This is a genomic window from Pontibacterium granulatum (assembly GCF_029961155.1).
Classification (GTDB): Bacteria; Pseudomonadota; Gammaproteobacteria; order Pseudomonadales; family Balneatricaceae; genus Pontibacterium; species Pontibacterium granulatum.
In genome coordinates this window covers 1-48,370 of record NZ_JASBRH010000031.1, presented here as the reverse complement: position 1 = coordinate 48,370, position 48,370 = coordinate 1, and the positions used below count along the sequence as shown (strand labels likewise).

Annotated in this window: 42 protein-coding genes, 1 other RNA gene and 1 pseudogene; 19 read left to right on the top strand and 25 right to left on the bottom strand. The window is 51.6% G+C overall.

The genetic code is table 11. The features are described 5' to 3' along the window. The coding region (locus QKW35_RS19290) for a metallophosphoesterase (RefSeq protein WP_282355768.1) at positions 1–660 on the top strand (660 nt) is incomplete at its 5' end. A gap of 144 nt (positions 661–804) precedes the next feature. Here the strand turns inward: QKW35_RS19290 and QKW35_RS19285 are convergent. From QKW35_RS19285 to QKW35_RS19265, 5 genes are all read right to left on the bottom strand, one after another. After that, complete coding sequence (locus QKW35_RS19285) at positions 805–1,812, bottom strand: TniB family NTP-binding protein (protein ID WP_282355766.1); 1,008 nt, start codon at positions 1,810–1,812, stop codon at positions 805–807. Between the two features lie 204 nt (positions 1,813–2,016). Next, positions 2,017–3,753 carry a Mu transposase C-terminal domain-containing protein gene (locus QKW35_RS19280; protein ID WP_282355764.1) on the bottom strand — a complete coding sequence of 579 codons (1,737 nt, stop codon included), beginning with the start codon at positions 3,751–3,753 and terminating at the stop codon, positions 2,017–2,019. A 2-nt stretch (positions 3,754–3,755) separates the two neighbouring features. Continuing rightward, the gene (locus QKW35_RS19275) at positions 3,756–4,376 is read right to left on the bottom strand and encodes a TnsA endonuclease N-terminal domain-containing protein (RefSeq protein ID WP_282355762.1); all 621 of its coding nucleotides are present in this window, start codon (positions 4,374–4,376) and stop codon (positions 3,756–3,758) included. 133 nt (positions 4,377–4,509) lie between these two features. Then, positions 4,510–4,606: signal recognition particle sRNA small type (gene ffs / locus QKW35_RS19270), an RNA gene on the bottom strand. 162 nt (positions 4,607–4,768) lie between these two features. Next, positions 4,769–6,067 carry a DUF3422 domain-containing protein gene (locus QKW35_RS19265; RefSeq protein WP_282355769.1) on the bottom strand — a complete coding sequence of 433 codons (1,299 nt, stop codon included), beginning with the start codon at positions 6,065–6,067 and terminating at the stop codon, positions 4,769–4,771. Positions 6,068–6,265: 198 nt separating this feature from the next. On the opposite strand from QKW35_RS19265, the gene hpaR reads away from it, so the two are divergent. The 8 genes and pseudogenes from hpaR (at position 6,266) to QKW35_RS19225 (ending at position 15,225) form a co-directional block, all read left to right on the top strand. Continuing rightward, positions 6,266–6,688 carry a homoprotocatechuate degradation operon regulator HpaR gene (gene hpaR, locus QKW35_RS19260; protein ID WP_282355760.1) on the top strand — a complete coding sequence of 141 codons (423 nt, stop codon included), beginning with the start codon at positions 6,266–6,268 and terminating at the stop codon, positions 6,686–6,688. Between the two features lie 436 nt (positions 6,689–7,124). Continuing rightward, a pseudogene (locus QKW35_RS19255) lies at positions 7,125–7,430 on the top strand (aldehyde dehydrogenase family protein); the annotation flags it as partial. Between the two features lie 426 nt (positions 7,431–7,856). After that, positions 7,857–9,845, top strand: coding sequence for a TonB-dependent receptor plug domain-containing protein (locus QKW35_RS19250; RefSeq protein ID WP_282355759.1), 1,989 nt, complete (start codon positions 7,857–7,859; stop codon positions 9,843–9,845). Beyond that, entirely contained in the window at positions 9,842–10,456 is a 615-nt protein-coding gene (locus QKW35_RS19245; RefSeq protein ID WP_282355757.1) for a YfiR family protein, read from the top strand. Before QKW35_RS19250 ends, QKW35_RS19245 begins: the two co-directional genes overlap by 4 nt. A gap of 4 nt (positions 10,457–10,460) precedes the next feature. Continuing rightward, positions 10,461–12,548: a putative bifunctional diguanylate cyclase/phosphodiesterase gene (locus tag QKW35_RS19240; protein ID WP_282355756.1), complete on the top strand. Its 2,088-nt coding sequence runs from the start codon at positions 10,461–10,463 to the stop codon at positions 12,546–12,548. A gap of 160 nt (positions 12,549–12,708) precedes the next feature. Continuing rightward, positions 12,709–12,963: a hypothetical protein gene (locus QKW35_RS19235; protein ID WP_282355753.1), complete on the top strand. Its 255-nt coding sequence runs from the start codon at positions 12,709–12,711 to the stop codon at positions 12,961–12,963. A 196-nt stretch (positions 12,964–13,159) separates the two neighbouring features. After that, positions 13,160–13,876, top strand: coding sequence for an Mpv17/PMP22 family protein (locus QKW35_RS19230; RefSeq protein ID WP_282355751.1), 717 nt, complete (start codon positions 13,160–13,162; stop codon positions 13,874–13,876). 125 nt (positions 13,877–14,001) lie between these two features. Then, the gene (locus QKW35_RS19225; RefSeq protein WP_282355748.1) at positions 14,002–15,225 is read left to right on the top strand and encodes an EAL and HDOD domain-containing protein; all 1,224 of its coding nucleotides are present in this window, start codon (positions 14,002–14,004) and stop codon (positions 15,223–15,225) included. Between the two features lie 20 nt (positions 15,226–15,245). Here QKW35_RS19225 and QKW35_RS19220 read toward each other — a convergent pair whose 3' ends face one another. Further along, positions 15,246–15,860 carry a LysE family translocator gene (locus QKW35_RS19220; protein ID WP_282355745.1) on the bottom strand — a complete coding sequence of 205 codons (615 nt, stop codon included), beginning with the start codon at positions 15,858–15,860 and terminating at the stop codon, positions 15,246–15,248. A gap of 109 nt (positions 15,861–15,969) precedes the next feature. Here QKW35_RS19220 and QKW35_RS19215 point away from each other — a divergent pair, with 109 nt between their 5' ends. Together QKW35_RS19215 and QKW35_RS19210 are read left to right on the top strand one after the other, a co-directional pair. Then, positions 15,970–16,914, top strand: coding sequence for a LysR family transcriptional regulator (locus tag QKW35_RS19215; protein WP_282355743.1), 945 nt, complete (start codon positions 15,970–15,972; stop codon positions 16,912–16,914). A gap of 139 nt (positions 16,915–17,053) precedes the next feature. Next, entirely contained in the window at positions 17,054–17,659 is a 606-nt protein-coding gene (locus QKW35_RS19210) for a LysE family translocator (RefSeq protein ID WP_282355742.1), read from the top strand. Here the strand turns inward: QKW35_RS19210 and QKW35_RS19205 are convergent. The 4 genes from QKW35_RS19205 to QKW35_RS19190 form a co-directional block, all read right to left on the bottom strand. After that, a complete protein-coding gene (locus QKW35_RS19205) occupies positions 17,640–18,872 on the bottom strand; it encodes a sigma-70 family RNA polymerase sigma factor (protein ID WP_282355741.1) in 1,233 nt (410 codons plus the stop codon). The genes QKW35_RS19210 and QKW35_RS19205 overlap by 20 nt on opposite strands. Before the next feature lie 192 nt (positions 18,873–19,064). Beyond that, a complete protein-coding gene (locus QKW35_RS19200; RefSeq protein ID WP_282355739.1) occupies positions 19,065–19,787 on the bottom strand; it encodes a YebC/PmpR family DNA-binding transcriptional regulator in 723 nt (240 codons plus the stop codon). 386 nt (positions 19,788–20,173) lie between these two features. Beyond that, positions 20,174–22,321, bottom strand: coding sequence for a NosR/NirI family protein (locus tag QKW35_RS19195; RefSeq protein ID WP_282355738.1), 2,148 nt, complete (start codon positions 22,319–22,321; stop codon positions 20,174–20,176). Positions 22,322–22,440: 119 nt separating this feature from the next. Next, positions 22,441–23,358 (bottom strand): LysR family transcriptional regulator, encoded by a 918-nt coding sequence (locus tag QKW35_RS19190; protein ID WP_282355735.1) that lies wholly within the window; start codon positions 23,356–23,358, stop codon positions 22,441–22,443. A 242-nt stretch (positions 23,359–23,600) separates the two neighbouring features. Here QKW35_RS19190 and QKW35_RS19185 point away from each other — a divergent pair, with 242 nt between their 5' ends. Together QKW35_RS19185 and QKW35_RS19180 are read left to right on the top strand one after the other, a co-directional pair. Further along, entirely contained in the window at positions 23,601–24,170 is a 570-nt protein-coding gene (locus QKW35_RS19185) for a cytochrome b (protein WP_282355734.1), read from the top strand. Next, positions 24,167–24,745 carry a YceI family protein gene (locus QKW35_RS19180; protein WP_282355733.1) on the top strand — a complete coding sequence of 193 codons (579 nt, stop codon included), beginning with the start codon at positions 24,167–24,169 and terminating at the stop codon, positions 24,743–24,745. The genes QKW35_RS19185 and QKW35_RS19180 overlap by 4 nt, the downstream gene beginning before the upstream one ends. A 437-nt stretch (positions 24,746–25,182) precedes the next feature. Here QKW35_RS19180 and QKW35_RS19175 read toward each other — a convergent pair whose 3' ends face one another. Next, complete coding sequence (locus tag QKW35_RS19175; protein ID WP_282355731.1) at positions 25,183–27,984, bottom strand: cation-translocating P-type ATPase; 2,802 nt, start codon at positions 27,982–27,984, stop codon at positions 25,183–25,185. A gap of 247 nt (positions 27,985–28,231) precedes the next feature. Between QKW35_RS19175 and QKW35_RS19170 the strand changes: the two genes are divergently transcribed. Further along, complete coding sequence (locus QKW35_RS19170; RefSeq protein ID WP_282355729.1) at positions 28,232–29,446, top strand: bifunctional alpha/beta hydrolase/OsmC family protein; 1,215 nt, start codon at positions 28,232–28,234, stop codon at positions 29,444–29,446. Between the two features lie 57 nt (positions 29,447–29,503). Here the strand turns inward: QKW35_RS19170 and QKW35_RS19165 are convergent, their stop codons facing one another. The 4 genes from QKW35_RS19165 to bufA2 form a co-directional block, all read right to left on the bottom strand. After that, entirely contained in the window at positions 29,504–31,300 is a 1,797-nt protein-coding gene (locus QKW35_RS19165; protein ID WP_282355727.1) for a methyl-accepting chemotaxis protein, read from the bottom strand. A gap of 336 nt (positions 31,301–31,636) precedes the next feature. Next, entirely contained in the window at positions 31,637–32,425 is a 789-nt protein-coding gene (locus QKW35_RS19160; protein ID WP_282355726.1) for a DNA-binding domain-containing protein, read from the bottom strand. Beyond that, positions 32,422–33,279 carry an MNIO family bufferin maturase gene (bufB, locus tag QKW35_RS19155; protein WP_282355725.1) on the bottom strand — a complete coding sequence of 286 codons (858 nt, stop codon included), beginning with the start codon at positions 33,277–33,279 and terminating at the stop codon, positions 32,422–32,424. Before bufB ends, QKW35_RS19160 begins: the two co-directional genes overlap by 4 nt. 198 nt (positions 33,280–33,477) lie before the next feature. Further along, positions 33,478–33,933 (bottom strand): BufA2 family periplasmic bufferin-type metallophore, encoded by a 456-nt coding sequence (gene bufA2, locus QKW35_RS19150; RefSeq protein ID WP_282355724.1) that lies wholly within the window; start codon positions 33,931–33,933, stop codon positions 33,478–33,480. Positions 33,934–34,500: 567 nt separating this feature from the next. Between bufA2 and QKW35_RS19145 the strand changes: the two genes are divergently transcribed. Then, the gene (locus QKW35_RS19145) at positions 34,501–34,956 is read left to right on the top strand and encodes a hypothetical protein (protein WP_282355723.1); all 456 of its coding nucleotides are present in this window, start codon (positions 34,501–34,503) and stop codon (positions 34,954–34,956) included. A 67-nt stretch (positions 34,957–35,023) separates the two neighbouring features. Here the strand turns inward: QKW35_RS19145 and QKW35_RS19140 are convergent, their stop codons facing one another. Both QKW35_RS19140 and QKW35_RS19135 read right to left on the bottom strand, forming a co-directional pair. Further along, complete coding sequence (locus QKW35_RS19140) at positions 35,024–36,793, bottom strand: methyl-accepting chemotaxis protein (RefSeq protein WP_282355722.1); 1,770 nt, start codon at positions 36,791–36,793, stop codon at positions 35,024–35,026. Between the two features lie 129 nt (positions 36,794–36,922). After that, positions 36,923–37,618 (bottom strand): M48 family metallopeptidase, encoded by a 696-nt coding sequence (locus QKW35_RS19135; protein WP_282355721.1) that lies wholly within the window; start codon positions 37,616–37,618, stop codon positions 36,923–36,925. A 91-nt stretch (positions 37,619–37,709) separates the two neighbouring features. Here QKW35_RS19135 and QKW35_RS19130 point away from each other — a divergent pair, with 91 nt between their 5' ends. Next, positions 37,710–38,297 carry a uracil-DNA glycosylase family protein gene (locus QKW35_RS19130; protein WP_282355720.1) on the top strand — a complete coding sequence of 196 codons (588 nt, stop codon included), beginning with the start codon at positions 37,710–37,712 and terminating at the stop codon, positions 38,295–38,297. 29 nt (positions 38,298–38,326) lie between these two features. On the opposite strand, the gene QKW35_RS19125 is transcribed toward QKW35_RS19130, so the two are convergent. The 6 genes from QKW35_RS19125 to QKW35_RS19100 all read right to left on the bottom strand — a co-directional run bounded on the left by QKW35_RS19125 (position 38,327) and on the right by QKW35_RS19100 (position 44,473). Then, positions 38,327–40,300: a transglutaminase TgpA family protein gene (locus QKW35_RS19125; RefSeq protein WP_282355719.1), complete on the bottom strand. Its 1,974-nt coding sequence runs from the start codon at positions 40,298–40,300 to the stop codon at positions 38,327–38,329. Then, positions 40,297–41,271, bottom strand: coding sequence for a DUF58 domain-containing protein (locus QKW35_RS19120; RefSeq protein WP_282355718.1), 975 nt, complete (start codon positions 41,269–41,271; stop codon positions 40,297–40,299). The genes QKW35_RS19125 and QKW35_RS19120 overlap by 4 nt, the downstream gene beginning before the upstream one ends. A 4-nt stretch (positions 41,272–41,275) precedes the next feature. Continuing rightward, positions 41,276–42,196 carry an AAA family ATPase gene (locus QKW35_RS19115; protein ID WP_282355717.1) on the bottom strand — a complete coding sequence of 307 codons (921 nt, stop codon included), beginning with the start codon at positions 42,194–42,196 and terminating at the stop codon, positions 41,276–41,278. A 93-nt stretch (positions 42,197–42,289) separates the two neighbouring features. Then, complete coding sequence (locus QKW35_RS19110; protein ID WP_282355715.1) at positions 42,290–42,595, bottom strand: hypothetical protein; 306 nt, start codon at positions 42,593–42,595, stop codon at positions 42,290–42,292. Positions 42,596–42,826: 231 nt separating this feature from the next. Beyond that, positions 42,827–43,309 carry an FKBP-type peptidyl-prolyl cis-trans isomerase gene (locus QKW35_RS19105; protein ID WP_282355714.1) on the bottom strand — a complete coding sequence of 161 codons (483 nt, stop codon included), beginning with the start codon at positions 43,307–43,309 and terminating at the stop codon, positions 42,827–42,829. 189 nt (positions 43,310–43,498) lie between these two features. Continuing rightward, positions 43,499–44,473 (bottom strand): hypothetical protein, encoded by a 975-nt coding sequence (locus tag QKW35_RS19100; RefSeq protein WP_282355712.1) that lies wholly within the window; start codon positions 44,471–44,473, stop codon positions 43,499–43,501. A 408-nt stretch (positions 44,474–44,881) separates the two neighbouring features. Here QKW35_RS19100 and QKW35_RS19095 point away from each other — a divergent pair, with 408 nt between their 5' ends. Next, a complete protein-coding gene (locus tag QKW35_RS19095; protein ID WP_282355710.1) occupies positions 44,882–45,205 on the top strand; it encodes a c-type cytochrome in 324 nt (107 codons plus the stop codon). 96 nt (positions 45,206–45,301) lie between these two features. Here the strand turns inward: QKW35_RS19095 and QKW35_RS19090 are convergent, their stop codons facing one another. After that, on the bottom strand, positions 45,302–45,634 hold the full coding sequence (locus QKW35_RS19090) for a hypothetical protein (RefSeq protein WP_282355709.1): 333 nt from the start codon (positions 45,632–45,634) through the stop codon (positions 45,302–45,304). A 123-nt stretch (positions 45,635–45,757) separates the two neighbouring features. On the opposite strand from QKW35_RS19090, the gene QKW35_RS19085 reads away from it, so the two are divergent. Further along, the gene (locus QKW35_RS19085) at positions 45,758–46,411 is read left to right on the top strand and encodes a YceH family protein (RefSeq protein WP_282355708.1); all 654 of its coding nucleotides are present in this window, start codon (positions 45,758–45,760) and stop codon (positions 46,409–46,411) included. Positions 46,412–46,477: 66 nt separating this feature from the next. Here QKW35_RS19085 and QKW35_RS19080 read toward each other — a convergent pair whose 3' ends face one another. Then, the gene (locus QKW35_RS19080; RefSeq protein WP_282355707.1) at positions 46,478–46,711 is read right to left on the bottom strand and encodes an HP1242/YdcH family protein; all 234 of its coding nucleotides are present in this window, start codon (positions 46,709–46,711) and stop codon (positions 46,478–46,480) included. Positions 46,712–47,184: 473 nt separating this feature from the next. On the opposite strand from QKW35_RS19080, the gene QKW35_RS19075 reads away from it, so the two are divergent. Continuing rightward, a complete protein-coding gene (locus QKW35_RS19075; RefSeq protein ID WP_282355706.1) occupies positions 47,185–48,156 on the top strand; it encodes a TauD/TfdA family dioxygenase in 972 nt (323 codons plus the stop codon). Positions 48,157–48,370 lie beyond the last annotated feature (214 nt).

Below are 48,370 nucleotides of genomic sequence, written 5' to 3'. Positions count from 1 at the left end.
CGTGATTTCTTCATTGTTAGCTCTCCGTATTGGCGTAGTGTACGCCGGAGAACTCTAAATGTGGATGCCGCTATTTTAGGGGAGGTTTACAATTACAGTCATGACCGCCTGATCTGCGTAGGGGATCTGATCGACCGTGGCCCAGAAGTGATTGAATGTTTGAACCTCCTCAATCAATCCTGGTTCCACTCTACCTTGGGCAACCATGAATTGATGTTTCAGGCTGCTCAGCACAATGACTCAGTCAAACATCTACATATGGCAAACGGTGGAGAGTGGGTTGATGATTATTCTGAACCTGTACTACAGCTATTAAGCGATCTTATTACGCGGGCAATGCCGTTAACGATAACTGCACAAATCGATCACTCTCGACAAATCGGTGTTGTACATAGTACCGCTTTGGATACCTGGAAAGAGACGACATTAATTCGAGACGATGCTGGCATTGAATACGTCGTCTGGAATTTTGCCCATGCATCAAAGGCCAAGATGGGACAGGCCATTGATCATATCTGTGATATTGATGTGGTGGTAAGCGGACACCTTGCTGTTAAGCAGATAATCATTGGTGGCAATCAGATTTGGATAGACACCCAAAGGAAAAGCGGGCGGTTTACGATCCTTAGTGCGGGGCAGTTATTTGATATGGTTTCATAATGTTATGAGAAACGTGCTCGGGTCCTCGCTTATGTGGATTGCTTAAGTCGGAATAATTCACTGTAGACACTCACCAGCCGCTCCTCGTTGCGATTTTCATACTCCACCGGTAATAACTGATGGCGATTCAATAGATCTAACCGTTCACTTCTTCAGTAGTTGAGTCAACGACATCCCCTCTGTAAACCTTGTCGCGACTAAAGCTTCTGCTTCCGCAACAGCATTTGCATTATAAGTTGAGTAACACTTCACTTCTGAGAATTTCAATTTGGAAGGGTCTTGCCCGAATGGATTTTGTTCGCCGGGATAAAAAAGAGAAAACGCACAGAAAAGATGCTCAGGCAGCAAGGTTTCAGCCCGCAATTCAAGAGCAATGGCTACTGCTTCGTTTAGCAAATGCTTGAGCTTTCGGATCTCTCCTCTACTTACGTAGAACAAAGGAAACACAATCCGCTTATCCTCTATCCGTGGCGTCACCTCAAACGGCATCCTTAGAGCTAAACCTTTAAGGAAGCGTACAAACTCTTCCAAATCCTCTGAAAGCTTAAAATATGGTAATTGGCGTCGAAAGATCAATCGCGATGCCCACTGCGGTTCTTCAGTTATGCATTCCGCCCATGGCATTCCAACAAAAACGATCGGAACACAGGCCTCCTCACTGATGTACTTAAAACGGTTAGCTATAGCTTGCCTTGATTTTGCATTCTTAAATTCAATCAACTCCTGGAATTCATTGATAATTATGAGCTCAGTCTGGCACTGTTTCAGTAACGCCACTAATGATTCTGTTAATCCAATATCATTGCTTCGACGCTTACGATAATCGCTCCCAAACTGCCCCAAATCATATAACAGTTGGATCATGGTTTGCTCAAGATCGAGCCTACTAGGAATACGACTAACCAAGATAGGGCATGTCAACACATTTCCTATCTGATGTTTATGAAAACGTTCTTTATAGTAATTGATGAGATGGGACTTTCCGGACCCAGTGTCCCCGGTTAATAACATGCACTGCTGATCTCCTCCGAGCTCGCGATATGTACGCAGACGATCGAAATCACTCAGAATCTGTGTGATTATCGGACGCTCAACAAAACAGCTCTTAAAAGCACTAAGATCAGCTAGCTGCTCTGCACTGAGGCGTAACATCAGTATGCATCCAACTTAGATACATACGAGTCCCATTCTTCCAATATCTCATCAATATCTTTTCCACCACGCTTACTTGAAGGAGTCTCTTCGCCAAATACCTGTGAATCACCTACAGGCTCATTTACCTGGGGTACTATGGTGTACGGACCATCACTACCGATATTTTGACGCCTAGCAACAGCCTTTGCCCCTTTGAGCTTCTTACGCTTTTGTTTTCCTGCCCCAGAAATCATCATCTTTAATACGCTTATCAATGAATGCTCGCGTTTCTGCTAAGTGCTCTAATTCTAATCTAGATCGAGTAAGTAGACGCGCAACACGCCGGTTCGTCTGATGCTGGAACAGAGTCAGTCCTTCTGTGTAGCCGGTAGAGTCAACACTTGGAACCCGAATATAACGGCCCTCCTTATCAAGGTATACATAGACACAAGACAAATTGGACGGATTTATTTTAACTTTAACCTTAAGATTTTCCTTTCCACCACTGGATGGAGCATTCTTCCTATACTCTGAAAGCTCCGGACTTGAGTAGTATATTCCTAAAAATTGTACTCCTGTTTTCCTCAGCGTTCGTTCACGAACCATTCCTAATTCTATTATTAACCTATCCGACATTAATCCATCATACTGAATAGGCGGATACATAGCGACACCGTCATTCCACGTCCAGATTGGTATTCGTGTCTCTCGTTCATCCGGCTCGAAGTGATATTCATCAATTATCCATTTATGAAAAACTTCCATAAACGTTGACACCCGCATCACCGCATCTTGCTCTGGTTTATAGTCTTTGAGCTGAACAACATTAGAAAATGTTTTTCCAGGAATAGAATTTAGTAGCTTTTGATTGACTGTCGAAAAAAAACGTTCGATAAGTGGTTTAAGCCATGGGCGAGCAACTGGATTGTATTGAACGTCTCCAACGACAGCGTTACAAGCATCTTCTAGATCTTTACTCCAAAATTCCGCTCCATTATCAACAACCAGAACCTCTATCTTCCCAGAACATGGCCAATCTTTCTTAATCGCCGGGTACTTGTTTTTAACCCACTCCTTCCTCAGCATAGCGTTTAGTAGAGCTTTACGGACAGCGTCATAACTTGGCTCTCTATATCCAATGTAAAAACCAACAATACAACGACTATACGAATCAATCAGCGCTGTTAAATATGGCCTGCCTAAAGGAATATGTAGCTCATCATCCAAGAGGATCAGGTTTAATGGCGTATGGTCAATTTCGACTCGCTCAAGAACCCTAGTGCTTGGAACATGGACTCCCACTTCTCTAAAGTGTCGGTCAGCATAGTTTTTCCCATATCGGGCAACAGCTACTTTATAAGGTGGGAGCTTATTAATTCGGTCATAAAATGCCCGCTTACTAATAGGCTTAATTCGCCCTTCAACCAAATTTTTATTCGTGATCGTTATCAAGTCAACGTAGTACCTATAAACCCTCGCTATAGACATACGTTCTTTGCGCATGTATTTTTCTTCTACTGCTTTCCAATAATAAACGCTATCGTTAACTACCTTCTGGTTCCTATTCCCTTTTTTCCTATGCTGTGGAACCAATGCTTCCACAGATCGACCTGCTTTTTCATAACTACTTCGCCATTCGGCGATTGTCCTCCACTTAGGAACGGGCCCCTTGAGATGCTCAGGTACCTTAGCAAGAAGAGGATTAAGGTTCTTTTCAGTCCAGCCAGCTTTGTTACTCTTCTGAATCCATTTTATATAACTCAAACGCCTAAAAGCTTCATCAAGTTCTTCTTGTGAGTATGTATCTAGGGAACCTTCAATTTTCCTCCTGTTAATACACTCTGAAGGTGGAGGCGATGGTACGTCCGATATTTCATTTCTCAATACGCTGTCTGAAGCTATTTCGCGGACAAACTCGTCCTCGAATAGCCCTTGTGATGGAGGTTTCTGGTCGGCCATCATTAGCACCAAACGAGAGAATCTCGGCTCAAAGCTTCACTTGACAGATCGGCTTTCAACTTGCCGATTGATAGCCACGTAAGAGTCGAGGCTAGCACAACTCCTTCTGATTCGTTGGTAGCCTCAATAAGATTGCGTACTCGAACCATTCCTGATGACTTAACCAGATCCAATAGCTTGAAATGAAGAGGAGTTAGGCTTTGGATCCCTGAATAGCGGTGTAGTAGTTTGAGATTATTCAGTATAGGACTTACTCGAATCTGTCTCTCGGTGACAAGAATTAGAGGCACCCCCAGTTCATTTGCCGTCGACTGCAGAGCTGAAAACTTATCTCTAAATACCTGTTTAAGTGTTTTCGACGCAGGCTTGACCTCAATGTAGCGGACACCATTTACTCGGTCATAGACGCGAAAGTCCGGAGTGTAAGGCAATCGCTTACCACAAAATGAATAGTAGAAGCCCTCTGGCTGCGCTTCAAAAGCAACAATATCTGGAGAGTACTCAAAGTGAAAGCAAGCGTCATATTCAAGCGCAGACTCAACGACCAACACGTTATCCATTTTAGGACTAGCGAATTTGAAGAGGTTTTTTACGCGGGAATACTTGAGATTGCGCCGATACATAGACTGCGGCCCTATCTGTAGCTTTACTACAAAAAATAGTCTATGCAGCCTTATACTGCAAATTGTGCAAGCTTATTCGCAATTTATGCAGGTATATAGTGAAAGGGACACCAGTTAGATAAACTGGGGGTGACCCCACCAGCCACATCCCGGCACACGAATCCACCGCTGTGGCTGCTCCCTTCCGGGCCTGACCAGATTCACGGTTTATCGTTGCGGGAGGACCAGCAGGGCCACCACAACACGGCTTAGAAAAAGCCTCATCCAGAGTTGGACAACTCAAGATAGGCGCGCAGTATACCAACATGATCTTGATTATCAAGGAGTTTCTGATGAGCAGATCACGAAATAATTTACGATGCCAATCTCGATACGTTTGAGGCTGATTTAACTCAGTCTTCCTCGTCATACCCCTTCAGTAGCTGGCGTACATAGAGCCAGAGGACGCCGGCAATAAGTGGTACGGAAAAGCTCAGCCCCATCAACACATCATCACGTAGGCTATTCCCCGGTACTGTATTTCGTATAGTTCGCTCAATCAGGTCGAAAGCGTAATACGTCACAACAATGATAGTGAAGCTCTCCAGCTTTGCCTGTAGCCGCAGCTGACGACGAGCGCGACCGTTCAGCGCTTCCAACAGATCACGGTTCTGCTGTTCGATCGACAGATCTACCTGGGACCGGATCAACTCACTCACCCGTGCAATACGTTTGGACAAGTGCTCAATACGCTTTCCAGCCGCCTGACAGGTGCGGCGTGCAGGTTCCAGACGTCGCTCCATAAACTGGGTAATAGTTTGCAGACCTTCGATACGCTCCTGACGCAGCTCATTTAACCGGGTATCCAGCAACGCAAAGTAGGCATCACTGGCAGAGAACCGGTTGGCCGTGTCTGCAGATAACTCTTCCACCCGAGCGGCGAGGGTCATCAGCTCCTGCAATACTTCCGATGACTGTTCCTGATGATCCCCGGTCATCCGATGGGTGATATCTGAAAGCTGTTTGTCCAATTCGGTGATCAGTGGCATCGCTCGCTGGGCAAACGGCAGCGCCAGCAGCGCCATGTGGCGGTAGGTTTCAATCTCACAGATACGTTGCAACAAACGCCCCGCCTGGAACGGCTGCAAGGCACGGTCCTCTACCAAGACCCTAACAAGCCCGGTCTTTTCGCGTACGGCAAAATCAGTCCAAAGAGTAGCACCACCACTCATCACGTCTGATCCCGCCAACTGGCGGTCACCAAACTGCTCGGCGGCGAAGTCCCGCTTACCGAAATACTTGCGACACCAAGCCAGTGGATCTTCCCGTCGGCGGCGGAACAGAATTTCGGCCCCCACCAGCATTTCACCGGGTAACAGGTCACCCGAGATCAACGGCAACCAGCGTTCGCCCAGCACGTCTTCAGATTCTGCACCAAAGTGGTACAACGTCAGGCTATAAAACTCATTGTGTCGTTCAAACCTCAGCCCCATCTCTGCGGAGCTGACAAAAAAGAAACCGGAATCAGATGTTTTCGCATCAATACCCAGTCGGACGGCCATATCCAGTGCAGCGTCTACGGCCTGTTTCATCTGATCACTAGGCAACATTATCGCCAGATGCACCATATAGAGCGGCGCCTGAACCTTCTGAAACGGCCGGGCATGGACTTCGTTGGTAATCCGCTCATACAACGTGTGGGTCTGCATCATCACTTAAGGTACTTATCCTCCCCTTCTCGACAGATCATGCTTTTGAAGTGATCCATCCTAAATATCTTTCTTTGGTTGTTGCTAATACTTTTTTCTGAAGCATTATCTGTGCCTAGGTTATCCAAAGTCCCCACTTGAAATAACCGGACCATCACCGGACAATACAACAGATAACATCTTAAGGATTACCCAACCTCTATGCGCAAGTTCGAAGACTCTATTCCCCTGCAACTGCTCAAGGCCCGTGAAGCGACCATGAGTTTTTTCCGTCCGATTCTGCAGGAGATCTCACTAACCGAACAGCAGTGGCGCGTAATCCAAGCCCTCAACGAGTACACCGAGCTGGAATCCAAACAACTGGCAGAGCGTTGCTGCATCCTCAGCCCAAGTCTGACCGGTATCATCAATCGCCTCGAACAACAGGGCCTGATCCAGCGTCGCAAGTCACCAGACGATCAGCGCCGCGTACTACTGAGTCTGACCGATGAAGCCAAACAAATGTTTGAGGACGTCAGCCCTCGCCTGGATGCCCGCTATAAAGCGATGGCCGAACAGATCTCCGAGGAAAAGCTAGAACTGCTGAACGAGTTACTCGGCGAGTTGTGCAAGCTCAAACCCTAAACGCTCTCTTCCTTTCCCAAATACGCCCGTTGATGTCGGGTCGATCGCACTCGACATCAAATGCCCCCATCCATAATCCTTCTTTTTAACACCGGTACTGAATTCCTATCGGCATCATTGGCCATAGACTAAAGGCTAAAGGTTACGAAATCAGCAACACAGTGTGTGCTTTCGACCTTTTGACATTAGATAACATCTTCATTAATTTAATATATTAAATATGCATGTCTCACCGGCATCTGATTCAGGCAGCGAACCGTGGACTGAGCCATCATAGAGATGTGGGACAAAAACCTGATGAGGTGAAAGAGAGATGGGCGAAATCGTACTGGCAGCAAAAATCCCCCACGTACCAACGATGATTCTGTCGGAGTCCGCAAACGAGGCGCCACTGCGCGGCTGCCGTAAGCAGGCAATCGAACTGGACGTAAACACTCAGGAAGCCTTTGGTCCGGTTGCGATCCTCTCCCGCTTCTCCGATTTTGATGCGGCACTGAAGGAGGTGAACAACTCCGACTTCGGGCTGCAGGCCGGTATCTTCACCCGCGATATCTACAAAGCCCAGAAGGCCTGGGATGAGCTGGATGTGGGCGGCGTGGTAATTGGCGATGTACCATCCTGGCGTGTGGACCATATGCCATACGGCGGCGTGAAAGACAGCGGCCTGGGCCGTGAAGGGATCCGCTATGCGATTGAAGATATGACCGAGATCCGTTTGCTGGTCGTTCGCGATCCATCCTGATCACCCCAAACCTCGGGACTGCTATCAACCCGGTAGCAGTCTCGTTATACGTTTCAGGTTTAGCCCCTTCCCCTGAAACAGAGAACACCCTGATCAAAAAACATACTGGATGGCGCTGTTTTCTGCCCTCCCGCAGCTGGAAGCATCAAAATCACCCGCTAACTCTTGTTTTAATCCACAAAAAATATAATGATGTTCGACGACGGTTAATTATAATTTTACGCCCAAATCGCCATAATTTGCGGTAGCTATAAGCCCGAACAGGATCTAAAACTCACAGTAATTAAAACCTGTTAACGAGCACCGGCTTGTTTAGGTTCACATATAGAAAAGTCAGATTTCGCGAACAACCGCTAATTCACTTTTCTAAGAAATACTCGATACCGTCAGGCAACTTAAATAATAAAAAATGCCAAAGGTGAACACTTGCAGTACCAAACGTCACCCATCAGTACGTTAGCTTTGGCCGGCACTTTGCTGGCTATCTCATTTCCGGTAGTAGCGACTTCAGTCGACAGCGACGACTTCTCTACGATGTCGCTCAAAGAGCTGGTTGCGATGGATGTGTTTAAATCAGCATCCTTAGTCCCTACGCAAACCAGCAAAGCGCCGGGCACCCTATACACGTTCAGTCGAAACGACTTTAAACGTTTTGGCGTACGTCGCCTGGAAGACCTGATGGCTTTTGTGCCCGGCTTGCAGCTCAACCAGTACCGCAAGCGTCACCGCTCTGTCTGGTCCCGGGGGCTCTTGGATCGTTACAACGACAAGATGGTGCTGATGGTCGATGGCGTGCGTATGCAGCACCTCTATTACGGCCACTTCTCGCTGGGCGACAATCTGCCCCTGGAATATATCGAGAAGGTTGAGGTGATTCTTGGACCGGCCTCAAGTCTTTATGGCGCCAACGCCTTTGGTGGCATTATCTCCATCACTACACGTGACTTTGCCGAGCAGGCCAACTGGGAAACCACCCTGGAAGCGGGTGATAATCATCGCGGCAAAGGCACCCTGTTTTATAACTCACCAACCTTCCAGGCATTTGGCAGTTATATTGATCAGGACGCCCCATTTCGCAAAGACCGTAAAAGTTTTATCGGTGGCGATGTACTGCAACCGCTGGACGAGGATTACACCAATCTTCAGCTTAAGGCGATGCCGATAGAGGGCCTGACCCTGGCGCTGGGTTACAACAGCAACGAAACACCGTTTCTGTTTATTCCCCCTACGCAGGATGCATTTGTTAAAGAACGTAACCTGACACTGTCAGCCTCTTATAACCATGGTTCGCTGGATACCGGCCGTCTGGAAAGCACGTTGTACTACCGGGACAACAAAGCCCGCGAATACGAGATCGAGCAGAATACCCGCACCTTGGGGTATCAGGAATATCAAAACGCCACCATGGCAGGCGCTTCGGCAACCGGACTTAAACGCTGGCAGGATCATGTTTTCGCTGCTGGCGTGAGCTGGCAATATGAAGAGGCCGAGCGTACGGACTTCGAACGCTTCTTCCACTACCGCGATGGCTTTCTAAACCCAACGGTTAAGGGCAACCTATTAAACACCCCTGGTATCGCAAACAACAACTTTGCAATGTTTCTGCAGGATGTTTGGGAGATCAATCCCGACTTAAACCTGACACTGGGTGGACGGTACGACTACTTCGATCAGTTCGACGGATACTTTAACTACCGTGCCGCCTTGGTTCATACGCCGGATGCCCACCAAACCTGGAAAGCACAATACGGAACGGCGATCCGTACACCCACGTTCCGTGAAAACCTGAAGGTACTGGAAGGTACAACATTCCAGCCACCCGAAGTTGATGCGGAAGAGATCCATCTGCTGGAACTGGGTTATCTCTACCAATGGGATGAAGCCAACCTCAGTTTCACCCTGTTCCGCAGTCATCTACACGACTTTATTCACGAAGTGCCCACACCGGACGATGCAGACGAATACTTCGCCAACAGCGATGATACCTACAAAATACGCGGCGCAGATGCGTTGTTTAACGCACGTCCTGCCGATGATCTGAACCTGCGCCTGGGGCTGTCTTACCTTCAGGCGGATACCGTAGACGGTGAACTGCCTTACCTCGCGACCTGGAGCGGCAGCCTGAAACTGGATTACAACTACCGCTCGGATCATACAGTCGGCTTCTCCGTCGTCTATAACGATGCGAGGCCCGACAGCAACAGCTTTGATGAAGACAAAGCCAAAACCTATTTTATCGCCAACCTGTTTGGTTTTGGTCAGATAACACCGGAGATAAGTTACTACTTCGGCATCGACAACCTGTTTGATGAAAAGGTCTTTGATCCAGCTGCGGACTTCGGCTCTCAGTTCAACAACGAACGAAGCGATCGGGAGATCTGGCTGCGCATCAAGTGGGAAAGCAGCGCTTTATGAGACTGACCTTATCTCAGAAAGGCGGCGTTAGGGGACCACATACACGCATTAACAGCAGCTATATGCTTGTGGTGTTTGCTACTTTGCTGCTGGCACTACAGCCCGGTACCAGCCATGCAGCCTCTAATGGCTACAAGCGAAACCTGATCAAGACCGCATTCGTATTCAATATCGCCAAGTTTGTTACCTGGCCCGATGATATACACGTATTAAGGCCACAAACCCTGCGTATCTGCTTCTATCGTAAGGACTTCCTGCAACGGGCGTTCAGCTCTATCGAAGGCAAGCGGGTCCGTAAACGTCTGGTTGAGAGCCAGACGATTGAGCACGCGAATGACAGTGCGGCCTGTGATGTTGTGCTGGTCCCACAATCTCAACTCGCTCGCTTTGAAGATGAATCTGCCCCGCAGGCAGAGCACCCGACACTGGTGATCGCAGATCTGACCTCGATGCGCACCAGCCCCCGCGCTTTCCGGGGTGTCACGATGAACCTGGTGCGTCAGGGCAAATCGATCGGCTTCGAAGTCAACCTGAGCGACGTGAAACAACGCGGTTTATCCATGAGTTCCGAGCTGTTGAAGCTAGCTCGCATTATCAACACAGAGCATTGAAAAGATGAGTATCAACCGACAATCACTGCGCAAAAAGCTGATGTTGCTCCTGATGATCGTCAGTTGCTCGGTATTGTCGTTGGTGACCCTGGGTTTTGCGATCAGTGACTGGATCAGCTCCCGCGATGACATCTACGATCGCATGCGTGCGCAAGCCAGCATTATTGGTCAGAACAGTGTCGCGGCACTGACATTCTCCGATCCGGAAGCGGCAGAACGAACCCTGATTACGTTAAGAAACACCCATGACATAGTCGGAGCGGTTCTTTTTGACAACAATCAGCAACCCTTCTCCAGCTACCGCCGCGACAATGCCAAGCTGCCGATCGCACCGCAGGCAACCAGCGAAGGCTCTCTGGCGGGCACCCTTTTCGTACAAATACCTATAGAGCTGGACGGTGAGCAGATCGGCAGCATTGTTCTGCTCTCAGAATTGGGTAACTGGCAGCAACAACAGCTACACAGGATGACCATCGTATTTGGCCTGTTCCTGTTCTCACTGCTGGTCGCGATGGTCCTTTCAAACGTAGGACAACAGATCGTTACCCGCCCCATCCTGAGCCTGGCTCGCACTGCACGCCGTATTACCGATACCCGGAACTATGACCTGCGTGCGGAGAAGCTTTCCAATGACGAAATAGGCAGTCTGGCCGACGACTTCAACCAGATGCTTGATCAGATCCAGCAGACGGAGAAGGAATTACGTGACGCCCAATGCCAGTTGGAAGACAAGGTAAACGAGCGCACCTCCGAACTGCTGGCGCTAACTGAACAGCTGGAGCATCAGGCGTTCCATGACACGCTTACAGGCCTTGCTAACCGTGCGACCTTCGACACTAACTTGCAGGCGGCGATCAACTATGCCAGCCGCAGGGAACTGAAGTTAACGGTCATGTTTCTGGACCTGGACCGTTTCAAAAGCATTAACGACACCCTCGGTCATGCAGTCGGCGACAAGCTGCTGATTGAGATGGCTGACCGCCTGCGTCAGTGCCTGCGCCAAAGTGACACCCTCGCGCGGCTGGGTGGGGACGAGTTCGCCCTGTTGCTGCCCGACAGCTCACCCAATGCCGCTGCCGAAGTGGCCACTAAGGTGATTGAAGCGGTAAAACATCCGATCCATGTGAAGGGCTACAATCTGCAGGTGACCACCAGTATTGGCATCAGCATCTTCCCTGATAACGGCGCAGATGCTTCCACCATACTGAAAAACGCCGACACGGCTATGTACAGTTCGAAAGAAGCCGGACGCAACCAGTTCAGCTTCTTCAGCCCGGAGATGAACGCCATTACCGAGCGTCGGCTGCTTCTGGAAAACAAACTGCGCCGCGCAATCAGCGATAACCGTTTCACCATCCATTACCAACCGAAGTGGAACGTGCACAACGGCGAAATGGTGGGCGTGGAAGCACTGGTTCGCTGGTTTGACGACGAGGAAGGCTTTATCTCGCCGGAGGAATTTATCCCGCTGGCGGAAGACTGCGGTTTGGTCAGCACCATCGACGACTGGGTTTGCAAAAATGCCTGCCTACAGATTCAATCACTGTTTGCTCAGGGCGCCCCCACCATCAGCCTGTCGGTGAACCTTTCACCGACCCAGGTGATGCATAAAGATATCTACAACCGCATCAGCACCATTCTCACCGAGACCGGTTTCCCTGGGCATCGCCTGGAACTGGAAGTGACCGAAGCGATGCTGTCAGCGGAAGTGGAGCATCTGCAAGACGATCTGGATCAGTTACGTCCACTAGGCGTGGAAGTCTCCATCGATGATTTTGGTACCGGCTATTCGTCATTGAGCCGTCTGAAGAACTTACCGATCAACACCCTGAAGATTGACCGTTCGTTTATAAATGACATCGGTCAGGACAGCGGTGATGAAGTGATTATCCGCACCATCATCGATATGGCGCACAACCTCAATCTACGCGTGGTTGCCGAAGGCATCGAAACAGAAGAGCAACATGAATTTGTCCGCCGCTATAACTGCGACATGGTGCAGGGTTACCTATTCAGTCGTCCAGTACCTCTGGATGAGTTGGCGCAGTTACTGGCCGAATCCGAGCGCCATCACACGGTGAACTCATACTAAAATCGACCACCGCGTATACAAATAGCCAAACCGGCCTGGATTGCTACGGGTTAAAATAGCGCATCGAAATAACTCCGGCTTGCGCCAGGACGGGTACCCACAGCTGAATACAACAAAGAGCCTCCCCACTCCTTCAGCCCTGCTTCTAGCAGGCATTGCTATGGCAAGCCCACTGGCACTGAATGCCTTTATCCCCGCGATGCCCGATGTGGCACAGAGCCTGGATCAACCAATCAGCACCATCCAGCTGACCTTCACTCTGCTGGACCTTTGGTACTACACCACCCTGTTTTTGCCGATGGCGTTGCTCACCTTTGGCCGTGGTATGAGTCAGCCCAATGCCCAACTGGCGGCGATCAGTAGCTCTTCCGGCACCGCCGAAACCGCATCGGGCCTGATGGATTTATCCAGCTGATTACCGGTGCTGCCGTGGCCCAGAGCATTCCTTTCCTTATGGACACAAGTGTTGTGCTGCTGATCGCCTTTATCTTTATAGCCCCAGTTCTATCATGGTTAGCTCACCAATTCGCAATCACCCGAACCGAATCGCCGTAGGGACATGGCGCTTAACCCGTAGCGCCTGAAACCCAACCTCTAGAATGTGAGTGCCTGTGCTAAAGCGATCTGATCTGTTTTTTTTGCTGTTCTCTGTCCTGTTGTTTTCACCTCTGATCTGGGTCGAGAACCCCGCACAGCTATTGAAAGCCACCAATCACAGCTACCCGTTGCTAGCGAGCTTTATTAAGTTCGCGGTGTTGGCGACCTATGGCGAGCTGTTGGGGGCACGTATCGTCAGCGGCCACTACCCCCTGGCGACCTTTGGCATCCTGCCTAAAGCAGTGGTCTGGGGCGTATTCGGCATCTTTATCAAACTCTGTTTTGTGATCTATGTGAACGGCGTACCGATGGCATTGGCCCTACTGGGAATGGACCAGGCTGCGTCAGCCCTGCAGGGCCCCGTGTCTGTACAGATGCTGATCGTAGCGTTTGCCATCAGCCTGTCGATGAACCTAACCTTCGGCGTGTGGTTGATGACCGCGCACAAAATAACCGATCTGCATATCGCGGCACATCAGGGCAAACTGGTAGCGCTGGTCCATCCGATCCAGATCGGTCAGATCCTGGCGGCGATGAACTGGCAACGCCTGTGGTCTTTCGTACTAAAGAAAACCATTCCACTTTTCTGGATCCCCTGTCACACCCTCACCTTTATGCTGCCCAGTGAGTACCGTGTGCTGTTTGCAGCATTCCTCGGCATCATTCTCGGATTGATACTGGCGGTTGGAAGTCGCCATAAAACGCCAGAAAACAGTACTTCGGCTGTGTAAAAGACAACCTCTGGTTTGTTTAAATCAAGTTTTCGGCCAACAGGCACGGGCTGCAAAAACGAATGGTTGCTCCGGATATGGAACGATGCTTGAATGTCCTAAATCCAGGGCATGACGAGTGACACATGGAAGACGCTTCCACCAATATCCTGATGGCGCGACAGCCAATCTTCGACCGCGAGCTGAGGGTCGTAGCGCATGAGCTCCTCTATCGTTCGTCGGGAAACCGGACAGCCGCTAACGTATTTGACGGTAACCAGGCAACCTGCGATGTCCTGATCAATCACTTCACCAGTATTTTTGATCGTGGAAACCAAAGTCAGGTACCGGTATTTATCAACCTGACCGAAGACTTGTTGAGCGGCAATAGCCTGCCCGCCTTCGACAATAAGCAGGTCGTACTTGAGGTACTGGAGGATGTTACAGTCACCGACGAGGTAATCACCGCAGTTCGCCATCTGGTATCTGCCGGTTACCGAATCGCCCTTGACGATTTCGAATACAGCCCTGCCCACGCCCCTCTGCTTCACCTCGCGCATATCGTCAAGGTGGACCTGACCATTACCCGCGGTGATGACCTGGCCACACTGGTCAAGCAGTTACAGCCATTTAAGGTGACCCTGCTGGCCGAGAAGATCGAAACCGAAGAGGAGTTTCAGACCTGTGTAGACCTTGGTTTCAAGCTGTTCCAGGGCTATTTCCTCTCTCGCCCACAGGTGATTGAAGGCCGCAAGATCTCAGATAATGAACTGGTTCTGATTGAGCTGCTGGCCGCACTGGATGATCCAGGCACCTCACCACAGCATATTGAAGGGATCATCGCGCGTGATCCACGCCTGACGCTGAAGCTGCTGCGCATCGTCAACTCGTCCCGTTATGCGCTGGTGCAGAAGGTTGAAAGTCTGGCCCAAGCAATTGTGATGATCGGTTTTGCCGAGATCAAGAAGTGGGCAACGCTGATTTCCCTGTCGAGCAACAGCAACAAACCATCTGAACTGACACTGCAAACCCTGACCACGGCTTACATGTGTGAGCGGGTTGCGCAGCGCAGCGCCGACATCAATGCCAGCTCGGCATTTTTAGTGGGTATGCTTTCCACGGTGCATGCGATGCTGGGAATCAGCAAAGAGGTACTGCTGGAACGACTGCCGATGAGCGATGAAATCGTTGCCGCCCTCACCGATCGCAGCGGTGTCCTCGGCCATGTATTGGCTAACGCAGAACATTACATGGCGGGTGAGTGGGACACACTTTCGCAGAATATCGATCTGTCACTTTATCGCGAAGCATATGAAAGCGGTGCAATTCAGGCGACCGAAAGCCTGCAACAGATGTCAGGACTCAAATAGATACACCACATACAACTAAATCAGGATAACGTCACCACGCGGGCCGACAAGCCAATCAGAATGCCGCCGGTAATCCGGTCGATCCACCGCGTATGTTTTTGCAGATAGGTCAGGACCTTGGAGTGGGAGAACACCAACGCCACCAGCAGATACCACAACCCATCAATACCACCTGCCGTCATCATCATGATTAGCTGATCGGAGAGCGTCTGCTCGGCAGAGACAAACTGAGAGAACAGTGCGATAAAAAACAGCGCCAGCTTTGGGTTCAGCAGCGAGATCATCAAACCATCTAGACCCGCTTTCCACCGAGACACGTGCTCGGTCTCACCAACGTTCAATACACTGTCACCCTTCGCGGTGAGTGCCTTGTATCCCAGCCATGCCAGATACCCTGCGCCCCCCCAGGTGATCACCTTAAACAGGATTGGCGACTGCGCAATCAGGATTGCGAGGCCCATTACCGTCAGCAGTGCCCACAGCGCTACACCAGCGGCATGGCATATCGCTGCAGCAATACCGTGCTGACGGGAGTTGGTCACCGTATGACGCAATACAACCGCCAGACTTGGGCCGGGAGTTAAGGCGCCTAGAATGCAGATTGCTACGATGGAGAGCCAGGTTGCTAATGTCACAGCACTGTCCTTTTCTTGAGATCTTCATAAATCTGCGATCCATTATGAGGACCACCTCCACACCGGGGTAATACTTTATCGTTATGACCCAAGCTGATACGCTTGCGGCATGGAACTTTCGCAGATAAATCTTAACCTCCTGCTGTCACTTTACCACCTGTTGCGCACCCACAGCGTGACCCAGGCGGCGGAAAGCGCCCACATCAGCCAGCCTGCCATGAGTCGTAACCTGGCGCAGTTGCGCGATATCTTTGCCGATCCCCTGATGGTGCGGGTGGGCAACGAAATGCACCTGACACCCCGCGGTGAAAACGTATGGCAGCAACTGCCGCCGATGCTGAACCAACTGGAAACGCTGTTTATCCCCAACAGCTTTGAGCCGTCCGGCTATCAGGGCCAGTTCAACGTGGCGTCCACCGACTATGTGACTCAGGAACTGGCGCCGGACTTCCTGGCGGAGCTACAAACCAATGCCCCCGGCATCGGTATCCACTTCCACCTGTGGAAGCCCTCGATGATGGACAGTTTACGTCAGGGGCGTCTGGACCTGGCGTGCTGCTATCTGGATGAGGTTCCCGATGACATCTACGGCCGCCAGGTCGGATCAGACGGTTTCTGCTGCCTGATGAGCCAGCACCACCCGTTGGCAGGGAAGGAAACCCTGTCGCTGGACGACTTTATGGCCGCCGAACATCTGGCCGTGACCGGCGGTGGCGATAAGATCCGTGCGGTGGACAATGCCCTCTCTCGCCTGAATTTGCAGCGAGAGCTGAAGGTCACCGTCCCCTTCATCAACTCCGCACTTGCCATCACGGCGCGGTCCAACTACCTGCTCACCCTGCCGCAACATATCGCCAACGACCTGGGCAGCCGTTACAACCTGCTCTACCGTTCGTTGCCATCTGAACTGGAGGTGGGACGCAGCGCCTACTACATGATCTGGCATCACCGGATGAAGGCAGATCCCGCCCACCGGTACCTGCGCGAGACCCTGTACAGCGTGATTCGCACCGGTGCCCCGCATATTCCCTACAACGATCAAACCGGAATTTAATTGTCTGCAATAAATCAAGAGATTATATCAAACCAGGTTATATCAAATTTGATATAACCCCTATCCCGAATAGTCATTGGAGCTGATCAGCGCTGCGCCCTACACTGCCCGCAAATCACTTAAGTTTGGACGTAGTACGATGGGCGAATGGCTGTTATTGGTGGGTATCTGTTTTGTGGGCGCGATGGTTCCGGGGGCCAATACGGCTCTGGTACTGCGTCGCACACTGGCAGGCGACCGCAAAGGCGCCTTTATCACCGTCTCAGGCCTTTCCCTCGGTCTGGCGAGTCACGTCGTTGCCTCCATGCTGGGCATCACTGCGCTGATCAGCGAAACACCGGCACTGTATGATGCGATCCGCTGGTTGGGCAGCGCCTACCTGGTGTACATGGGTGCCACCTACCTGCTCACCCGTGGCGGCAATGACGCAAAAACTGAGGGTAACACCCACCTTTCCCTGAGCAATCCGTTTTTGAGTGGCCTGATGGTCAGCCTGCTGAACCCGAAGCTGCTGCTGATGTTTATCGCGCTGTTCAGTCAAATCATTGATGCCGCACACGGCTGGCAGATGATGACCCTGTACGGCGCAACACCGCTTGTGACTGAAGCGCTGTGGCTCAGCCTCATCATTCTGTTGCTGTCCCGCCCTACTATTCAGAACCGGATGAACAAGATTCGCAAAGGGTTGGAACGGATGATTGGTGGCGGTCTGGTACTGCTGGGGATCAAAGTAGGTTTGGGCTAACCAAGCCTTCTACCTCTTCACGCAATTTGGTGAGTCCGGCCTTCTGCAGTTGCCGGGTTCGCTCTACACTCACCCGCAGCTGATCCGCCACCTCCTGCAACGTGTGCTCGCGACGACAGTCGATGCCAAAGCGCAATCGTAACACCAGAAACTCCTTTTTACTTAAACGTTCAGCACATCGCTCAACCAACCTGCGCAACTGCTGCTGGTGTGCTGACGCAGAGACATCTTCTCCGTTATCCGGCAGATCAAATTCCAGATCGTCACTTTCCACATTCTGTAGTGGCTGATTGAGGGACAAGCTGGATCTGGGAAGCGCCCGGATACGCTCCAATGTAGCAACACCGATACCGGTTTCTTCGCTGAGCCAAGCCAAGCTTGCCTGTTTTCTGAAGCGATTGATGTGCACCGTTTCCGCCCTGCAAATCTTCGCCAGCTTCTCTTGCAGATAGCTCGGCCGGGATATCAAATGGTATCGCTTCTGCAAGGCCGCTTTGATCACGTTCTGGATGCAGAGCATGGCATAAGTCGAGAAACGGAAACCACGGTGGAAGTTGAAGCGATCCACCGCAGTAATCAACCCCACATTGCCTTCCTGAATCAGGTCATCAAAGGTGACTCCCGTGTGGCGAAACTTCATCGCCACCTGATACACCAAACGCAGATTGCGCTGCACCAACTCGTTTCGCAGATCAAAATAGCGCTGCAAGCCACGTTTCGGATACGGTGCCCGAGGGTAGGCATCGGGCTTTTCAATTAACGCCACCAGCTTATGGCGGCCAACCGACAATGCTGTAACCAGCGCGGCCAGATTCCATGCAAGAGTTTCCGCCACGGGTGCCCCACGCATATCCAAATGCTCCATTACCCGCAACGTGTCTATCAGGGTAACCACCAGATTTTCTACATACTCCGGTGTTTCAGACAGCCCCCATTTTTTCGCAGCCAGACTGTTCCGTCCCTGATGCAATGCCAGATACTCTTCCAACACTGCTTCCAGGCTGTTCAATCCCCACTCCGAATCAATCAGATAAACCAGCATCTGAGTCAGTCGATGGTTGATCTTGCGGCCCAACACCTGCTCTTCCTTGGCAGTCAACAGATCAATACTGCTCAGCTGCTGACTGTAAATATCAAGCGCACCGGCTTCCTGAATACGGTGGATAGCCGGGGAGAAACCCTCTTTGCAGATTGAAAGATCGGCAGACTTCATCACAGAGTGCACCTGGTTGTGGGACATCTCTGTTACGCAATCGTCGGACAATCAGATTGGACGCCCAACATTCAGATGCAACACTACTTCGGGGCGAATAGAACACACAGGATAAGAAAACAAAAAACCCGCCGGACCAACTCCTTGCAGAGTCCGTCGGGCGGGTTTTCTTAAGCGTTAATCTGTTATGGATTAAGCTTCGATCTCAGCGTTGTGGTAAACCTGCTGTACATCGTCACAGTCGTTCAGCATCTCCAGGAAACGCTCGAATACTGGCACATCGTCACCGCTCAGTGGCGTGTGAGTCTGGGGGATGAAGGTGATCTCTTCAATTTCGTACTCGAGATCCGGGTACGCTTCAGCCAGTGCAGTTTTTGCTTTGAAGAACTCGGTGTGCGGCGCCAGTACAGTCAGCATACCGTCTTCGTTTTCGATATCTGCAACGTCCACGTCCGCCATCATCAGTGCTTCCAACACGCCCTCTTCGTCATCGCTCTTGAAGACAAAGATCGCCTGGTGGTCGAACATGTGGGATACGGAACCCGGAGTCCCCATCTTCGCTTTCGCTTTGTTAAAGCAGATGCGCACATCACCGATGGTACGGTTGTTGTTGTCGGTCAGACAGTCCACGATCACCATGCAACCGCCAGGACCAAAGCCTTCGTAACGTGCTGGGTGGTAGTCTTCGCCACCACCACCCTGCGCTTTTTCCAGTGCACGGTCGACAACGTGACTCGGTACTTGATCTTTTTTGGCTTTTTCGATCAAACGACGCAGTGCCAGGTTGCCATCCGGATCAACGCCGCCGTTCTTAGCGCATACGTAGATCTCTTTACCGTACTTGGAATTAACCTTTACACGGGCACCCTGGGTTTTAGCCATGCTGGCCTTGCGGACTTCAAAACTTCTTCCCATTCGGAATCACTCTTAAACCTGATGTTAAGTGGAATGCCATAGATTTTAATCGGATCAGAAAAAAATATCAGGGTTGAAAATAAATTAGATAGGGGTGATTGTGCACTTCATTGCGTTAAATGTGCCTTTCGTACAGGATTTGACCACAAAAAAGGCCGTCCAAAGGACGGCCAATAGCCAATCACACAGCGATGCGCGCATCGACAGACGATATCCGGGGTGACAACAGAACCGGATGGTGATCGGCGAGACCAATCTGTATCCGACCACCACCCTGCTCCACCAGAGCACAATTAAAGGGGCAAATTCATAGCGGTGAATTCCGCGGAGTATTCACCCGTCGCAGTCGCAGAGCGCCACTACAAGAGCTTCGTAAAAGCCCGCGACTACGCAACCTGCTTTACGGCGATCCGTCTGGATTTCCGTTGCTTCTGCTGGGACAGCTCAATCGCACACTGATCCGCGTTGTTCAGAATCACGATGCACTCCAGACACTGGACACACTCGTCGTAATCGATCGAGCCATCACGATTGATCGAGTCGATCTCACAGCGCACCTTGCACAGCTTGCACGGTGCGCCGCACTCCTTCCTTCGTTGAAGCCACTTAAACACGCTGAAGCGTCCCAGAATTGCCAGGCCAGCCCCCAACGGGCAGAGGTAGCGACAGAAGAACTTATGGATATATAACCCCGCCGCCAGCAACAGCGCCGTATACACAACAAAGGGCCAGCTGCGCACAAATGCCATTGTCACTGCTGTTTTGAAGGGCTCAATCTCAGCCAACTGCTCGGCCACGCTGAGTGAATAAAACGCACTGCCCACGAGCACAACCAGCACCAGATATTTGATTTTCTGCAGGAGTTGGTGGCGCTGTTCAGCAATCTTTAGCTGACGGATCTTGAGTAGTTTGGCGGCCTTCGAGGTCAACTCTTGCATTACACCAAATGGGCAGAGCCAGCCGCAAAACAATCCCCTCCCCCAGAGGAACAAGCTGATAAAGACATAGGTCCAGAGCAAAAAGATGATCGGGTCGAGCAGGAAGATGGTGATATCAAAACCATCAACCAGCGCCAGCAGTAAGGTGTAGATGTTAACCACCGACAGCTGCCCCTGGGTGTAGAATCCCACAAAACCCAGGGTGAACAGCAGAAATCCCCAGCGGAAGCGGTGGAACCAGGTGCTGTGCCGGGTCATTCGGTGTTGCCAGATAAACAGCCCCGTCAGGATAACAAGCGCGATCATCAACACTGAAATATCAACAACCCGATCCTTCCAGATCCTCAACCACAGCGGATCAGGTGCAGCGACCTCAGCCACTTCCACCTTCTCAAACAGATACTCCGGTAACACATAGCTGTCGCTGAAGCTGGCCTGATCCCTGATCAGGTGGTTACGGTTCACATCCAGGTTGAAGTTCAGGTTCAGTGGTTGTGCCGGGTCAAAGCCCGCCTGCTCTTTGATGCGGAAGATATGCGCATGTTCAAGGTAAGGACCCTGCGCCGACTGAAATCCGCTGTCATCGAGAAAATCCGTATCGCGAATATCCACCGGCAAGCCGTTCTGGCTCATCCCCACGCGCGTCGGTACCGTACCCGGCCGGAAGTCTTCCTCCACGTAGGGATACGGCCCGTTGGAGGCTACCAGCAGCAGGTGTTCACCGGGCTTACGACTGGCCATCAGACGGGTGTACTCGTCTACACCCAGCAGGTTCTGCCCGATGGAGGGTGGGTTGAGGTACGCATAATACAGATCGCTGAACAGCAGGCGCCCATCCTCACCACGAACCGGTGTGATCTCCAGATCCGGGTAGGTCGCGAGGGATTCACCCAGGCCCTTTTCTACGTCCTCTGTCGCCAAGGACCAACGCCTAACCCAATCTCGTTGATGTAACTGTTGCCAGTCCAGCGCCTCATACAGGTCCAGCCTTACACGGGACGGCTCTGCCTGCTCAAAGCCCTCCAGTTTGGCCCGCGCCACCTTCAACGCAACGGAGAGCAGGATGTCGTTGATCACCAGCACCGATACAGTCGCCTTGGTAACGCCGTCGATGTACACCGTACCGTTGCTGCTCTCGTCGGCACTGGCAGCACGCCGGCTGTCTACTATGATGCGCTCCTTTACAGAACGCCCCGTGTACTGGTAAATAAAATCGAACATCGGACCTTCACCCAGACCGTGCATAAAGATCGGTTCGTGGTGATTAAGCACATGCACGCCGACAAACTTGCCCTGGGTATCGATACCGACCAGCAGATCAATGGGATCACCGGAAAAACCCGGCAGGTTGCTCAGATCGGTACTGCGAAAGGCATAACCTAAAAGCTCATTGAGCTGGTAGACGGGGACGACTGGCGGGTTTTGCTCCGGCTCACCAAGCCGGGTCACCTTGGGGAAAATGGCTTGGATTGATGCCTTCATGTTGTCCGGTAACGGTTTTTCCATTGCCGCTGCTGGCTGGGAGGACATCATAACCAGCAGAACCGCGGCCCAAAATGCAGTTGTTAACAGGAACTGCCTGACCCAATTACACATCAAAAACACCTTCTTTCTCACCCTATGTTCCATTAAGGGTTAGAAAGAAGGTGTCTGTAAGTGCCCGGAACGATGATTCGATCAGTACTTTAGTGCTGACACCTTAGTGCCATTTACTCTTAGTTAGACGGAAAGAGTTGGGAAATCTTCTGCCGTACCCAGATACACATCGGATCGTGATGATGGCGTTCATGCCAATAGAGATAAAAGCGAATGTCGGACTTTGGTATCCCTTTCGGCAGCGGTCGCCTCACCAGCCGCCGGTCTTTGCAAACGTGCTCGGCCAGGCGCTCCGGTAGAGCAAAGACCAGATCAGTATCCTCACAGAAATCCGCAACGGACATAAAACTGGAAAGCCGTAATGACAAACGACGGCTAAGCCCCATGGATTTCAGTACCTCATCCATCCAGCCAGGCCCTTTGCCGGTAATCGACACCATCCCATGCCGGGAGTGCACGTAGCTCTCCAGCGTCATGTCCTTCGCGAGTGGGTTGTTCTGGTCCATGACACAGACCGAATTCATCCGATCGATTACCGTGCGGTGAAACTGGTCGACAGCAAAGTCCGGCGCCAGACCGGTCAGGCTGAAATGCACATCCCCCTGATCCAACATGCCAAAGTGATCCGCCGTTTGCGGGACTAACTCGATCTTCAGGTTGGGCGCCTCGGCGTGTAACGCTTTGGTTAGCTTGGGAATATACAGCGCCACCTCCAGATCCAATCCGGTCAGGCGCAAGGTGTCGGTTGCGCTCGACGGATCAAACACCTGCGGTTGAATCAGGCTACCTGCTTCCTGCAACAGGCCATTCAGCCGGGGCAGAATCTCCCCAGCCCGCTGGCTCAGGTCGTAACCGTTACGGGTCCTGACCAGCAACTGATCATCAAACATATCCCTCAATCGCTGCAGCGCCCGGCTGACTGCAGGCTGGCTCATCGCTAACCTTTCAGCCGTTCGGGACACGTGCTTCTCTTGCAGCAACACCTGCAGTACCACCAGCAAATTAAGATCGACCGAACGAAGATTCACTTCACGCATAATAAAAATACAACTCATGCATTAGACTGATTAATGATGAGTGATTAGAGTAAGTTTCACAATCCAATTGATATGCTTCTGCAAGAAAGCTTTAAAAAACAAAGTCATATCAATATAACGCAAGTGATAATCGCTTTTATTTATTTATAATTTCGCAACAGTGCGTTCGAAAGTTTGAGTGGCACCTCAACCGATCGAATTTGTCACAAAGCGAAATAAACCAACTGAGGTTTGAAACCTGGATGGCACTGAACAAACGCATCCTGAATGACAAGCACAACTACGGCTGGGGATTTATCGCAATCCACTGGCTGATGGCGCTGTCGATTATCGGCCTGTACCCCCTGGGCCTCTATATTGAAAGTCTGAGCTATTACGATCCCGAATACCGCACCGTACCGCATATACACAAAAGTATCGGCATCCTGGTGATGTTTGCACTGGCTTTACGCCTGGTTTGGCGTACCGCCAACCGCACACCGGACGAGCTTCCGCAGCCTAAACCGCTGGCTCTAACCACCAAAGTGGTGCATCTGCTGTTATATATATTGATGGTCGTATCATTGGTATCGGGTTATATGATCTCTACCGCAGACGGTCGTCCGATTGATGTATTTGGTTGGTTTAGCGTGCCAGCATTTGCAACTGGTATCGAAAACCAGGAAGACATTGCCGGTGCGATTCACTGGTACTCCACAACCGCATTAATTGTGCTGGCAGGGCTACATGCGCTGGCGGCCTTGAAACACCATTTCATAAACAAAGACACCACCTTAACGCGTATTTTTGGAATTAAGCAGGAAACCCCATGAAAAAGACTCTGATCTCTGGCCTGGCGCTGGCAGGCCTGCTGGCAACCACCGCTTCTGTTCAGGCAGCTGACTACGTAATTGACACCAAAGGCGCACACGCGTCCATCAACTTCCGCATCAATCACCTGGGTACAAGCTGGTTGCTGGGTCGTTTCAACGATTTCAAAGGTGATTTCTCTTACGATTCCGCTAACCCGGACGCGTCTGTGGTTAACGTAGAGATCGATACTAAGTCTATCGATTCCAACCACGCTGAGCGTGACAAGCACCTGCGCGGCGAAGACTTCCTGAACGTTAAGGAGTACCCGACAGCATCTTTCGCTTCCACAGGTTTCAAGTCCAATGGCAACGGCACTGCTGAGCTGACCGGTGACCTGACGCTGCACGGTGTAACCAAATCCATCACTATCGACGTTTCCAAAGTTGGCGAAGGTAAAGATCCATGGGGCGGCTACCGCGCTGGTTTCGAAGGTACTACCGAGCTAAAACTGAAAGACTTCGGCATCAACTATAATTTGGGGCCACTGTCTGAAACTGTATACATGGACCTGCACGTAGAAGGTATCCGCCAATAATACCCATACCTAACAGTTAGTAATCCTCGTCCATGACGGAACGTAAAAGGCCACTTCAGCTGAAGTGGCCTTTTTTGATCATTCGGGTTACCCCCTGGCATCCCAACTAACTCAGAAACCTCAAGCACCCCGTTGATCTCCAGGAACGGACAACGCTTAGCCATGGCCGGTGCCAACTCCATCGAGTCTGTTTCGACAATGGTGAAGCCATACATCGCGGTTGTACCGCCGTCCGTCACCGAACCGTCGGGATGCACAACACGTGTGCCTTTTAGGGGATTCGCCGGACTGACCGCCACGTAAGTGATCATGTATTGAGGCACCGCGGCTTCCCCCACTGTGTACTTAGTTAACGGTAACCATAGACGCCAACTACGCATTAAGCGAAGTTGCGCCACGCAATCACGCCACGGATATGACTTACCCACTGTCTTAGATCAGCCAGTGGGAGGGCGGTCATCCCCTGTACGGCACTGAGTGAACAGAGGCTTCCGTTTCTCCCAGTAAAGCTTGTGCAACTCATCCACCACAATCAGTACCAGCGCCACTGAAAGTGATGTAGACCAGCTTTCCAGTGTCACCGGTTCTACTTGCAGCACATCGCTCAAGCCCGGAGTATAAAGTGCAGCAATATGGACTGATTGAGCAGCCAGCATTCCGAACAGTAGAAAGGGATTACCAAAGAAATTCTGTTTAAAAATCGATTTGGTTTCCGAACGACTGTTAAGCACATGTACGTTTTCAAACAACACCATTAGAAGCAGGGTCATATTTCGTGCTGTTTCCACCGCCACTCCGTTGTGGAGCTGCCAGGCAAAGACCGTAAATGCCAATCCACCCATGACAACTGCATTTACAAAAACACGCTCCAGCATCAAGCGGTTGAATATCGTCTCTTTTGGTGGCCGCGGTGGCCGACGTAACTCGTCACCCTCCTCGGGCTCAAATGCCAACGCCACATCCTGTATGCCATTTGTGACCAGGTTCAACCACAACAACTGTATCGGAAACAGCGGTATCGGCAGCATAAAGACAACACTGAGAATAAACAGGGTGATCTCTGCCGCGCCGGTAGAAATCAACAGGAAAATCACTTTACGGATATTGCTGTAGACAAGCCTGCCTTGCTTGATCCCCTGCACTATTGAAGCAAAGTTATCATCCGTGATGATCAATTCCGCGCTTTCCCGCGCCACATCCGTGCCACGTTTACCCATTGCGATCCCTACATGCGCATGGCGTAAGGCCGGTGCATCGTTAACACCGTCGCCAGTAACCGCCACGAAGTGACCATTGCGAATAAGCTGCTGAACGATCTGCAGTTTCTGCGAAGGTTCAATACGCGCAAACACCCTAGAGGAGTTCACCAACGTCTGCATGGCTGTACTTGGTTTTCCCTGTTCCTGAAGCGTTTCATCCCGCTCGATTGCTCGCCTTACATCATCACCGGTCACAGGTACACTCCCGGCATCAGCGATATTGAGTTCCTGTGCCAATGCGAGCGCGGTTTGGGGATGGTCACCGGTAATCATTGCCACATCTATATTGGAAAGACGACACTGCTCAACTGCGGCATAGGCCTCCGGTCGCAAAGGATCGATCATTCCAATCAATCCCAGAAAATGCAGTCCTTTCAGCACCGCCAATAGGTCTGTGTTCCCAACATCGACCTCACCTGAAGCGCATGCCAACACCCGGAAACCTTTGCGCGCCATCGCCAGCATCTGGTGTTCTATTCGCACTTCCCAAGGTTCTGGTCGCACCGGGTCTCTACGGCACATCATCAATACCTTCTCAGCACTGCCCTTCACGTGAATGATCAACTTGCCTTCAACCCGATTCAGGCTGGCACTGAAAGCGTTTTCCGATTCATACGGGATACGTTGTAATTCCGGATAGAGATGCTCGACCTGCTGGTGATCAAAGCCAAGTTTTGATGACAAAACAAGAAAAGCCAGATCCACACCATCACCGCTGGCCACCCACTCTCCTTGATGCAGCACCAGACTTGCTTCGTTAGCCAACATGCCACACCGCACCAGGTTGGCCAGATCCTTATCGGCATCAGGAGGCAGGAGGGCCCGCTCACCGCCACTCAAGCAGTGGAGTTCACCATGCATATCCAATCCTTCACCACTCACGCTGTAACGACGCTCATCCGGTAAAATAATTAGCTTGACCGTCATCTCATTCACCGTGAGAGTACCGGTCTTGTCAGACGCGATATATGTACAGGAGCCAAGCGACTCCACCGCAATCAGTCGACGCACGATGACACTGGCCCGGGCCATCCGACGCATCCCAATCGCCAATGCAACCGTAATCGCCGCAGGCAATCCTTCCGGTATTGCGGACACAGCCAGAGCCACCCCCAACAGAAACACTTCCTGTAGATCTGCACCGCGCAACAGCGTAATGACAAACAATAAAGCGATGACCACCAAAATGCCGTAGGAGATACGCAACGTAAAACGCTCAATCCGCTTGAGGAGAGGAGGTTTGATATGGTCAGATTCGGTCACTTCTGCAGCAATCTGGCCAATCTCCGAACGCACTCCCGTAGCAATCACCTCCCCCAAAGCACGCCCGTGGGTCACGATAGTACCGGCAAAAGCACAATCCTTACGCTCCGCGAGAGGGCTGTCATCACCCGAACAGACACCCGACTGCTTTGATGCGGCAAGTGATTCACCCGTTAGTAAGGACTCGTCGACGAGCAAATCATGACATTCAATGAGCCTCAGATCTGCCGCCACCCGATCCCCGGTGATCAGAAATACAATATCACCTGGCACGAGCTCTGCTGCTTCCACTTTTTGAGTAATACCGTCCCTGAGTACCGAAGCATACTGGGGCACCATCTTGTTCAGGGCGACTGCGGCCCGTTGCGCCGAGTACTCCTGAACCGTGCCGATTGATGCATTAATCAACAAAACAAAGAGAATAAAGACAGCATTGAGCTGCTGGTTGAGTATTAAGGAAACTAGCGCCGCTGCCAGCAATACGTAGATGAAAGGACTATTGAACTGGTGCAGGAAGATCAACAATGGGCTTTCACCGGTGGATTCCGGTAATTGATTAGGCCCGTAGAGGGCATACCGCCGTCTAGCTTCTTGAGAAGACAAGCCCTGTGAACTTGCAGGACGGTCCGAGTTTGGGCGTGTCCTATCATGCATATCCGCAATACCTCTGAAGTCTCCCTGAAACCGATATAGCCTCGCTCGCCTCAGGCTATCCATAAGGGCATGATTGAGACACGGCCGGAAGAAAGCGATAGAAAACGGAACTTTCCAACGATCACTGCTGACAAGGCTAAAATTACGAGATACACCCTGTGACCAGTCTTCCATATAGACTAGGTAGGATAAGGGGGTTATGCAAAAACACCCGATGGATCTGACGAATCGCTTTAGCGGGTGGATAAGCTGAGTGGCTGATAATCCTTTATTGATAAATACTGACCCGAACCCCACCAGAGGGATTACTATGAAAACCGAACGACTAGAATTTACCGGCTTTGATGGCTCAATCCTGGCTGCACGTCTTGATCTTCCGGTGGGTAAGCCTGCAGCTTATGCGCTGTTCGCACACTGTTTTACCTGTTCCAAGGACATACCGGCGGCACGACGTATTGCCCAGCGCTTGGCCTCGCTGGGTATCGCGGTGCTGCGCTTCGATTTCACCGGTTTGGGACACTCCGGTGGTGAGTTTGCCAATACTGGTTTCAGCTCCAATATCCAGGATCTGTTGCAGGCGGTGGCGTTCCTGCGGGACCAGTATGAAGCGCCGCAATTGCTGATCGGCCACTCGCTTGGTGGCGCGGCAATTCTGGCGGCCGCAGGCTCGGTGCCGGAAGCTAAGGCCGTGGTCACGATTGGCGCCCCGGCCGAGCCGGAACATGTATTGCACAACATCTCCGACCATATTGATGAGATTTATATTGAAGGTGAAGCAGAGGTGTTGCTGGCAGGAAGACCATTCACCATCAAAGAACAGTTTATTGAGGATATCTGCGGTGCCACACTTACCGATGCCGTTTCCAACCTAAGGAAAGCACTGCTGGTGATGCATGCCCCGCTGGATGAAACAGTAGAACTCGATAACGCCGCGAAACTGTTCCAGATGGCCAAACATCCCAAAAGCTTTATCACCCTAGATTCGGCGGACCACCTGCTAAGCCGCACAGAAGACGCAGAATATGCCGCAGAGATGATATCTGCTTGGGTGCAACGTTATATCGACGTAACGCTGCTGCCAAAATTGATGAATGCGCCAGAGGGGATCACCCGTGTGAGCGAGGCGGATGCCGACAGTTTTACCCAGGATATCAGCGCTGCAGGCCATCACTTGATTGCAGATGAACCGGCCAGTTACGGCGGCAGCTATCTTGGCCCGACCCCCTACCAGCTGATGGCGGCAGGGCTTGGCGCATGCACATCCATGACCATCCGCATGTATGCCCGCCAGAAGCAACTGCCATTAGAGCATGTGCAGGTTGATGTAAGCCACAACAAGGTACATGCCGAAGACTGTAAGAGCTGCGGCCAGAATGGTGGCAAGATTGATCGCTTTGAACGTCGCATTACCCTGACGGGTGATTTGGCCGACGAACAACGCACTCGTTTATTGGAGATTGCCGATCGCTGCCCGGTTCACCGCACCCTGGCAGGCGAAATCGAGATCAGTACGAAGTTGGTGTAATCAAACAGGGCAGCACAATCATCTTCGATGACGACGATGCAGCCCTGCAGGTCTTACTTAGCTCACACTCATCAGATGGTCTGGCTGGAAGGCGACACAGAAGTTGCCCCAGTGACGACCGCCCACATACATCGGCACCGATACTGAGTTAAGGATCTCGCCGGTATCGCGGATAAAGGTCTGTAGGAGGAACGGTGAGGTCTGAGCCGCACGGCGCATCTCTGCCCGATTGGCGTTGTAGATCCGGCGGTTACGGCTGCGTACGTTGTCCACGGCAAAATCACCGGTCATCGGATGCGACACCTTGGTGTTATGCGCCGGGCAATAGCCATTCACATCGAACGCTGACGCGATCAGGAAGTCCGGTTTCTCTTCGATAAAACGATCATACAGCGGGCGGATACGGCTGTCGTAGGCATCGGTGTAGCTAGTATCAAACTTCTCCGGCAACTGACCGTCGTTGGTGCGCACGTAGTTCTGATCAAACAGGTTCATCCCCTGGTCATGCAGACGCTGTATTTCTGCCTCCACCTCTTTCGCCCACCCCTGTGCCGTGCGGATAATGCCTTCAAAGCCACCGTAACCGATGGTGAAGCGCGACAGCAGCTCCTGCATCTCTTCGGTGGCCGCCTCCAGCTCCATGGCATACTCTGTGGACTGCTCCATCTCCGACTTGATCTTGTCGGAGAGGTCGGCAATTTCAGACACGTGGGAGTGGGTGTTCTTGTTGGTGCTGGACAGCTCTTCGATCGCCGCGCTGATGTCGGTGAGCTGACCGTTCAGGCTTTCAAAGTCGCCCACCATGCCGGTGAACTTGTCGTTGGTCTGGCGGATAAACTGATCGGTATCCGATACATAATCCAGAATACTCGCTGCCCCTTTACGGGTGGTATCCACCAGCGAGACCATCTCATGCACGTTGGCATCAATCTCCTGGGTGGCGCCGTTGACCTTCTGCGACAGGGAACGCACCTCGTCAGCCACGACAGCAAAGCCCCGCCCCGCTTCCCCGGCCCGCGCAGCTTCGATGGAGGCGTTCAGCGCTAGCAGGTTGGTCTGGTCGGAAAAGTCCTGTACCAGCGACAGGACTTTGATAATGTTTTCGGAGTTGCTGGAGAGCTGCTGCACCACCGCCTGGAAGTCGTGAACCTGGGCGTCAATGGCACGCACTTTCTCTTGCACCAGAGTCAGCTCTTCACTGGAACTACGGATCTCCTCCAGGTTGCTGTTATTGCTGGCGGAGATGGTCTGGGTGGTTTCCGCGATCTCATCGATCGCCTGGGTCGCTTCGTGGCTGGCCTGGAACACCATCTGCGCGGTGGACTCCTGCGCCGTGGCATCTTGGGTCGAGGCCTGCACGACCTTCTGCAACTGGTTGGCACTGAGTGAGACACGCACACTGCGCTGGCGGGTGTCGGCGATCATCTGTTTCAGACTGGTCGAGAAACCGTTATAGCTCTCCGCCATTGCCGAGATCTCGTCAAAAGTCTCATCCGGCAGTGTGGCGGAGATATCGCCATCTTTGTCCTTCACCGCCCGCAGAACGTCGGTCATGTTACGGATCGGAGTGAGGAACAAGTGGCGCATGAAGACGATGGTGAAACCTGCGGCCACGACGGAGAACGCCAGAATCCAGCCGGAGGCCTGAAACAGGCTATCCGCGGTTGCCATAATCTGACCGCTGAGAGCGTGTTCGCTGCCTAGCGCATCACGCAGGGAGAGCAGGTTGTTATACAGCCAGTAACCGATGCCGATCACCACCAAGTTGGGGGTCAGCAAAAAGGCGACGTTACCGATAATTTTTTTTGTAAGGGTGTTAAAAAAAGTGCGCTCGATCGCTCTGTAAAGACTCATTCCAGGTCCCGTTTCTTATTATGCTTTGGTCTTACAAGCCTTTTTCGTGGCCAAAGAACATCGCAAAATTAAATTGAACATTCAACCAACAAGACAACTCCTTACAACTCATTTCAGCCCTGCACAAACCGTTACAATCCCACACAAAATAGGCACTTCGGCGCAAAGCCAAATAAGTCCATGGAGACCAATTAATCAATGCCGATTTGGAAAAACAGAAGTTCTTTACAGGAATAAGTAAATCACTGGCCAAAGGTCGTAGAAGCCAGGTTTTCAGGCGGATACAGGAAAGGCGGGAACCGCAGGCATCAGGAGATCACCTGCGTGATTAAGGCGTTATTTGATCGCGTGCAGACCGATATCCAACTGGGTGATCCAGCCCCTGTCCAACCAAGCGAATAGCGTCTCGACCATATGCTGGGATGGATCACTGTGACTGATCTCCAACAGTAACTCCGCCACCTGCTCAAGCGTGCTACCGTCGCGAAATGCCATAAACATGGTGAACTCGAAGTTATCCATGCTGGAGAACTCGGTCAGCCGCTCACGGTTGCGCCAGATGAGCCAGGTCTCGTCCTGCTGCAGTGGCTCAGGCGGTGCGCGCTCGGCTTTAATATGCTGCCAGATGTCGACCACATTGTAGGTGGTAGTAAACACAATCAGACTGGGATGGAACACCAGCTTGAGCCCTGGCCATTTTTCCGGTAGCAGGTCGACCAGATCCTGCCTTTCTACCCGTTCCGTATCGGCCGCATCAAAGGCATTCAGCAGTTCGCGTTCAAACCGTGCCAGCTCAGCGATATGGGGGTACGCGCTGAGGGTTTCATCTTCAGTCAGGAACCTGGGCAACTGATCGGCAAACTGACGCAAAGAGCGAAAGTGGGATGGGTAGGCGTGGATATAGTCACGTACCATGTTGTTGAAAAGCTCATCCCCCAGGTAAGTACCCAGCACCGGATGGTCCGTATCGATCACTTCCCAGAAACGTACCTGATAGGCATTGCGGTAGATGTGCAGGCGATGCTCCACCGAGATCTTGCCATGATCGCAGATATGCTCTGCAATCCCGGACTCCTGCCCCATCATGTAGGCCAGTAACTGCTGCTGACGGTCTCTCAGGGTCATACCGCCTCCTTGCACCGTGGCGTCAGCGCCTCCGCCGACAGGGTATCTGCAGCGATACGACGTGCGATATCCAGCTCGGCCATCAGATCCGCCAGGGATGGGATGTTGTCGTCACGCTCGATCATAGTGCTCACTGGACCGAAGTGCAGCAACGCTTGTTTATACAGCTGCCAGACCGGGTCGGGCACATCGTGATCGTGGGTATCGATCACATAGTCACCGTAGTCGGTGTGACCGGCCAGATGGAACTGGCGCACGCGATCCGGGTTGGTGCCCTTGATGTACTCCATCGGATCAAAATCATGGTTACGGGCACTGACATAGATGTTGTTCACATCAAACAGGATATGGCAGTCCGCCCGGTCGCTCACCTCACGCAGGAACTCCCACTCGTTGATCTGCGATTCGGCATAGCTGATATAACTGGAAACGTTTTCGATCAGCATCTGGCGCCCCATGTAATCCTGAACCCGCTGGATACGCTCAACGCAGTGGTTGATCGCCTCTTCGGTATACGGCAGCGGTAGCAGATCATGGGCGTTGACACCGTTCAGTCCGGTCCAGCACAGGTGATCCGAGAACCACTCCGGCTGCAGCTCATAGTGCAGTTGCTTCAGACGTTTCAGGTAATCCATGTCCAGCGGATCGGTTGATCCCAGTGACATAGACACCCCGTGCATCACCATTGGGTAATGCTCACGAATACTGTGTAGGTAATACTTAGGCTTGCCGCCATCAACCATGAAGTTCTCGGAGATCACTTCAAACCAGTCAAGGTCCGGTTTCTGTTCCAGCACATCGTGGAGATGATCAGTGCGCAGCCCCAATCCGAAGCCAAGAAAATGTTGCGACATAAAAAGAACCTTTTACTCACATCCTCGGTGTCCATCTGAATGAACCTACCCCATCGATCATTCAGACCTCACCGCTACAAGATTGTGTTCCCTGCTTAGCAGGCACAGTAAACTGCTTTAGATAGATGCAAATACCCAACAGGGGTAAATCCATCGGATATTCGCATCAACCTGAAAGTTCAGGTCATCAACGCATCATTAAGATTTGCCGCCGATATCGCCACATGCCTTCGCACTCATCAGTACGAAACCGGTACCTTTGCAGGATGCCTGGCCTGCACAAGAGTTCTTGGCACCAGCACAGTCGTTATGGCCTTTACATACGTTCACACCCGTACACTGCACCAGATCTGCTTTCGCCACTTCACCCCGCCAGTCGTCCTGGACTTTACCGCCCACATCGCCACAGGCTTTGGACGGCATTACGACAAATCCGGAACCCTTACAGGAGCCTTGGCCGGCACATGCGTTGTTTGCACCACCGCAGTCGTTGTGGCCCTTGCACACGTTCACGCCGGCGCAATGAACCAGATCGGTTGTATTAGCCGCAACTGCAGTTTCGTTGGTACTGGCTGTTGCTGAACAACCGGCAATCGCGGCCGCCGCAAATGCAACGGCCATCCCGCTCATCACGTTCTTAGTATTTTTATTCATCTGATTTCTCCCTAGGGATCGAGTTTTTGTACTCATTTTCGGAGCGAAATAATTGAATGCACGTTCGTGCACGAAGCAAATTAGCCGCTAAACCTGAAACTAAGCTGAAAGAAATTCTCCTAAGGGAAGCGCCATGTGACTGCAACTTCGCGTAAATCAGCACATTCAGGATGGTTCAGATGAATAAAATTTGCATAATAATGGGTGCAAAAAGAGTGCAGAGAGGCGTTTGACAGGCAGGTAGATTTTCAAGGCCAGCCACTCCCTTTTTGTCGACCTCTTCCGGAGCTGCTTCAGAGATTAGGATTATGGCCCCTCTTCTTTCCATTATCTCTTGCTACGAGAGCACAACGCACAGCAGAAAAGGTAAACATAGTCCCCTTCCTGACGGGTTTTTATAATTTCAAATTACATAAGCGCTTAACGATAGGGCATAAATCGGCCAAAAGCGTAACGCCCGATACGGGACCATGGTCGCAACCGCAAGCGCTTGTCTTAACACAGCATTCCTTGCACACTGCTTTCCGCGACCGATTAAATGCCAGAGATCTATAGGATAAAAGCAGCATGGCCATCGAAAAACCACACTTCACTTGGGATAACGACTATTTTGAAGCGCGCCACGGACGCAATCAGAAGATTCAGCTGGGCCTGATCGGTCTCGCCGTTGGCCTGATGCTGATGGACCTTACCCGTTGGTACACCCTGACCCCTCTCGTGCTGATCCTCTTTTGGGCCAGCAACGATCAGCGTATCGTGGACAAGCTACGCAGCGAATTTGAGGATGCCAGCATCACCCTATCGCCGCGCTCGCTGCTACTGAGCAAGCCTATAGCAGAGAGCGAAGAACGTATTCAGTACCGTGATATCAATTCGCTGGAGCAGAAAGCGAAAGGCAAACACACCACGTTGAGCCTTAAACTGAAAGAAGGTCGTGAACTGGAGCTACCGGGTTTTATCAACGCCGATGAGTGCTGCCGTCTGCTGCAGGAAGGGATCGCTAACGCGGCAACAGCCAAATAAAAGCCGTTCGACGGACACAAAAAAGGGAAGGCTCAGACCTTCCCTTTTTCATTGCTTATCAATGTTGTTATTCGGACAACAGGTGTTTTGGTTCAAAGCCCATAATCAACGCCCCCCAATGCTTGCCATTCACATAGAGCGGAATTGACAGGTCGTTCAGCACCTCGCCGGTATCCCGGATAAAGGTCTGCAACAGGAACGGTGAGGTATGGCTCGCACGACGCTGCTCTGCACGGCTGCCAGCGTATATACGGCGGTTGCGGCTCTTCATGTTGTCCACGTCAAAGTTCCCGGTCAACGGCTCCGACACTTTGGTGTGGTGTGCCGGCGCGTAACCGTTGCGATCCACCGCTATGGCGTAAATAAACTCCGGACGCTCGCTGATAAAGCGATCAAACAGCGGCCGCATGCGCGACTCGTACAGATCCACGTACGAGGTATCGTACTTCTCCGGTAGCTGCCCCTCATTGGTACGGCGGTAATGGGTATCAAAGACGTTGGTTCCCTGTTTCTCCAGTTCTTCCAGCATCGTCGTGGCTTCCTGCGCCCAGCCACGGCCCGCCTGGATCATCTCCTCAAAACCGCCGTAGCCGATGATAAAGCGGGACAGCAGCTCCTGTGTCTCTTCAGTTGCTTTCTCCAACTCACCGGAATGGCCCTTGGAGACTTCCATCTCATCCTTGATCTCCTCAGAGATCTTGGTGATATCGGACACATATTCATGGGTATTGCGGTTGGTGTACGCCAGCTCGTCGATCGCAGCACTGATGCTGCTAAGCTGACCGTTCAGCTCTTCGAAGTCGACCACCATGTTAGAGAACTGGGTATTGGTGTTGCCGATAAAGGTTTCAGTATCGGTGATGTACTCTTTGATCGTATCGGCGCCTTCACGGGTGTTGCCCACCAACGTGGTCATCTCGCTCACGTTCTTGTCGATCTCGGAGGTCGCACTGCTCACTTTCAGTGACAGGGAGCGTACTTCATCGGCCACCACCGAAAAGCCACGTCCCGCTTCACCCGCACGTGCAGCCTCAATGGACGCGTTGAGGGCTAACAGGTTGGTTTGATCGGAAAAGTCTTTCACCATGCCCAGTACACGCATGATGTTTTCAGAGTTGGCCGACAGCTGATGCACGGTACTCTGGAATTCGCCGATCTGGCGACCCACCGCTTGCACCTGCTGCATCACACGGTTCATCTCACTGCTGGAACTTCGCACCTCTTCCAGGTTCTTTCCGTTACGCTCGGAGATCTCCAGGGTATGTGCCGCAATCTCATCAATCGCGCTGGTCGCTTCCTGGCTGGCCTGGAATACCATCAACGCTTGTGATTCCTGCTGTGCCGCAGAGGTATGCGCTTCGTTGATCACCTTTTGCAGCTGCGTCGCACTCAGCGCCACCTGCACACTGCGTCGACGGGTTGAAGCAATCATCTTCTTCAGGCTGTCCGAGAAATCGTTATAGCTTTCGGCCATGCTGGAGATTTCGTCGTAGGTATACTGCGGCAACGTAGCCGAGATATCACCGTCACGCTCTTTCACTGCCCGGAGGACCTCCGTCATGCCACCAATCGGTCTCAGGAACAGATGACGCATGAAGAGCACAGTAAAGACGCCCACAACCAAGGTGTAAAACAACAAAACCCAGCTGGCGTTAAACAATGTCGACGCGCTCTGCACAATCTCATCTGCTGTCTGGGCAGACCTCAGGTCCAGATACACCCAGTAACCGATAGCGGCAATGATCAGGTTCGGTCCCAATAGAAACGTAACGTTGCCTACTATTTTTTTCGTGAGGGAGTTGAAGAAGGTCTTTTCAATACTGCTGTAAAGACTCATAGGATTCGCCCGTATTTATTATTGTCGAAACCCTGCTGCTCACGGTTTTCAAACAAAAACGTCGCAGCAGGTTACTTTTCTAGGTAACTGGAAAATCTAACACAGCAGAGATGCGCTGCAATTATACTTTTAGAAGTACAAAAGAGGGTATCGGCACTGGAGGCCTTGCCTTAAGGGGATATAGTCTACGACAAAAGTAGCAACGAGCGCCCAAAAGCGCCGGCTATGGTCAAAGTGTTTCAGGTGAGCAAGCTCGTGTACGATGACATAATCCACCTGATCGGACGGCGCCATAATCAAACGCCAATTAAGGGAGATACGGCCACGGCTATCACAGCTGCCCCAGCGACGTCGAAAGCTTTTTACGGTTAGTCCCGCAGGTTGCAAACCCGTGACCTGCTGCCAATGCCCCAGGCGTTCAGCGAGGTAAGATTCAGCCCGCTGCTGATACCAAGCCTTAACCAGTTCGGTTACACGTTCCACATCCGGGCGGCTGCCACGACGGCTCAACGTTACGCGTAAGCAGTCACCTTCCAGTACAACGCCGTTACGGGTGCCAGCATCCCAGGAAAGGATCAGTTTTCGATCGAGAAAAGGCAGCAACGCGCCGGGATAGATCGAGACTTCAAAGGCCTCGGCATGCTTGTTCAGCGCTTGTTGCTGCCGTTCGATCCAGGCTCGCTTTTCGTTAACCCAGTTCTTTACCCAGCCATCATCAACCCAATGCGGCACCAACACGCGCACCTGTCCCGGTTCCACTTTGATTGCAGCGGTTTTACGGCGCTTGCTGCGCACAATCTCGTAAGCGAGTGTCTTTGCGTTCATCCAACTGTCTGTGAACCGGTTTGATATGGCCGCTATCATAGTAAACTTGATGGTAAATAACAGCCGCTCACTTAGACGGGTAACTAAAGATATGTCCCAGATCCCACTACAGGATCTATTGGCCGAGATACGCGCCTGCACCCACTGCAAAGACGCTCTGCCTCTGGGTAGCAATCCGGTCGTACGTGCATCCGTCACCGCGCGCCTGATGATTATCGGCCAGGCGCCCGGAACCCACGTGCACAAAACCAGTATTCCCTGGAACGACCCCAGCGGTGACCGTCTACGCCGATGGCTGAATCTCGATCGTGAGCAGTTCTACGACGAATCCCTGATTGCGATTATGCCGATGGGATTCTGTTATCCCGGTAAAGGTAAATCAGGTGATCTGCCACCGCGCCCGGAATGTGCGCCTCTCTGGCATCAACGCCTGCTGGAGCTGATGCCAGACCTACAGCTCACGTTGCTGATCGGGCAGTATTCACAGGGGTATTATCTGAACGACAGCTACAAGACATTGACCGAACGGGTTCGCAACTGGCGTGAATGCCCTTCAGGCCTGATCCCTCTACCCCATCCATCCCCCCGCAACCAACTGTGGCTCAGACGCAATCCCTGGTTTGAAGAGGAAGTGGTCCCGATGCTGCAGAAGCGGGTCACCGAACTTCTGACCGATTAACCCGATTCACCTATAGTCCATTGGCAACGTTACACCTTCGTCTGGCACTGGCGTATCATGTTTAGCATACGTCTTGCCGACGAACCGGTATCATCACCGGCATACCGCATCTGCTCATAGCAATAGGCGATCTCCTGCATGTACAACGCCAGATCCGGACGAATTTCCGCCACACGATCGCTGTAGTTTTTGACCGTCTCCCCCGGTTGCCGTCCCAAGCCCGATTTATGAGCCAGGCGCTGAGACAAACGCTCCAGTGCCTGGTCGTGTCGATCACGCACTAGATGCCAATGGCGCCAGAATAACTTCAGCGCAACCAGACACATCACAATGGCGAACGGAATCAGCAACGCCAGTGCAACACGCAACGGTGTAATTTCCCCCAACAAACGCTTCAGCACATCGGTCTGACGGGAGTGGTAGTTCACCACCCATTGCTGCCAGCCATAGGAGAATGCATCCCATTGCAGCCATAGGTCAGCCAGCAGGCTATTCCGGCCAATGGTCAGGCCGCCAAGCGGCGCATCGCGCAGGAAATCTTCTTCCTCGGAAAATAACTCTTCGGACGGCCGCTCGATTCGTTGTGGCGCAACTGCGGCGGTCGGGTCAATTCGAATCCAGCCTTTTTGCGGTAACCAGGCCTCCACCCATGCATGGGCATCGTACTGCCTTACCACTAGGTAGTTTTCATACGGATTCCACTCGCCGCCCTGATACCCTGCAACCACACGGGCCGGAATACCCACCGAGCGCAACATAAACACCATCGAGCTGGAGAAGTGCCCACAGAAACCACGCTGCGTTTCGAACATAAATTTATCGATACTGTCGCGACCCAGCTTGGGCGGTTTGAGGGTATAAGTGAAGCTGCTTTTGTAGAACGCCATCAACCGGGCTATGAACGCGTCCCCTGATCCGGTTTCAGCATACCAACTTCGCGCCAGCTCCCGTGTGCGACGGTTGCCTATTGGAAGGCTCAACTCACGCACGTAATTTAAGGCCTCCCCTTGCGCGGTCAGACGATACTGAAGTGCCGACTCAAGCGAATACTCTTCCCGCTTTTGCAGCGGTAAATTAAGCCGGAGTGTCATATCCGGGTTGAGTCGCACACCGACCGGCGCAGAAAGCGGCATATCCAGTGTCGGGATATATCGGCTGCCGGTAGCTTCCAGCATCAGATCGTATTTCAACACCGGCCGCTGAATCATCAGTGATTCCGTTGGCACAGGCTGCCGCTCTCGTGCCTCATCCCGGTACCAACTGCGACCATCAAAGTCCGGATAGGTTAAAGCCCGCCAATAGAGTGCATTTTGCGGCGGCCGCTTCCCTTCAAACCGAACCCTGAAAGCAACCTCGGAAGAGCGGGTCAGGTTGGTGATCTCACCCGGGCTCATCGTGTCCGACAACCCTGTACGTGCAGACCCGACATCCATCTTCAGGTTCCAGATCGGCCCCATCCGTGGAATGACAATGAACAATACCAGCATCAACGGAATCGCCTGCATCATCATGACGGCACTGGTGCGAAAGGGGCGTCCCATATCCACATTATGGGTTTGATAGATGGCTAGTAACGCGGCGGTGGTTAACTGCACAGCGATCAGCACATACGCCGCCATCCAGACGCTTTGATCAAACAGCAACGCACTGGTGGCTACGATAAACGCGACATACACCACCAGCAGCGCATCGCGCCGCTTATGAATCTCCAATGACTTGAGACTGAATCCGGCGATGAGCAATGCGACCATGCCATTGACGCCACCAATGCCACCGTAGCTCAGGAAAACACCGGCACACGCAGCCAACGAGAATAGCGTTCGGATGCTCCAATGCGGAAAGGACCAGCGCCCCATATGCACCATTAGACGCCAGCCAACAGCAGCTACGATCAACACTAGCAACCAGCTGGGCAGGTGACTCAAATGCGGTACCACCACTACAGCAATGGCGATAAACTGCCACAACAGCGCAGGGCGACTTAGCCGGTACTGCTCACTCATACCCGGTCTCCGGGATGGAGAGCCAACGCTGTCAGCACACGCTTGCGGTGCTGCTCACCTCGATCGGGCTCAAAGCTTTTACCCGGCAACCTCAATCCGTAGTGATCACCGTGCTTTTCCAACTGGATCACCAGGTAGCACAAGCTGGACAGACGCATCTCGGTGGGTTGACCGGAGAATGCTTCCCAATCCAGCCAGATCCGATCATCAACCTGGGCGTGGTAAGTTTTGGCGTGTAATCCCCGCCCTCGCGCGTAGGCCTTCCAGGCTACGTGGCGTAACGGCATGCCTGGTTGATATTGAGTAAAGCCGGAAAAGTCCTCCCCGCCATCGGTCGCTTGCCGGCCCCCGTCAGCGCCATCCAGGACTTGTGACTTGGCCATCTGCACTTGCAACGGTGCGGGATAGACAATGGCGCTGGATTCAATCTCAAGCCAGCTCCAGGCGCGCAAAAGCCCTAATGGAAACGTACTCTCGATCAACAGTGGTTCTGGTTTTAGTCGGCCTCGTTTCGGTGCAGGGTGGTATAGACGTACCCGACATCCATCGCCGTCTATCGCCTTTACCGTTTGTGGTGTTCCACCTTTCCAAGCGAGTTGTATATTCTCCCGTACCCGCTTTCCGTTCGCAGTCAGATGCAATTCAAACTCAGCGCGCTCACCCGCGAAACAGGAATGGCTTTCCTTAGCGGTCACCCGAATACCGGACAGATTGCCGTATGTATGAATGATCGACAGCACGAACAGACTGAGCAGCAGGAATGCAACTGCATGAACAAGGTTGTTTTCGTAGTTGGTTCCGATCAGCAACAACAAAAGCGCAACCAGCAAAAAACCACCGCCTGCGGCACTGGGGAAGATAAAAATACGCTTCTGGTTCAGTTCGATTGAATCACCACGGGGCCTGCGGCTTTCAGCCCATCGCTGAAACGGCTCGCGGATTGTGCGCAGAGTAAACGACAGTACAGACATCCCCTCAGCCTACAACGTCCACTTCACTGAGCAGACGTTGCACCAGTGCTAAACCACCGTGTTCGGCATAATCCTCGGCGGCGCGCAATCGGTGTCCAAACACGGGTTTAAGAAGCGACTGCAGGTCTTCCGGCACTACGTACTGCCGACCATGCATATAAGCCCAGGTTTTGGCACTGCGCAGCAACGCCAATGCACCGCGGGGGGATATGCCATAGGCAAAGCCCTTGGCTTCACGGCTGTACCGCACCAACCGCTGCAGGTAATCCAACAAACTGTTGGATGCCTGCACCTGCTCACATGCTAAGTAGATCTCTCTTAACGCCTGCTGGTCGATACACACAGGTAAATCGGCAATGCGATCACGTACGTCACCGCCTTTCAACAACTCGCGTTCAGCTTCTGCGGTGGGATAACCCAGCTCGATTCGCATCAGGAAACGGTCCAGTTGGGACTCGGGCAACGGAAAGGTGCCGTACTGGCTAAGTGGGTTTTGTGTCGCGATCACAAAAAACGGATCAGGCAAGGGATAGGTGTTCCCCTCAAGGGAGACCTGTCGCTCCTCCATCGCCTCCAACAGCGCGCTTTGAGTTTTAGGAGTCGTCCGGTTGATCTCGTCCGCCAGCAATAACTGGGTAAACACCGGTCCGCGATGAAAGTGGAATTCGTTACTGGCCGAATCAAATATAGTTACGCCTAGCAGGTCAGCCGGCAGCATATCGCTGGTAAACTGCACACGCTGGTAATTCAACCCCAGAACCTGGGCCAGTGCATGAGCCAGTGTGGTCTTGCCCATACCCGGCAGGTCTTCTATCAACAGATGCCCATGTGCAAAAAGACAGGTTAAAGACTGTCTGATCTGCCGCTCCTTGCCGTAAAGGACACTTCCGATCACTTCAATGGCGTGGTCTATCTTCTCTTGCATACAACTTCCATGGTTCCTAAAAAGAGTACTTCAGACGCCGATTGCCTCTATCTGGTTCCGCAGGTGGTCAACATACCCGCCAGCCGAGCCTGATCAGAATCTCAACGGGATCGATTCGCTGTGATAATCCGCAAAGCTGTTGGTACTGGCTTCATCGTGGGGAATAACCTGCACCAGATTAGCCCGATGCACGCCCGCCCGATGACAGATATCGTAGGCTTCGGTCACGCTGCGACAGGTGATGACAGCGCCGTCATTGTCTTTGATCAGATCCTTGGCCAGATCTTTATCTTTGCCGTACTCGACCTGTATCACCATCGGTCCGCAGCCGGACTCGATAAAGTTAACATTGCGCAGACGATGTTGTTCCGCGAGGGTGATGAATTCAGACATGTTCATAGCACAGGCTCCTCTCGTTGATTGACAGGCTGTACGTTCCGTGTGCTGATTGGATCAAAAGCGCGGATCGATCACCCGATCAATCGGACGGGACCGACGATGCCCCAACCTCTTAAGCTTAGCTGAGGGTTGCGATTATGGGGAACAAACCACCACAAAAAAGCCCGCTGGGCCTAAACCATGCGGGCTTTTTGCTTTACACCCCGTATTTCGGGCATCTGTATCTACGGCTTAGTGGTGGTGACCGCCAGCACCGTGTGCGTGACCGTGCTCCACTTCTTCATCAGATGCAGCACGCACTTCAACTACTTCTACGCTGAAGTTCAGAACCTGGCCTGCCATTGGGTGGTTACCGTCCAGGGTAATACCGTCTTCTTCGACTTTAATTACAGTTACTGGCTGCTCACCCCATGGTGCCTGCGCCATGAACTGCATGCCCACTTCTACAGTGTCGATACCATCGAAGTTTTCCTGAGGTACCTTCTGGATCATCTCTTCGTGCACTTCGCCATAACCTTCAGACGGCTCTACACGTACGTCCAGTTTATCGCCCGCCTGCTTACCCAGCAGCGCGTTCTCCAGACCAGGAATGATGTTTTGCGCACCGCACAGAAACGCCAGTGGCTCCTGACCTTCGGAAGAGTCCATAACTTCACCACCTTCGTTAGTCAGGGTGTAGTGGATCTGTACGACTGTTTTTTCAGCGATCTGCATGTGAGAAATTCTCCATTGAGACAGGAAAAGCGCAAAACTGCTCAAACCCCAGTCAGGCTGACTGTGAGACAGGCAAAAACACCCCTGAACCTTCCCGGTTTTAAAGTATGAAGCCCCATCATACCCAAAGCTTTACGCCATCTTCCAGCCTAACCACTGGAAAAGTCGGTTTATGGTTCAAGATGCCTATTATCCGCGAATAAATGTCGCATTCTGGCTATCCCAGCGCCAGATATTCTGCGGATTAAGGTGCACACCTCCGACCCAACGATCGATTCGATGCTTAACCAGCCAATCGGCCTCACCCGCCAGTACCTGCTCACCCATCGGCGTTAATTGAAGTCGCTGGGACAGGAACGCCTCATCCGGACCAAACATCCCAGGCACCTTGAACTCATCTGCGCCGTCAACTGCCAGCAACGGCGCGGCACTTTGAACCATCTCTTTAATAAATAGCCAGAAGCTGGAATCACCCATAAATTGCGGCGACTCCATCTGTTGTGATGCGGCAAAGATACGGCCCGGCGCTGCAATCCCTTCTGCTACAGCCTTAAGTGCCTGTCGTTGGGTTCGACTGATACCAAAGCAGTCTGGATATTCCTGTACCTGCCGCTGTAGGCCGGCCTTCAGATACGGTAAGGCATCCATGTTGTCGGCAAGCAGTGCAGACAACATACGCGGATTGGTAGAGGTAAAGGCATGCCACGCATCCTCAGCCAGATTGAGCTGTTCCTCTGTCACTTGAGCGCGGGCACTGAAGTACTGTGGCAAATCATCGCTTTCGGTCGCTAAGCCCAGCAGACAAGGTACAAGCACCAGCTCAGGGGGCGCATAATGACGTCCCTCACTACGGTACCAGGCAAGCAATTGAATCAGGTGCAGTTGGTCGTACAACTCAGGAGAGTTCCAGATAATAACCCCACCCTCTCGCGCGGCACTGGCAAACAGAGCATCCCGCGATTGGAAATGTGTTAACGCCTCAAACTCACTGGCCCAACCGCAGTGATGGATGAAGTTGGCCCTCACCTGAGACATCTCGTCCAATCTAAGCCCTGCCGGAACGGGGCCATCGTGCAAAACATCAGCCCATGCCAGATAGCGGCCTTCGATACCCATGGATTGAATCACCTGGTTGGCATTATCGCCATTTGTAATGTGCAGCATACGCAACAGATCCTTTCGCTTAACAAGCGCCTTTATTGTACCTATTTTTCCGACCGGGTTTCCTTTGGAAAGGGGAACAGCAACGGGCAGCAAGTGAAAATTGATTGAATATTCAAACAAAAACATAAATTAAGACAAAATCGATGCTGGCTTCGCAGCGCAACAAATTAGTGAGGTGATATAACAAATTGAAAAATAGGGTATAATTTCGATGTGGCTGGTCTCGACTGGCCACTCTCTCAATGATTTCATCGTTGTTTTTTTGCCGTGACGCAACCTGTTGTGTTCACGGCTTTTTTATGACTTTCTGATGAAATACACACTTCAAACTGGATAAAACTTCATTCCAACGGCATCATTAAATCACCTAATTACCATGTGGACATAGAGTGAGATGGAGTGCTTTCAATGAAGTCTATCTGTTATGGCATAGCGATCAGTCTTTCTCTGGGTTTGTCAGGGTGCCAACAAGAGAAGCTGGATGAGAAAGCAGACGGAAAGGCATTGTTTGTCCACTATTGTGAAGAGTGTCACGGCGACACAGGCAACGGCAAGTTTCTGAAGGGCATCCCTTCCAATACAGCAACCCGTCTTACACGTCAGGAAGTGGTCAACCTACTACTGTATGGACGCGAGGATCAGCCGGCGATGCCAACATTTCGAGACCAGCTATCCCCCCGGCAAGCACGCAAAGTTGCCGATTACCTGCTGTTTAATCTGAAGAAAAGCTGAACTCCAAAAGACGAATGGTCAGATAGCCGGATATAAGCATTAAGCCTCAAGCCAAAGCTTTATATTAAAACTCATTGCCTGCATTGGCCTGCCAAATTAATAACTGCGTCTAACCCATGTGGAGTAAAACGCTTCTGTATGGTCTTTGGCCGAGGATTGAGGTGTGACATCGGTCACCGCGTCCTTTTCACTTTTTGTCTCCCCTCCGTCTGAAGACACCTGTGGCATTTGCAATCCACTCTCCTCTACAGAGGCAACACCCTCGAAACCTGCGCGTACAGTGTTTGAACTTTCCATACAACCAACCGCTAAATGGTAAAAACCAAAAAACTCGCATTTGAATCCACTACTCATACTATATATCGCGCCAAACATTTCAACACCAAAATGTCCAAACCGTTTCATACAGATTAAAACGCCCTGTTCCATATCAAGCTTATGAACAAAAATGCTTTAAAGTCACTGAACTCCAGTCAAAAGCATACTTGATCTTTACAGGAATCATCCGGACACTAACCTTAAGAGGACGTAATAAACATCAGGAACACCGCTATGGACTTAGAGCTGAGCCTAAATGAAACCCGCGTCATTGGCTGCTTGCTTGAGAAGGAAAGCACCACCCCCGACCAGTACCCTCTTTCCCTGAACGCACTCACGCTGGCGTGCAACCAGAAAAGCAACCGTGATCCCGTGATGCATCTGGAAGAAAGCGAAGTTCAGGAAACCCTGGATCTTCTGGCCGAGAAACGTCTGGTTCGTGAAGAGAGCGGATTCGGTAGCCGCGTGGTGAAATATAAACACCGTTTCTGTAACACCGAATTCAGCGAACTGCAGTTTACACCGGGGCAGCGTGCGATAGTTTGTGTGCTTCTCCTTCGTGGCCCACAGACCCCCGGCGAACTGCGTACCCGTACCCAACGCCTGCACGAGTTCGCCAACGTACAGGAAGTCGAATCCGCACTGCAGGCCCTGGCGGAGCGAGACGACGCTCCACTCGTTGTGCGCCTGGCAAAAGAGCCCGGAAAAAGAGAAGCGCGTTACGCACACTTGTTTAGCGGCGAAGTTTCAGCTGCAACACCTGAAACCACCACAGCAGAGCCAAACAGCCTAAGTCATCGCATCTCCGCCCTGGAAGACACCCTGGCCAACCAGCAAGAGTTGATCGATGAACTGCGCGCAGAGATCGAAGCATTAAAGAGCCGTTAAGCGATCAGGAAGGATGCCAGACAGCACCGCTCAAACGAGAGAGCAGTGCTGTCTGTTATATGCTTGCTATTGCAGCATACGGAGCAGCTCATCTTTGAGCTGAAGTCGACGCATTTTCATGTTTCTAAAACGATCATTCGTCAAAGACGTATGCGCCATTTCCAGACCACGCACACTATGGTCTAGCTTGTGATATTCGGCTGCTTTTGAAGCAAAAACCGGATCTTCCAGTTTTAGTTGATGTATCCGTTCACGATACTCGGGAAAGTCTGTATACAGGCTGTGATCCAGGTCTGACATAACGTAAAACTCCGTCACACGTGAAAAGTGCTTGAGATCAGAAAGATCTATACTTTATTGTAGTAAATATAGATTACGATGCCAGATCAACCCTAGGCAATATCGTTATATCCCCCCACACCACAGCATCGTCTATAAAATCCATATTCGGTACAAAGCACTACGGGCACAGTGCTCACTAAGCTATATACAACTGCCGTGATGCTGCTGAAACACCGCTTAGTTCTGCTATGTTGAGAAACCATTTTAACTGACTGAGTTTCACGCAGATTCCTCCAAGCCATCATCCCCTCTCCTGCCCATATTTTTTTCATATGGGGTACCATAATCATTATGTATTTTTTTTATACTAAATCATGATTACAGTGATTTCTATCGCTTCCATCTGGCTTGATACGGCCCTGCTGGCTGAGCCACCAGCCGTTGTAGTCGGCATCAAATAACAACAATCTGGCTTCTTAGAGGAATAGATAATGAGCGTCATTCATAAAGAAAAAATTGAAGGCCCATCAGCATGGAAAGGAAAAGATATAAAGGATGACGACTCATGGATTTATCATTGGTCTGATGAATCTATCAGCGTTCTCGAAAAGGCCTTACAAAACGTCAAACAAAAAGGACTAAAAGTCCCCGACTTTACTAAAGAAGATTTCCCGATTACAGCTCTCACAGAAGAGATCAATTACTTCAATGAGGAGCTGGAAAATGGTAAGGGCTTCATAGTCATTCGCGGCTTGCCAATTGAACGATATACCAATGATGAAGCAGCCATCATTTACTACGGTCTAGGCCTCCATATGGGCACTCCGGTTTCTCAAAATATGAACGGCGACATGCTAGGGCATGTAAAAAACATTGGCGCAATAGATCCAAAGCAAGTGCGAGTGTATGAGACGAATGAATATCTGCCTTATCACGCCGATCTGTCAGATGTTGTTGGATTGCTTTGTCTACGCAAAGCTAAATCAGGCGGCATGAGTAGTCTGTCAAGCGCGATGACACTCTACAATGAAATTCTAGAAAAACACCCTGAGTATCTTGGGCTTCTTCACCGCCACTTCCTGTTAGAGCATCTTAATGACGGTGATGTTGGCCAAACGCCAATCTTTAGTTATCACAAGGGCAAATTAAGCGGTATGTATTTGCGCCAGTATATAGAGATAGCTCAGGAAAATGCGGGCTTGCCATTATCGAATGTAGAAGTTGAAGCCTTAGACCTCGTTGATTCGATTCTAAGTGATCCAGGTATTCGTTTGGATATGATGATGGAACCCGGCGATATCCAGTTCGCGAATAACTATGCCATTTTCCATTCCCGCACGGGTTTCGAAGATTACGAGGAACTTGACCGCAGACGCCATCTTTATCGACTATGGCTGAAGATGCCCAATGCCAGGGAGTTGGCTCCAGATTTCCCTGGGCGCAATGGTATTTCCAAACGCTAAAAAACGGCTCCCCTAACTATCACTTCATGCTCAACATCCCATATCTAAAAAATATGGGATGTCCTAATCACTATATATTTTACCTATGCAGGCCAGAAAAAAGTGGTTGCTCTACAGATACTGTAAACCTCCCCTAAAATAGCGGCATCCACATTTAGAGTTCTCCGGCGTACACTACGCCAATACGGAGAGCTAACAATGAAGAAATCACGCT

Excerpts from the sequence above, each read along its gene's own strand:
- QKW35_RS19285 (WP_282355766.1), bottom strand. The coding sequence starts at position 1,812 with ATGTTACGCCTCAGTGCAGAGCAGCTAGCTGATCTTAGTGCTTTTAAG.
- QKW35_RS19280 (WP_282355764.1), bottom strand. The coding sequence starts at position 3,753 with ATGGCCGACCAGAAACCTCCATCACAAGGGCTATTCGAGGACGAGTTT.
- QKW35_RS19275 (WP_282355762.1), bottom strand. The coding sequence starts at position 4,376 with ATGTATCGGCGCAATCTCAAGTATTCCCGCGTAAAAAACCTCTTCAAA.
- QKW35_RS19265 (WP_282355769.1), bottom strand. The coding sequence starts at position 6,067 with ATGATGCAGACCCACACGTTGTATGAGCGGATTACCAACGAAGTCCAT.
- hpaR (WP_282355760.1), top strand. The coding sequence starts at position 6,266 with ATGCGCAAGTTCGAAGACTCTATTCCCCTGCAACTGCTCAAGGCCCGT.
- QKW35_RS19245 (WP_282355757.1), top strand. The coding sequence starts at position 9,842 with ATGAGACTGACCTTATCTCAGAAAGGCGGCGTTAGGGGACCACATACA.
- QKW35_RS19240 (WP_282355756.1), top strand. The coding sequence starts at position 10,461 with ATGAGTATCAACCGACAATCACTGCGCAAAAAGCTGATGTTGCTCCTG.
- QKW35_RS19235 (WP_282355753.1), top strand. The coding sequence starts at position 12,709 with ATGGCAAGCCCACTGGCACTGAATGCCTTTATCCCCGCGATGCCCGAT.
- QKW35_RS19225 (WP_282355748.1), top strand. The coding sequence starts at position 14,002 with ATGGAAGACGCTTCCACCAATATCCTGATGGCGCGACAGCCAATCTTC.
- QKW35_RS19215 (WP_282355743.1), top strand. The coding sequence starts at position 15,970 with ATGGAACTTTCGCAGATAAATCTTAACCTCCTGCTGTCACTTTACCAC.
- QKW35_RS19210 (WP_282355742.1), top strand. The coding sequence starts at position 17,054 with ATGGGCGAATGGCTGTTATTGGTGGGTATCTGTTTTGTGGGCGCGATG.
- QKW35_RS19205 (WP_282355741.1), bottom strand. The coding sequence starts at position 18,872 with ATGAAGTCTGCCGATCTTTCAATCTGCAAAGAGGGTTTCTCCCCGGCT.
- QKW35_RS19200 (WP_282355739.1), bottom strand. The coding sequence starts at position 19,787 with ATGGGAAGAAGTTTTGAAGTCCGCAAGGCCAGCATGGCTAAAACCCAG.
- QKW35_RS19195 (WP_282355738.1), bottom strand. The coding sequence starts at position 22,321 with ATGTGTAATTGGGTCAGGCAGTTCCTGTTAACAACTGCATTTTGGGCC.
- QKW35_RS19190 (WP_282355735.1), bottom strand. The coding sequence starts at position 23,358 with ATGCGTGAAGTGAATCTTCGTTCGGTCGATCTTAATTTGCTGGTGGTA.
- QKW35_RS19185 (WP_282355734.1), top strand. The coding sequence starts at position 23,601 with ATGGCACTGAACAAACGCATCCTGAATGACAAGCACAACTACGGCTGG.
- QKW35_RS19180 (WP_282355733.1), top strand. The coding sequence starts at position 24,167 with ATGAAAAAGACTCTGATCTCTGGCCTGGCGCTGGCAGGCCTGCTGGCA.
- QKW35_RS19175 (WP_282355731.1), bottom strand. The coding sequence starts at position 27,984 with ATGGATAGCCTGAGGCGAGCGAGGCTATATCGGTTTCAGGGAGACTTC.
- QKW35_RS19170 (WP_282355729.1), top strand. The coding sequence starts at position 28,232 with ATGAAAACCGAACGACTAGAATTTACCGGCTTTGATGGCTCAATCCTG.
- QKW35_RS19165 (WP_282355727.1), bottom strand. The coding sequence starts at position 31,300 with ATGAGTCTTTACAGAGCGATCGAGCGCACTTTTTTTAACACCCTTACA.
- QKW35_RS19160 (WP_282355726.1), bottom strand. The coding sequence starts at position 32,425 with ATGACCCTGAGAGACCGTCAGCAGCAGTTACTGGCCTACATGATGGGG.
- bufB (WP_282355725.1), bottom strand. The coding sequence starts at position 33,279 with ATGTCGCAACATTTTCTTGGCTTCGGATTGGGGCTGCGCACTGATCAT.
- bufA2 (WP_282355724.1), bottom strand. The coding sequence starts at position 33,933 with ATGAATAAAAATACTAAGAACGTGATGAGCGGGATGGCCGTTGCATTT.
- QKW35_RS19145 (WP_282355723.1), top strand. The coding sequence starts at position 34,501 with ATGGCCATCGAAAAACCACACTTCACTTGGGATAACGACTATTTTGAA.
- QKW35_RS19140 (WP_282355722.1), bottom strand. The coding sequence starts at position 36,793 with ATGAGTCTTTACAGCAGTATTGAAAAGACCTTCTTCAACTCCCTCACG.
- QKW35_RS19135 (WP_282355721.1), bottom strand. The coding sequence starts at position 37,618 with ATGAACGCAAAGACACTCGCTTACGAGATTGTGCGCAGCAAGCGCCGT.
- QKW35_RS19130 (WP_282355720.1), top strand. The coding sequence starts at position 37,710 with ATGTCCCAGATCCCACTACAGGATCTATTGGCCGAGATACGCGCCTGC.
- QKW35_RS19125 (WP_282355719.1), bottom strand. The coding sequence starts at position 40,300 with ATGAGTGAGCAGTACCGGCTAAGTCGCCCTGCGCTGTTGTGGCAGTTT.
- QKW35_RS19120 (WP_282355718.1), bottom strand. The coding sequence starts at position 41,271 with ATGTCTGTACTGTCGTTTACTCTGCGCACAATCCGCGAGCCGTTTCAG.
- QKW35_RS19115 (WP_282355717.1), bottom strand. The coding sequence starts at position 42,196 with ATGCAAGAGAAGATAGACCACGCCATTGAAGTGATCGGAAGTGTCCTT.
- QKW35_RS19110 (WP_282355715.1), bottom strand. The coding sequence starts at position 42,595 with ATGAACATGTCTGAATTCATCACCCTCGCGGAACAACATCGTCTGCGC.
- QKW35_RS19105 (WP_282355714.1), bottom strand. The coding sequence starts at position 43,309 with ATGCAGATCGCTGAAAAAACAGTCGTACAGATCCACTACACCCTGACT.
- QKW35_RS19100 (WP_282355712.1), bottom strand. The coding sequence starts at position 44,473 with ATGCTGCACATTACAAATGGCGATAATGCCAACCAGGTGATTCAATCC.
- QKW35_RS19095 (WP_282355710.1), top strand. The coding sequence starts at position 44,882 with ATGAAGTCTATCTGTTATGGCATAGCGATCAGTCTTTCTCTGGGTTTG.
- QKW35_RS19090 (WP_282355709.1), bottom strand. The coding sequence starts at position 45,634 with ATGGAACAGGGCGTTTTAATCTGTATGAAACGGTTTGGACATTTTGGT.
- QKW35_RS19085 (WP_282355708.1), top strand. The coding sequence starts at position 45,758 with ATGGACTTAGAGCTGAGCCTAAATGAAACCCGCGTCATTGGCTGCTTG.
- QKW35_RS19080 (WP_282355707.1), bottom strand. The coding sequence starts at position 46,711 with ATGTCAGACCTGGATCACAGCCTGTATACAGACTTTCCCGAGTATCGT.
- QKW35_RS19075 (WP_282355706.1), top strand. The coding sequence starts at position 47,185 with ATGAGCGTCATTCATAAAGAAAAAATTGAAGGCCCATCAGCATGGAAA.